This window comes from Snodgrassella sp. CS2, from assembly GCF_050310315.1.
Classification (GTDB): domain Bacteria; phylum Pseudomonadota; class Gammaproteobacteria; order Burkholderiales; family Neisseriaceae; genus Snodgrassella; species Snodgrassella alvi_E.
In genome coordinates this window covers 263366-321036 of record NZ_JBNPBA010000003.1, presented here as the reverse complement: position 1 = coordinate 321036, position 57671 = coordinate 263366, and the positions used below count along the sequence as shown (strand labels likewise).

Here is a 57671-nt window from a genome sequence, read left to right as displayed (position 1 = left end):
CTAATGGGATAACAACGTCTTCGTTGATTTTGAAGGCGTTGGTATGGCGGGCAATGGCGGCAGTGCGGGAGCGGTCGAGCCAGAAGGTTTTGCGTGCTTCGGGGGTGACGGCGATAAAGCCTTCGCCACAGCGGGCATTGGCCAGCCGCACGATGTGGGCGGCGGCGGCTTGTACTTCGTTTTCGTCGTCGGAAACGATGTCGGCCAGTAATACCATTTTCGGGCGGCCTTTGCCGGCTGCCTTGGTGGCGTAGCCAACGGCGCGGACGTAGCGCCAGTCGAGATGCTCCAGCCCCGCCAGTTTGACGGTTTTGTGGTTGAGCATGTAGTTGCGCACTTCGACGATGGAGGGGGTGGCGTTGGCTACGGTGCCAAAGAATTCCATGCACACGGTGCGGGTGTATTTTGGCATGCGATGCAGGACGAAGGCGGCTGAGGTGATGATGCCGTCGGTGCCTTCTTTTTGTATGCCGGGTACGCCTGCAAGAAATTTGTCGGTAACATCTTTACCAAGTCCGACTTTGCGGAATCGCTGGCCGGGCACTTCGAGGCGCTCGGTTTTGATGATGGAATAGCCATCGTTATCAAGAGTGTGGATATCGAAGATGGCGGTGGTTTCGTCGTGGATTTTGCCGAAGTTGTGGCGCACACGTTCGATTTTCAGCCACTGGCCTTGGGGGTTAACCATTTTCCACCAAGCGAGGTTGTCGAGGGTGGTGCCCCATAATACGGCTTTTTTTCCACCGGCGTTCATGGCTACGTTGCCGCCGATACAGCAGGCATCGGCTGAGGTGGGGTCGACGGCAAATACCCAGCCGGCAGCTGTGGCTGCTTCTTCTACGCGGCGGGTAACGACGCCAGCACCACAGTTGATAACGGGGTGGGTGCCTTCGAGTCCGGGTAATGCTTGTAAGGCTACTGGGCTGTACTGGTCGAGTTTTTCTGTGTTGATAACGGCGCTCATGGCGTCCATGGGGATGGCACCGCCGGTGTAGCCGGTACCGCCGCCGCGCGGGATAATGGTTAGTTCAAGCTCTATCAGGGCGCGAACCAGCGGGGCAACTTCTTTTTCGTGGTCTGGGTTGATGACAACGAAAGGGTATTCGATGCGCCAGTCGGTGGCATCGGTAACGTGTGTCACGCGTGCCAGACCATCAAACATGATGTTGTCTTTATGAGTGATTTTGCGCAGACGGTTAAATACTTGTTCGCGTTTGCTGCGGGTTTTGCCGAAGCTGCTGTCAAAATCGTTGATGGCCTGTTCGGTGCTCTCTATGAGCTGGGCAACCTGCTGGTTGTTATCGCGCCGTTTTTGAATTTCGTTTAGGCGGTGATGCATTTCTTTGACCAGTGCCTGTTGACGGTGCTGATGTTCGAGTAAGTCGTCGATAAGGTAGGGGTTGCGAATTACTGCCCAAATGTCACCCAGTATTTCAAACAGCATGCGTGCAGAGCGACCTGTGCGTCTTTGTTCGCGCAGTTGTTGCAATAATTCCCACGACTGGCTACCTAGAAGACGGATAACTATTTCTCGGTCTGAAAAGGAGGTGTAGTTATAGGGAATTTCGCGTATGCGCTGATTGGTCTGTGTGCTCATTAAACGTGTTCCGTTCCGCTCTGCTGGCGTTAAATTAATGAATCTGTAAACGGGTTATTTTAACTGATTTACGCTGTATTTCGTATTTTTGTCTGCTGACAATTTAGGTGAAAACGAAATGTGTGGCAATGGAAAAATCTGACGGTGTAATGGGATTTTGTTTCATGTATAAGTTGTCAGTCTGGTTTGCTATGGTATTGTTTTTATATATTTTCAGCTTATAAACAATATTATTGTTGTTTATTTGTCGTATTTTGATTTTATTATTTTTTGAAATTTCTGATATTTTGTCATTTCATTAAAAAGCCCTTTAATTTGAATTAAAGGGCTTTGGCATTTATTGGTTTTGCACAGGAGGTAGCTGTGTGACCGGTTTTTGATAGGCTGGGTGATAGGGGCCATAAAGAATACCATCTGTCCTGCCGGCAGAAAGCAGGTTTGCTTCAACATTTCCGGCTAGGTCAAAAGCAGTGTCTTTTACTTTGTCTTTAATCTGAGATATTAAAGCAGATGTGACTGCGCTTAGAAAACCCTGATTTCCGTTATCATTGGAGTTAACGGTAATTTTTTTTGCACCTGTCCAAATGATATCACCGGTTTTGGCATCAACTAATTTAGCTGAAACGCTTACTGTAGTAGTGCTGTTGATCACTTGATATTTGGTACCGTAATCATCTATATCCATATATAGGATAGCATCTGGATTATAGACTTGACGAATTTTCTTCAAATCAACAGCCTGTATTTCTGCACCGTCATTTAATCCGTTTTCTTTAAATGTCTCATTGACCAAAACGACTGGAAATACATAGTAGCCAGATTCTGCCAATGGTCTGGTTGATTGAGCTAAGACAGCATTGGGTGCTTTTACTTCTACTGATGAGCTAGTTGGCTGTACTATCAGTATAGAACGGGGGTTAGTGCGCTGAAATTTGCTGTAATCGTAGGGCTGTTTCTGTGCAGTGGTGCCACATGCTGAAAGTATGGTGGCTACAGACAAGGGTAATAATAGTTTGATTAGTCGCATTATGATTTTACTCCGGCTACATTTTTGAGCAGAAAGTTCATGTAGGCGGTTGATTCAGGAAACGCTTGTTTTTCCATTTCAAACTGAGTCTTGGCTCCGGCTAAATTACCTACTTTGGCATAAAGCATGCCCAAATGTGCATGGGTACCGGGGGCAGCTTTAGCCTGATTGCTTTGTGCATCAAGGAAATATTTTTCCATGTTGGCTATTTGTTCCTGAGGAGTCAGGGCATTATTAAGGGTCTGATATTGCTGTTTGTTGAAATCTCCCCAGTAATAAAGTGTGCGAGCTGGCTGATTGTTCTGAGCACACGCAGCCAATAACAAGGCAGCTATGGCCGTTGTTAAGATATGTTTCATTTTTGTTTTACCTAATATTTATATTTAAGGTTGAGGATTCCATTGTCCTTTATCTATACCGCGTACTAGATTATTAACTGCTTCGCGAATAGCCAGATCCAAAACTTTTCCATTTAATGTGGCGTCGTAGCCTGCATGGCCACCGGTACCAAGTATTTCTCGTGAAGAAAGTTTGAATTCACCAGCACCTTGACTTGAGAAGACAATTTCGGAGGATTGAACGTCTACGATGCTCAGTGTAACTTTGGCATAGGCTACTTGTGTTTTACCCTGTCCTAGTATGCCAAATAGTTGCTGATCACCAATATTTCTGCGACCGAATTCAGTTATGGCTCCAGTTACTACGTAGCGCGCACCCTTAATTTTCTGATTCATTCCTTTGAAATTTGCTTCGTTTTTGATTTCATCCATGTTGCCACGGTCGAGAACTGAAAAACGTCCGGTTTGCTGCAAATCTGCCATTAAGATGGTTTTAGCCTGGCTGGTTAATTGGTCTGTACTGTTACTGAAAATACCCCCGCCCATATTGCCACGGCTATCAAATTTACCCACTGCCAATGGAGCTTTTATACCATTATATGCCTGCTGATAGGTTTCTACTTTAGGTACATTTAAAACTTGTGAGCTTTCGGTGGCACAAGCTGATAATAAAAATGCGCTTAATAAGGTTAAATAAAATTTATTCATGGTTATTTATGTTAAATTAATTTGGGCAAAGTATATAGAGACTGTTTTTTTATGTCAAAATTATATTAGTTGAAATCTGAAGTAAATTTTATTACTAGATTTCTCTATTAATTTTAGTATCAGAATTTTTCCTGTGGGCTCAGGTAGCGCCATTGGCCGGGGGGAAGGGCACCAAGTTTGATTCTGCCCATGCGGACGCGTTTTAGTCCAATCACTTTTAGGCCGACAAGTTCACACATGCGTCGTATCTGGCGTTTTTTACCTTGTTTCAAGATAAATTTCAATTGATCCTGATTCTGCCAGTTTACTTTGGCCGGCCGCAATTTTTCACCATCCAAACTAAGACCGTGGTTCAGTAGTGCCAAGCCTTTATCATCTAAACGCCCGCTGACGCGTACTAAATATTCTTTTTCTATGCCACTGTTTTCACCTATTAGCTGTTTGGCAATTCGCCCATCCTGAGTGAGGACAAGTAATCCAACAGAGTCGATGTCCAGCCGGCCGGCCGGTGCCAAATGGCGTGTATGGGTAGCCTGAAAGTGAATGGGGCTTTTGTCTTCCAGCCAATGATTGGTTTCGGTAATCAGTTCGACGGCTGCTCGATAGCCTTTTTCCGGTTGCGCACTAACATAGCCAACAGGCTTATTTAAGAGGATGGTGACGCGTTCGGCTTGTTGGCGGTGTGCCTGCCGGTTGAGGTCGATGCGGTCTGAGTCTAGTACTTTCTGTCCGAGTACAGCTGTAACGCCATTGACTTTTACCCAGCCTTGTTCGATATAGCTGTCAGCTTCACGGCGTGAGCATAAGCCCAATTGTGCCATGCGTTTGGACAGACGTTGTACTTCGTTCTGTTCGGTTGTCATGCTTTGTGCTCTTTATTTCGATTAGAACCGGCTACCATGTCCAGCAGGAATAGGCGGCAATCCAGATTGCCATTGAAAAGCGGAATCTTGCGTTTGGGCGACAGGCGCATTAGTTTGGGCATATCTCGATCGGCACTGAACATACCAATCAGCCAGCCGGCAAAATGTTGTTTTAACCAACTTCCCATTTGAGGGTATAAAGCGTGTAGTAACTGGATTTCAGACAAGCGCACACCGTAAGGGGGATTGCTGAGCATAATACCGTTGGTACCATTGGGGCGGGTATCCAGTGCATCGGCAGTCTGCCACTGGATATACTGTTCTACTTCGGCATAACGAGCATTATTTTGAGCTAGTACAATCAGTTTCCCCTCAATATCTGCACCAGAAATCGGTGCTTGGGGCTGGCATTTTGCGGACAATGCATTACGACGCAGCTGCTGCCATAAGGTGGCATCGTAATTGAGTAGGTGTTCAAATCCGAAAGCACGCTCTAGGCCGGGGGCGCTGTTGCTGGCTATCAATGCTGCTTCTATGGCGAGGGTGCCGCTGCCGCAGAATGGATCCATAAAAGGCTGACTGCCGTTGTAGCCTGCCAATATCAGCAGTCCAGCGGCCAGATTTTCGCGTAATGGTGCTTCGCCAGTGTCACTGCGGTAGCCTCGTTTGAATAAGGCTTCACCACTAGTATCCAGATAAATGGATAGTTCGTTTTTTTCGATAAAAACATGAATGCGAATATCGGGCTGAAATTTTTCCACGCTGGGTCGACTGCCGTTTTGCTCGCGAAAAACGTCGCAAAGGGCGTCTTTTACTTTGAGGGCAGCAAAGTTCAGGCTGTTGATTTGCGCCTGTTTGCCTTCGATATGTATTTTGAAGGTTTTTTTAACGTCAAACCATTTGGTCCATTCGACTTTTTTTGCTTGTTGGTAAATATCGTTTTCGTTGCGAAAATGGCCGCTACTGAGGCGCATGAGTACACGGCTGGCTACGCGACTATACAGATTGATGCGGTAGACTGTGGCTAAATCACCGTTAACGGCTACACCGCCATCGCGAGGGTGAATCTGTTCGCAGCCCAGCTTTACCAGTTCCTGATTTAATATAGCTTCCAGTCCGCGCGGGCAGCTTACAAATAAAGAATAAGAATTCATGCAATACTTTATAAAGAAAAAATGATTATGCTTGTTATGATCAAGCATGTCTGAATGGTGTGATTGTAATATTGAAGTCATGTATTGACTATGGTTTAAACAGGTTGATGCGCAAATTTGAGTGATTAAGTGTGAAACTGTATAGTGGATAAAGCCAATTGGTTAACTGTAATACAAATCACGATCGTGCTGATTTTAGGCTGATTGAGCTGTGTGAATTTTTTCAAGTATTGGATAGTGTACATAAAGTAATTAAAATCTGTTACGATATCCAAATTATATGATATTTAAATATAAAATTATTCGAATAATAAATTAAAATTTCGTTTTCTGATTGATTGAATGAATCAATACATTAATGGTTGATACATTTATAAGCATGCCTTCTATCCATTTTCCTAAGCAATAAACTTTGCATACTTAATTTGAAATATTGTGGTACTTGTTTTGATTCAGTATTTTCTATTACCGGATTAGGTACATATTTGATAATAAAATTTCAATAATACTTATAATTTTAGTAATAATCTTCAATTAGTCTTTACCAGAACTTAGAAGAATTAGTCCGATTGAAACGTGTTTTATAAAAAGAGGTTTTTAGTTGTTATAAATGCTGATGGCTTTTTTCGTGATTAATCAGCCATTGTTTGCGTTCTAATCCACCGCTATATCCGGTTAACTGGCCGTTGGAACCAATTACTCTGTGGCAAGGAATGATGATGGCAATCCGATTCAAGCCATTTGCATTGGCTACTGCTCTGACTGCATTAGGATGGTTTAGTTTTTCGGCTTGCTGTTTGTAAGTATATAGTTCGCCAAAGGGGATGGTTTGTAAACATGCCCAAACGGATTGCTGAAATGGTGTCCCCAGGGTATGCAGGGCGACGGTAAAATTTTTTCTTTTTCCTTGAAAGTATTGCTCAATTTCTGCTCTGGCTTGTTGGATATGATTATTTACGCCAAATATGATTGTTCCATTTAGTAATTTTTGTAATTGCTGAAACTCCGTCTCTAACATTCGCCGGTCTACAAATTCCAGCAGACAAATACCTTGCTGCGTGGCGCATATAAACATTGGGCCTATGGGTGTGGATAAGCGATTAATCAGGATAATATTGTTTTCAGCATGGTTGGAGGGGGCATTTTTGACAAATTTTTTATATGTATAGCCAAAACCACTAAGTGATTCATAACCATGGTCGAATGCTGTATCCGTTATTTTTTTGCCGCTTTTCAATTCTTGATAAGCTAGATTGATTCGGTACATACGTTGATAGGTCTGATAAGTAATGCCGTAATTTTTTTTGAACCAACGCCGAACGATTTCCGGACTGATATGATGCTCTCTTAGTACCGAGTCGGATATCTTTACCTTGGGATTTTGGCTAATCATTTTGATTGCTTTGATTATTTGCTCAGGCGCTTCATCTGCATTTTCGGTAGGCCGGCAGATTTTACATGGCCTATAACCCGCATTCAGGGCTTCTTTTACGCTTTGATAAAATACGGTATTTTCAAATTTCGGTTTTCTCGCTCTGCAAGTAGAAATACAAAATATTGAAGTTGTTTTCACCCCTACAAAGAAAATACCAACATATGCGGGATCTTTTGCAAGTAAAGCCTGATAGTATTTCTGGATAATGTTTTTATTGGTTATGGGCATGTTTTAGCTACCTAGATTTTTCTGACTTAGTTTTTGTGGCTTTGCTGAGCAATCGATAATGTGTTGATTATTAAATCTGATAAAATGATGTTAATGAAAAATTTGTATCAGTGACAACCGAAAATTTGATGACTATTTAAATACGAAGAATAATATTGCTGCTAGCTTGGGAGCTGGTAAATGAATTTCGATGAAAATCTTTCATCAAAAATAATTAAAATATAAAAAAGAAACTGAGATGCGTTAGATTAATTTATTGTCAAATTTTCAGTTAATAGAATAGTTATAAATTTGAATTTTCTAAATAACTTTGTCAAATATTAATATCAACAATATGTTTAATTTTTCTAATCTTTATATAAATTATTTCGATTAATTGATTAAAGGCAAATTCGTTCTAATTGTTTGATTTCCGATTGATACCGATTTTCTTGAATTTTATTGAAACCAGAAAGTTTATTAAAAAAATATAATGCATGTTTAGACATAGCTTTTATAAAATATTTTTTATTTATTAAAGCTTCAGCTTTCAAATTACTATTAACACTAACTAGTACATCATTTTCTATTGGTTTTAGTTTAATTTCAATTGGTTGGCTCTCGAAATGTGTTTTAAATTCGTTATTGTTTTTTATCTCCTCCAATCCTTGAACTAAATTAGCCCATAGTTTATCAATATAATCGCACATATTATATTTCAATAAAATAACACGATTTATATTAAGATGTATGCTGCCCTCGATATTGTTTACATCTTTAATATCATAATGATATGCTGAAAAATTCATAAATTGATCATGACCTATTTTTATAAAAGTATTTATTTCAATCACTATTAATTACCTTTTTGAATTTGGTTAAAATTTTTAAATAAACTTTGTAAATCTTAGCATATATTTTTCAATTCAATATTATAAATTTCTATGATTTATTTTTTGATTATTAAGATTTCTCAAAACATCATTTATAGACGTTTCAGTAATAAAAGAAGCTCTTTTTGGTTTATACAGATACAAATTAAACCCACCCAACAGCCCAATCGGGTCCGGCTGCGTGAATCTGCCTATATCCGAGTCATAGTACCTGAAAGTATTGTAATGTAAGCCCGTTTCTCTGTCTAAATACTGTCACTGATACCTTAGGTTCTGTTGTATCTGGCTGTGTTCGATTTCCTGTATCGGTTTGCCCCACAGCTGATAGCTGCATGCCCATACAATGTGACCGTCTTCATCAGTAAGTTCTTCCGGGGCACCGTTGACATCGGTGTGGTAGTACAGCACTTTCTGTTCCGTACCGGTGGTGGTCTCTACTCTGGCTAAGGGTTCATAGCCGCTTTCATCAGTGTAGATATAGACGCTTTTGCTTCTGTCAGTACGGGTTTCCTGAATCATTCTCAGTCCGTCCCACAGGAAGTGGGTACGGTTGCAGGCTTTGCCCGCCCGGTCTATCTGGTGCTTTTCGATACGTCGGCCTAAGGCATCGTAGACATTCGGTACGGTTTAATTTTTCGATACGAACTTCGATTCGGCCGATGCGGTCATAGTGGTAATCGGTCTGTCTTTGCTGGGTATGTTTTTTACTCACCAGTCGGTTGAGGTTGTCGTACTGGTAGCGGCCTTCGTCTGAAGTAGAAGAGGGTCAATAACTATAGTTGTATATAAATTCAAACAGATAATAAAATATTTTTCTAAGTATACAAAATTTTTTTACACTTTTTTGATTAGATGCTAATTTTGAACAACCGATTTAATTATTTATTTTAAGCGATTGATAAAAACATTACAGATAAAAATAGATATTTTTAATTATATTGTAGGCTGACCACACCACCCACTACCATCGAGACCCACGTAGATTGGTTCACCGACGCACCGATAGTGTCGGACGCAGCATCAGCTTTCACTATGATACCTATAGCCGGCTGACTACATTAACCAACGAAAACGGCGAGCATTATCAATTTACCTACGACGCCGGCGACCGCCTACATCGCGAAGTCCTGCGTAGCCAAGGACAACTCAACACCGAATTCAAATACGATCGCAATAGCCCCGCCTACAACACAAACAAACCCGGCGTGGCCACAACATTATTCTGCCCGACATCCTCACCGATCGCCGCTACCAGTACGACAACCTCAACCGACTGGTGAGTAAAAAACATACCCAGCAAAGACAGACCGATTACCACTATGACCGCATCGGCCGAATCGAAGTTCGTATCGAAAAACAAAACCGTACCGAACGTTACGGCTATGTCTACGATGCCTTAGGCCGACGTATCGAAAAGCACCAGATAGACCGAGCGGGCAAAGCCTGCAACCGTACCCACTTCCTGTGGGACGGGCTGAGAATGATTCAGGAAACCCGTACTGACAGAAGCAAAAGCGTCTATATCTACACTGATGAAAGCGGCTACGAGCCTTTAGCCAGAGTGGAGACCACCACCGGTACGGAACAAAAGGTGCTGTACTACCACACCGATGTCAACGGTGCCCCGGAAGAGCTGACGGATGAAGCTGGTAACATCTTATGGGAATGTAGCTATCAGCTGTGAGGCAAACCGATACAGGAAATCGAACACAGCCAGATACAACAGAACCTAAGGTATCAGGGACAGTATTTAGACAGAGAAACGGGCTTACATTACAATACTTTTAGGTACTTTAACCCAGATATAGGTAGATTCACGTAGCCGGAGCCGATTGAGTTGTTGGGTGGGTTTAATTTGTATCTGTATGCGCCTAATGGGTTGATTTGGATTGATCCGTGGGGTTGGAGTTGTGGTAATACAACACGAGTTCGGCACTATACAAATCGTAAAGGATCAAATGGCATTAAACAAGAAGGGATAATTAAGGCTAAAGATAATGGTCGCGATTACATTGAAACTGTTGTTCCTACAGAAAATTTAAAGTGAATAAAAAATCCAGCTTATCATACAAAAGAATTAACAATTAAAAGTGATGTTGTTTTAAATAATGCAAAATTATATCAAATGAAATGGTATGTTAAAAGAAAATAATGAAATAAAAATATCAGAAAAAAAGTTATTAAATGCATTGTCAATTATTGAATTTTTTCTAATTTCTATAAAAAATATTACAAGGTATTATTACGATGACAAGTATCCAAATATTGACAAAATAGGTTACGAAAAGGAAATTGTAAAATTTATAGAGGTATTTAATTAAAGAATTATCTAAATTGCGCAGTATACTTTCGGAAAATTTTAATAATGAACTTGGTAAGGATGATATGAATGATATTGAGAGAGAAATAGAAAAAATAAATTTCTGGAAAAAACCTGGAGATTAGTTATTTAACAAAATTTTAATTAAATATTTAAATATACTACCATGGTAAAGAAAGTTTAATGTTTGAAACATAACCTATATTTATAGCTTTACAGAGTCAGGGCATATGTTGAAATTTTTACTACACCGGCATCAATGGCGCCATAGAAGAACTTACTAGTGAAGACGGTCACATTGTATGGGCATGTAGCTATCAGCTGTGGGGCAAACCGATACAGGAAATCGAACAAAGCCAGGTACAACAGAACCTAAGGTATCAGGGACAGTATTTAGACAGAGAAACGGGCTTACATTACAATACTTTTAGGTATTATGACCCGGATATATGTAGATTCACGCAGCCGGACCCGATTGGGTTGTTGGGCGGGTTTAATTTGTATCAGTATGCGCCTAATGGGTTGGCTTGGATTGATCCGTGGGGTTGGAGTTGTGGTAATACAAAAACTAAAAAAAACGTCGTACAATGGTAAAAGTCGGAGAAATGCATTTCGACAAACTAAGCACGATGCTAATATTCCTATGAGTCAACAGCCTAAAATTATCACCACTCTCTTTTAAAAGGATGGTTATGGCAATTTTGTTATTGGTAAAAATGGACAGTCAATCAAAACTCTAAAATACGAATTTATTGACAAAAACAAAAATTCAATTTTTATTCAGGAGTATAGCTTAGGACATATTAAAGCTACAAAAGGACATGGAGCAGAGCCACACTTTAATATTAGACCTTCAGATAATCTAAATACGGGGTATGTTTCAAGAACTCATGGTCATTATAATTTTTAAAAGGGTATCAATATGTGGTACAAAAATGCAATAGGTAAAGAAAAAATTCAATTTATGTTTAATAATGAATTCGACATTGAATTATTTGAACTTTATAGTATTTCATTAGAAAAAAATTCAGAATTAAAATGTAATTTAATATGCAAAGGAATTCCAAAAAATCATCCAAAAAAATGGGATAAATTAGAGTTTAATGCATTGATTTTAAAAATTATTTTTAATGAGATTATTCAAATGAATATATCTGGAACAAAAATTGGATTTTTTTGTTTACCAAAAATCAATTCTTCAATTGATTATTCTGAAATAACAATTAAATATGGCAAATTTCAACTTTACTGTAAATCCAAATTTTTAACAATAGATAATATAACTCCTTATATAGATATACGATGGGATTAGAACTTAGATTCTATTAGATTTTATTTACATATAACTTTAGCAATTTCATTTTTTACCAATAATGATTACATAATATAAAAACTCATAATTAATTTTTATTCGCTTTATAAATGCGCAGAAAGTAAGTTTTATTAACTTTCAAGAAGCTTCGGGTTTTAGAAATCTAAACCACTAGTACGGATAATTATCACCACCGGCACGGAACAAAAAGTGCTGTACTACCACACCGATGTCAACGGCGCTCCGGAAGAACTTACTGATGAAGGCGGTCATATTGTATGGTCATGCAGCTATCAGCTGTGGGGCAAACCGATACAGGAAATCGAACACAGCTAGATACAACAGAACTTAAGGTATCAGGGACAGTATTTAGACAGAGAAACGGGCTTACATTACAATACTTTCAGGTACTATGACCCGGATATAGGTAGATTCACGCAGCCGGACCCGATTGGGTTGTTGGGTGGGTTTAATTTGTATCAGTATGCGCCTAATGGGTTGACTTGGATTAATCCTTGGGGTTGGGCTCCTTGGAAGAGAGGAGGCTTTGATGACTGGTTTAATAATGCCTCACTCGATGAAATCAGGGCTAATAAAAAAGCAGTTGAAACAGCTTTACGCAATGGTGGAGGCAAACATGAAATGTTCCCTGTTAGCCTAGCAGCAAAAGCTAAATCATTAGGGTTTACTGCTCAGGAATTAAAAGCAATGACGGTTCCCACTAAAGATATTTATTTTGTTGATGTTACAAATAAAAAAACAGGAGCACTAATTCAAGGAGATCATCATGGTACTAAGGCTGGTTCATATTTTCATAAAGAGTTAATAAAAAGATTAAATAGAGCTAAATCGAAAAAACAAGGAATGGATATAATTGAACAAACCCATAAGAAGCATATGAGGTATAAATCAGGATGTTAACTAAGGAGTATTTAAATATGAATAAAGTTGATATTAATAAGGTTACCATTCAATTGTGGATAGGCAATAATTTTTTAGAGGAAGAAGAATATCAACAATATTTTGAAGAACCTGAAGAATTGCCGATGGATTTTAAAACCCCATCATGTTTATTTTGTGCAGACATAGGTGAGCTTGTTTATATGCCTGAAAAGCTTGTTATACCTCATAGATCTAGTTCTTCTCAGGAAATCGAATACATTATTGATAATATAAGAGTAAATGAAAATGAGAAAAAAAGAATTCATCAAAAATGCATTGAATTCGGTATATTAAAAGCTAATGCCGTTTTTTGGTATATAAATAATCATTTTTCATTTAATCTTGAAGTACAAAAACCTTATAAAGACAATTACAATGGGCTGAAATATATAGGCGAATTTAATGCTGATGAAGTATATCCTTTAGAAAACAAAGATTTTTCATCAAATCAATATTTATGGATCGGTACCAATTTCATGCCAATAGCAAAATACAATAAATATTTTGAGCTGGATTATAGTACAGAAGATTTGGATGACCCTGACTATAAAGTTTGTGATTTTTGTAAGGATATAGGCGATCATTGGTATAATGAAGATTTTCTTGCATACCCTGAACCGCTGAAAAAAGAGGTTGATATAGGAAAACTGATTGATAAGTTAATTTTTTCGAAATTAAATTGTAAACAAGAAATTATAAATAGATGTCACAGCTTAGGTATCACTAAAGCCAATGCCTTATTTTTTTATAAAGCAAGTGAATTAACACTAAAAAAACCATATAAAGAAAACTATAATGGACTTAAATATATTGGGATTTTTAAGTTTTAATATTGACATACAAATTATTGATAATAGTTGAGACTATATATAGAAGCCTAGCTATTTTGCTTAGGCTTTTGACATGAAGTAAAAATAATTTTAATTTACTGCTTATCTAATTGATAAGAAAAAAGATATTTTTGTAATGTTTCTTTTTTTATTTTGTCATCAAAAGATTTATGGTTTTCTTTTTCAAAATTAGCTATTTTTTCAATAGCAAATTTTTTATTTATTTCAGGTAAATTAGAAAAATTCTATTCCAATCTTTTTGATATCCATACATTTTTATTAGTTTTCCAAAAAATTAAATTTATAATTGGGCTACTACAATAAAATAAAGAATCTACTTCTTCACATTCAAATTTTAAATAAAGAAATATTTTAGTTAAAGCATTTACTTCACTTCTTGTTAATTCTATTTTTTCAGAATTCATAATATTTACAACCTTTTGGTTTTAATCTAAAGTTAATTTGATTATTTGTTAATTTAAATATAGTTTTGTAATTTAAGCTTGAAAAGAAAGAATACGTATTTTTGCCATTATACAAAACATTATTTAGTTTTAATTTTCCAGTATGAACATATTCGAATTGAGATGATGGTTTGATGTTAGTCAGTTGGACTTCAGAAGCTTTAAAGATTATTGCATAATTTCCTCTTCAGGTATGGCTGCTTGTTTTGGGGTTATGGTTACCAATATTGGTGGTCTAAGGTATGAGATTGATATTTCATTAATTAATAGATAAATTTTGAGATTTGGTTGTATGGGTAATGAGGAAGTTTTGAAGTCTGAATTTGCTCCGCGGTTGGTGCAATGGCAGCGGCAACATGGCCGGCATGGTTTACCGTGGCAGACGCAGGAGCCGTATCGGGTATGGCTCTCGGAAATTATGTTGCAACAGACTCAGGTGGCGACGGTGCTGGATTATTACCCGCGGTTTGTGACTACTTTTCCAGATGTGCAGGCACTGGCAGCTGCAGAAGAAGACGCGGTGCTGGGTCTATGGCAGGGACTTGGCTATTACAGCCGTGCCCGCAATTTGCACAAAGCTGCGCAACAGGTGGTAAATGAGTTTGGTGGTGTGTTTCCGTCTGAGCGAAAAGAGCTGCAAAGGCTTTGTGGAGTGGGGCGCAGTACTGCAGCAGCAATTGCTGCGTTCTGTTTTAATGCACGGGAAACTATTTTAGATGGCAATGTAAAGCGGGTGTTGTGCCGTTTGTTTGCGTTGGATGGTGATCCGGCCAATAAAGCTTTTGAGGCAAAACTGTGGACAACGGCTGAAGCTCTGCTGCCACGGAATGCTGCAGATATGCCGGCTTATACTCAGGGGTTGATGGATTTAGGTGCTACGGTATGTAAACGATTGAAACCGGTATGTGCTGTTTGCCCGATGAATGATATTTGTCTGGCACATCTGCAAGGCCGCACGGCTGAGTTGCCACGTAGGAAAGCGACAGTAGCAGTTAAGGATGTGGCGCTTTACTGGCTAGTATTGCGTAATCGTGCTGGAGCGGTGTTTTTAACTAAGCGGCCGGCTAAAGGGATCTGGGGTGGTTTATGGTGTGTACCCTGTAGCGAGAGTCTGGATGATTTGTATGCACTTGCCTGTGATTTCGGTATACAGGCGGAAGATTTGACTGAAGGCACAGAAATTAAGCATCGTCTGACGCACCGGCAGTTGATGATTCTGCCGTTCGCAGCTGTGGCTGGTGAGCAAGCACCGGTATCGGCAAGGATAGCAGGTGAGTGGGTGGCACCAGAAAATCTGGCTGTTTATGGTATTCCTAAACCATTGCACAGCTATCTGAATGCAGTGCAAAACAGTCTGTTTTAATCTGATGGTTTTAGGGTTTCTCTGTAATAAAGGGTGGTCATACTTATTTTTATGTATGTTTGGATTGGGTGAATATACTGTAATGAATTTTGTGTAGTGTGAATAATATTGTTTTTTGTTTTGAATAGCGTAAATTTTGTTGACGCTATCATTGCAAATCCGTATAAACGCTATCTTGCTGAAATATTTCTGTCTTTTAAGTAATTATACGCAAAAGGCATAATGCTTAAGAGATGGATGTTTTAGTATTTGCTGAGCTTAATGCGATGCATTGAGTTTCTGATTATTTAACCGGGAATAAAACAATGGAAGAAGATTCGAGTCGACCGTTTATTTTATTGATACCACAACTGCAACTAGGCCGTTGAGGTTTCCGGGTTAGTCTACAGTATCTACCGACCGGGAAACTGCATGGCCGGTGAGGTACTGTTTATGAAAAAATTAAAAAAAATCATTTCTCAACCAGTGGATATTAAGGCTGTGCTGGAGTCGCGCAACAGTCTTGATGGTACGCTGTCTAATTTACAGACCAGTCTGAGTGGTTTGACCGAGCATGACGTTAAGGAACGGCTGGCCAATTTTGGTCGCAATGATGTGGTGCACGATAAAGCTCCATCTGCGTTTCTGCAATTGTTGCTGGCATTTAAAAATCCTTTTATCTTCGTCTTGCTGGCGCTGGCTGGTGTAAGCTTTTTTACTGATTATCTGATTCCTTTGCGTCATGGTGAAGAAACCAGTTTAAGTGGCCTTTTTATTATTGTGGTGATGGTGCTGCTGAGTGGTTTGCTGAGCTTTTGGCAAGAATATCGTTCTAATAAGGCTGCGCAGGCGCTGAAATCCATGATCAGTACTACTGCCACGGTATTGCGCCGTAGCCACCGTGATATCAGTACTGAGCAGCTAGAAGTACCGATTAAGGAAGTGGTGCCAGGGGATATTATCTTGCTTTCTGCTGGTGATATGGTACCTGCCGATGTGCGCTTAATTGAGTCTCGCGATTTGTTTATTAGTCAAGCTGTGCTGACAGGTGAATCTATTCCGGTAGAAAAATCCGATACGGTGAATATGCATGGCACGGTGGCAGCCGACAAGCCTGTCTCTGCTAATCCGCTGGATGCAGAAAATATCTGCTTTATGGGAACCAATATTGTCAGTGGTAACGCTAAAGCTGTGGTGGTTGCCACGGGCAGTGATACTTATTTTGGCTCACTGGCTAAATCGATTGTGGGTACACGCAGCCAGACTGCTTTTGACCGCGGTGTAAACAGTGTCAGCCATTTGCTGATTCGTTTTATGCTGATTCTGGTACCGGTGGTGCTGTTGATTAATGGTTTTACCAAAGGTGACTGGGGTGATGCTGCTTTGTTTGCTCTGGCTGTGGCTGTGGGGCTGACACCGGAAATGTTACCAATGATTGTCAGCGCCAATCTGGCCAAGGGGGCGATGGCAATGGCACGGCGTAAAGTGGTGGTGAAGCGTCTGAGTGCCATTCAGAATTTTGGCTCTATGGACGTATTATGTACTGATAAAACCGGTACATTGACTCAAGATAAAATCATCCTCGAACATTACACTGATATTAACGGTAATAATGATAATGAAGTATTGCAGTTGGCATGGTTGAACAGCTCCTATCAGAGTGGTATGAAAAATCTGATGGATAAGGCCATTGTGCGCTTTGCGCAGGAACCGGAAAACAGCGCAGTGATTAACGATGGTGGTTATCGTAAGATTGATGAGTTGCCGTTTGATTTTGTACGCCGGCGTCTGTCTGTGGTGCTACGTGATGATAAGCAGCGTCATGTGCTGATTTGCAAGGGTGCAGTTGAAGAAATGTTGTCTATTTCCAGCTGTGTGTATGAACAGGGCAAACATCTGACATTGAATGCTGCACGACGTGAACAGTTGCTGGCACTGGCTGAAAGCTACAATAAGGAAGGTTTTCGCGTACTGGCTATTGGTAAAAAGTATATTTCAGAAGGGGAGCAGAAGGCACAGTATGCGGTGGCAGATGAAACTGAGCTAACTTTATACGGCTTTCTGACTTTCCTTGATCCACCAAAAGACAGTGCGGCACAGGCGATTGCTGCTTTAAGTGAAAATGGCGTAGCGGTGAAAGTGCTGACGGGTGACAATGCTATTGTGACGCGCAAAATCTGTCATGAGGTGGGTATTGAAGCTGGCCAGCCACTACTGGGCAATGAAATAGAAGCTTTGAGCGATGAGGCTCTGAAACCGCTGCTGGAACGGCATACTGTGTTTGCTAAGCTAACGCCGTTGCAGAAGTCGCGTATTATTCGTTTGTTGCAGGAAAATGGGCATACGGTTGGTTTTCTGGGCGATGGTATTAATGATGCACCGGCTTTGCGTGATGCCGATGTGGGTATTTCTGTGGATACGGCTACTGATATTGCTAAGGAATCTGCGGATATTATTCTGCTGGAAAAAAGTTTGATGGTGCTGGAAGAAGGGGTCATTAAAGGGCGCGAGACTTTCGGCAATATTATTAAATACCTGAATATGACGGCGAGCTCCAATTTCGGTAATGTATTTTCAGTATTGTTTGCCAGTGCTTTCTTACCGTTTCTGCCGATGCTGGCGATTCAATTGCTGATACAGAATCTGCTGTATGATTTTTCTCAGCTTTCCCTGCCATGGGACAAAATGGATGAGGAATTTTTACGCAAACCGCGCAAATGGGATGTTTCTAATATCAGCCGTTTTATGCTGTTTATTGGCCCAATTTCCTCTATTTTTGATATCAGTACGTTTGCGTTGATGTGGTTTGTGTTTCATGCCAATGCACCGGAAGTGCAGAATTTGTTTCATTCTGGCTGGTTTGTGGAAGGTCTGCTCTCACAGACGCTGGTGGTGCATATGCTGCGTACGCGCAAAATACCGTTTGTGCAAAGTACCGCTTCTTTACCGGTATTATTGATGACAGTGCTGATTATGGCTGTAGGTATTTATATCCCATTTTCACCAATTAGTGGCTGGATTGGTTTGACGCCATTGCCATGGCAATATTTCCCATGGCTGGTGTTGACTCTGGGGTGTTACTGTGTAGTGACGCAGACGGTGAAGCGCTGGTATATTCGCCGTTTCGGGCAATGGTTCTAACTATCGGTGTGAATAAGAGCGGGTGAATAACTCGCTCTTTTACTTAGTTGCTATTGGAAAAAAATCGCTGGCTAAGTTTGCCATCCATCTGGCGATGCAGTGTGCACAAAAGTGAATTCAGAAAAAATTAGATTGCTAAGGTCTGGAGAATTTAGTGTATACACAGGTATGTAGTTTTTGCTTTTAGTATTTATCTAACTTTTTAGGCCATACTATTTCATACAGTATGGCCTGATGGATTAGCGGCAGGTGTTAATAATTAAAAAACACTGTTGCCGTTGACCGATTTTATTTTTTCGATATTTTCTTCTATTACGTCCCAGTGTTCGGCTATCTGGCCGTTTTCTAACCGGTAAATATCACAGGTTTTGCTTTGATGACCTTGTTCATCAGTGGTTTTATAGAATACATATACCATATCGCCATCGGCGCTGATGTTTTTAGTGTCATATTGCAGTTTTTGCTGCAACAAGGTATGTAGAAATTTGACGAAGCCTTCACGGCCATTTGCTACTTCCGGGTTGTGCTGAATGTAGTCTTCTTTGACAAATTTATTTATGTCGGATAAATCACCATTTACGAATACCTGTTGGTGAAACGCTGTGACAATTTCTTTATTGGTTTGCATCATTTACTCCAGAAAAATTCGGCATATACCGATAATTCATTGTAGCGAGTAATTTTTTATATAAATAACTGATTTATAATAATTAACTTTTTGTATTGCTAGATTGATTATTAATTAATTATTATTAAATCGATGCTGGAGCGGGCTAAATTTTGTCTGGATTTATTTTTAGAGTATGAGTATGGCGCGGAAGTCGTTGATGTTGGTGCGGGTAGGGGTAGTAATCAGTAATTGTTTGGTGGCGGCAAAAAAATCATAAGCTCGGTGCTGTTGCAACAATTCATTGGGATTGAGGCCGATTTTTCGCGCATGGTGCAGACTCTCAGGAGTGAACCATGCGCCGGCATTGTCCTCGCTGCCATCAATTCCATCGGTATCAGCGGCCAATGCGTAGATACCGGAGGCGCCATTCAGTGCAATAGCCAGTGCAAGCAGGAATTCGCTGTTGCGTCCGCCGCGTCCTTGATGTTTGAGGGTTACAGTGGTTTCTCCGCCACTGAGAATTAACAGCGGTTTTCTATGTGGCTGCTGGTGATGATACTGAGCAATGCCGGCCATTACCTGAGCTACTTCGCGTGCTTCACCTCCTATGCGGTCGCCCAGATAGAGTACGTCGATACCCTGATTCTGTGCCTGTTTTTGTGCTGCGCTAAATGCCTGATGCGGGGTGATGATGATATGAGCGCTACTGTTGTCCAGCTTTTTGGGGGTTTCTGCTGTGGGTGAATTTAGATAGGTGGCTACGCTTGGCGGCAGTTCGAGCTGATATTGGGTGACGATTTGTTTTATGTCGGCAACTGTGGTGGGATCGGCTACGGCGGCACCAGAGCCGATGGTGCTGATGTCGTCGCCAACCACATCGGAAATAGCCAGTGTGGTGATGTGAGCTGGTGCGGCAGCTTCTGCAAGGCGCCCGCCCTTTATGCGTGACAGATGTTTGCGCAGGGTATTCATGGCTTCGATAGGAACGCCGTGAGTAAGCAGTTGGCGGTTAATGTTTTGTTTGTCTTTCAGTGAGATACCGGCAATCGGTAATGTGGTCAACGCGGAAGCACCACCTGATACTAAATAATAGACCTGATCTTTTGGGTTTAGTCCGCTTACAGCTTGCAGTAATGCTTCGGCAGCCGCCTGCCCTGCGGAATCAGGTAGAGGATGGCTGGCTTCCAGTACTCGAATGTGTTTGGTAGGTACACTATGGCCATAACGGGTTACAACCACTCCGGATAGGGGTGGATAGTTTTCTGGCCAGATTCTTTCCCACTCGGCAGCCATGGCGGCGGCAGCTTTGCCGGCACCGACTACTATTACTTTGCCCGTAGGTTTTTGTGCTGGTAACCATGCTTTCATTTTATTTATTGGGCTGGCTTCTTGCACGGTGTACTGAAAAAGCTGCTGTAGAAAGCTGATGGCCTGGTCGTTTTTAATCATATTATTTCCCCTTTGTATATAAATGTTAGTGGTTTTTTTCATTTGCAAATTTCTGTGCCAGAAAATCGATAAAGCTGCGTACTTTGGCACTGAGAAATTCACGATTCATGTAGGCGGCATACAGAGTGTGGCTTTCAGGGCAGGCGATGTGATCGATGGTTTGGAGGCGCTGATTTTCGATGTCTTCTTTAACCATCCACTCTGGTAAATAGGCTAGTCCCATATGATTGAGTGCCATTTGATGGATGAGCAGGGCACTGTTGCTGGTACAGGCCGGTATCAGGGGTAGATCGAGATGTACGTATTGGGGCAGTAGCCCATAGTGCTGTTTGAGGTCGGCCATGGTATGCGGCGTACCATATTTTTTCAGGTATTGCGGGCTGGCAACCCATAGGAAATCGATTTTGGTGATGGGTTTGACTATTAGATTAGGTTCAGGATTATTGGTTACTCGCAGTGCAAGGTCTATTCCTTCGGCTACTAAATCGGCGCGGCGGCTGTCGAGATTAATAGACAGGCTGACTTCGGGATATTGGCGCCGATATTCTGCTAGCAGTTCTCCGAAATGGCGAGAGGCACACCAGTTCGGAGCGGTGATTTTAAGTAGCCCCTGAGGTTTGATGGTGCCAGCCTGTGCGATGTGTTTTGCTTCGGAAAGGGTATCAAGTGCTTCTACACAACGATGATAGTATTCTTGACCGGCTTCGGTGAGGCTGATACGGCGGCTGGTGCGGTTGAGCAGTTTGGCCTGGATGCTTTTTTCAAGATGATGTAAGTGCTTACTCGCCATGGCTGTGGAAATATCCATGAATTCAGCCGCTTTGGTAAAGCTGCCGAGTTCGACGACATAGCGAAATACCCACATGCTTTGTAAGGTGTCCATTTAGTTTCTTTACAGGAAATAATTATTCTATAAAAATGATATCGTTTCTCAATGGTAAATTCAATACACTGTCGTTATCTTTTCAATAAATGAGTAATGGAGTGGCCATGATTAATACGAAAACAATTGATACTGATTTCAATGGTTATGCTTTGACTGTGTTGCGTCTGGTTACGGCTTTTTTATATATTCAGCATGCTACAGCAAAATTTTGGCAGTGGCCGTTATCCATGACTGACGGTCATGGGTCTGTGGCACTGTTTTCGCTGATGGGAGCGGCCGGTGTTCTGGAATTAACGGGCAGTGTTTTGTTGCTATTGGGTTTGTTTGTGAGGCCAGCTGCTTTTGTTCTGAGTGGACAGATGGCGGTAGCTTATTTGTTTTTTCATACGCGGTCTGCTGGTTTGCATACTTTACTTACTCCTCAGTTAAATAATGGGGAGCAGGCAGTATTATATTGTTTTATTTTTTTGTTTCTCTTTATGGCTGGTGGCGGGCGACTGGCGCTAGATAACCGGGTTAAATCAATTTTAAAGTAGGCGGCTTTTTGACTATCTGGCTATGATTGGTTCATAAATATTCTGTTTGGCTAGTAGGTTTGGCTTAGACAGAATATTTAATTAGACAGAATATTTAACTAGTATATAAATACGTAATTATGAACTATGGTGATTTTTGTAAATATTTGAGATAATTTTATATTTCAATAGGATATTTTATTTAATCTTGCTCTTGCTTATAGAGTGGCTTTTAAAAATTTAATATTTTAGTGATCTGGGATTAAAGTTTTTTCATACTGGTGTTTACTGAGGCTTAGTGTCTATATTTGAATGTTTGTAGAAACTAATTATGTTTTTGTTTGTTTTCCCTGTATACAGATGCAGTGCAGCAACTCAATAAAATTGCGCTAACAAAATACACCCAAAAATTTATTTTAGTTAGATTGTTGTCTTTAATATCTGCAATTTCAGGAGAATATCTATTATAAAGAATTTTGATTTTCTCTCCTTCGTGAACATTTATCCCGGTTGTAATATCTTTGCTAATAACAACGTTATTGTTTTTATCGAGATATTTGGCTGTTAATTCATAATAATCTGTCCCCTTTTTTTGATATTTATAAACGGTTTCTACAGTGGCTGAGGTTTCTATGCCATGTATATGAACTCTGTAATAATAAGTAGCATAATATATGGCTAGTATACTCAACATAGCGCTTATTAAGGTCCCAATCCAAAAATTTTTATCTTGATTATGTAAATCTAGTTTCTTTAACATAATTAATAATGTGCCCTTGAAATCAAATTTAAAGGTTATATTAATAATATACTATAATTTTTGATGGATACAGCAGTTCGATGCTAAATAAGCAGATTAATTTTCGACATAAATTTAACTTTAATTTAAGTTAATAATTAATCAAAACGTCGTGTATATCGGATTTCGCCACCTGCAGAGCCTGTTCCTACACGTATGATGCTTTGCAGAGCTCGGCTGATCTGATAGGTAATGCTAACTGTTTGCGTAGCACTTTCGATTCCGTAAAGGTAACTAATATACAGGTTGTTGGAAAGATGTTTGCCAATGGTAATGGCTTGTTCGGCCGGATTCATTTCGCCTGTTTGGCTATTGCGGGTTTGCTGGCTGGTTAGGCCAATTTCATCCAGCAGGCCAAGTTTATCGTTGAGACCGCCGGCCAGCCATGCGCTGGCAGCTGCGGCAATGGCTGCTTCATCGCCGGCACTGCCGCTGCTGGGACGGTTAAGTATCAGCCATGAAAGTTTGTCTTTTTCGCTCATGGCTTCGTTGGCGATAAGGTTGATACGTGGGCTGTCGAGGCGACCCAGTGCTTCAACTCCTGCTCCCACCTGAGAATATCGGCGTTTGGCACGGATTTTCAGGTTGGGGTTGTCCATCGGACCGACGAAGGAAATGGTACTGCCATGCTGAATGACCAGATCTTGTCCGTAGGCTTTATACTGTCCGCGCACGACATTCACAGTGCCGACAATCTGGATGGTGCTACCGGGATTGGCGCTGGCGTTGAGCTGACCACCTAATAAAACATCTAATCCTTCGCCGCTGAATCTGAAGGCATTGTTCATATCTAAATCCAGATTGAGACGGATGGGTGTGGCGCGCTGCTGTTCGGTGGTTTTTTCACGGCCTAGAACAACTACGTCGTCATCAAGTTGTGGCATGCCGGATTTCTGCATGCCGAATAAACCTTTGTCTACTTTGAGTTTGCCATTCAGGACGATGCCATGGGCGATGGTATACAGCAGCTGCGTATTGCCGCTGAGGGTAAGACGGCGGTTTATCTGGTCAAAGATGTTGTAGTGGTCAAAATGGGCGGTGACGTTAATGTCTGGAGTAAGTTTGGTCATGTCAACGACACCATTGAGTTTAATAGTACCGTCGCGGCGGGCGAAGGTGAGGCTGTCTATAAGCCAGCGACGACCCTGAAAATGACTTCTAAGACTGCCATTTTCGAGAATAGTGCCATTAGACTGATCACGATAATAAAGGTTGTTGCCGATGAGTGTGCCGTTTAGTAATGGTTCGTTCAGATGGCCGCTGATGGTTGCGTTGGTGTGCATGCTACCATTGAGTTGCATGCCAATGGGCAGTAGATTGCGTACGCTGCTGAGATCAGGACTGTCTATTTTAATATGGCCGCTGATGGGCGCATTACTAATTTGTCCGTTGGCGGCAGGGGTAATGATGAGTAGGGCATCGGTGGTGCCATAGCGGGTGAGGCCGCTGAGGTGGTTATCGATGTGACCATTCTGGAAACGGGTATCGAGTCGGACATTTTGCAGACCCAGTTTCTGCTGGTGCTGCGGTAGAATGATATCGCCGCCCTGCTGATACAGTTTCAGATAGCCCTGCATGTTACGGCTATAGCTGAAATTCCAGTCGCCACCAATTATCAGGTTTTGTTCGACGGGCAATTCGACGATGCTGTGTAACTCGCGCAAAGCGAGATTGCTGGCTGTGCCGCGGGTAATCAGCCCTTTGTTTTTGTCCCAATTGAGGTTGCTGAGGCTGAGGCTGCCACCCAGTGCTGCCCAACGTGCGTTCTGCATATTGACGCGTTCAGCTCCGGCTTCAAGTTGAATGGGGCTGAGCAGTTTGAGATTGAGGGCACCGTTGATATCTAGTGCGTTGACACGGCCTCGCCACTGATAATTCTTATCCATTCCGCCATGGGCATTAATGCTCAGATGATAGGATTTGCCATCGAGTGACAGACTGCTGTTGCCTAGTAGCTGATGCTGGTTGCCGCGGCCGTTAATTTTGATGTCGGTGTTGTTGATTATAGTTGGTTTGCTGCCGTTGCCACCGGCTATGTATATGTGGTCTGCAGCCATGTTTAGCTGTAATGGCTGGGTAATATCGGGAGAACCAATAATTTTGAAATCCAGCTGGCTGATGTTAAGCAGTTTTGCGATTTGTAGGTTACGGGCTGCACCGCTCAGGTTGGCGGTAATTTTTTTCGGTTCACCGGCAATAAAGCCTTTGGTGTTGAGTAGGCCTTTGAGGCCGAATCCAAAAAGACCGATATCAGGAGCGTTGATATCGAGATTGAGTTTATCGCCGGTTTTGCCGAAGCTGCCATTGGTAAGTATACGGTTGCGGCCAGCGTTGAGATTGATGTTGGCTTGCTCCAGATGCTGGTTGCGATAGCGGATTATGGCTTTGCCGGAAAGTGCTGCATCGGAGAGTATGCTGTTGTGCCACAGCATGTCTGCTTGAATGGCCGGTTGCTGTGCCAGCTGACCGCTGACGTTGATATGGCCGTTGATGCTGCCGGCAGGAAAGCTGGAGTTGACTTTGGACGGGTTGAAATTATTGCTGTTTATAGCCAGTTGCAGGGCTTGATTTTGATACAGTGCTAGGCTGCCTTTGGCACTAAAGCTACCACCTTTATTCGGGGTGAGGTTCAGTTTGTCGAGTATCAAGGTCTGTTGATGTTTTTGTTCATCGGTAATGATTTGAATGGAACCATCGCTGCTGCCTTTTTCGCTGGACAGCAGCCATTGGGTATTTAAGCCGTTGAAGCTGCCAGATACGCGGATGTGTCCATTGAGCGAACCAGGCAATGGTGTAGTCAAGGCGTCATCTGCATAGATTCGTAACAACTGGCTATTGATGTCCAGCTGTTTAGCAGCGCTGTCTATGCTGCCGCGGGTGATGATTTGCCCTTGCCGAAGCAGGCGTGTGGTCAGGGCAGGTAACTGAAGCTTGCCATTACTGTCGATGTTGATATCGCCTTCAATACTGCGGATAGGTAAACCGGAGCTTTTAGCATCATTATAGGCACGTGGCTGTTCGTTACCCAGTTTGATGTGGCCGGCCAGTTGGTTCTGGCTGTTTTTAACGGGAGTTAGGTCTAAGTTGAGATTAAGATCAGCAAAAGGAAGGCTGCTGCTAAAGGCAGCAGGATTGATATGGCGGCTTTGTAGGTTGAAGCTGACTATTTTGCGGTTAAGCTGTAAAGCGTAAGGTCTGAGAATGGCATGAGTGCGAAAATGGATATCTCCGCCATCCAGACGGGCAAATAGGTCGGGCTGTTGTAGGCTGCCTTTAATCAAGGCGGCACTTTCTACAGCGGTTTTATCAAGCGTGCCGTTGCCATTTAGTTGACCGTTCAGTGCAAACGGTGTTTGAGTGGCAATGGCAATATTGCCTTGAAGGTTCTGCCATGGAGTATTCAGTTGGTTGAGAACAAGCTGATGCTTGCGATAATCATATGTATAGCTGGCCTGACTATTAAGCAAAACCGGAGTCTGTTTTTTGCCGAGGGTGAAGCTGCCAAGCTGGATGCTATCAATTTGAATTTGTAAAGGCAGATTGATGCTATTGGGCAGTGTGGGAACTGGTTTCGGTGTGGGGACGCTGTGGTCGGTGTAGTTGATTTTGCCAACATCCAGCAGCTGCACGTGAAATCGTCGTTGCCATAATTCGCGGTTGTTCCAGTTTAGCTGGAGTTTATCAATGGTTAAATCAAAATCGCGATGGCTGACATGGATGTCTGAACCGGCAAAGCCTTGCCAAATTGTGCCGTACAGTTTTTGGGTGCTGATGTGTACACCAAACCATTTAGGTACGGTATGAACACTGAAGCGAAGACCGGATTCGGTGCCGGCCAGCCAGCACACTAAGGCGATGATGATGATTATGAGGCCAAGCAGGGTGAATAGGCTGGCTTTTAGCCAGCTTTTCCAACGTGGCCTGCGCGGTGGCTGTGGAGTGGTTGCGGGTTTGGCTGAAGTTTCGCCTGAGTGAAGTATGGTTTCAGCCATTAGAATTTTGTTCCCAAACTGATAGACCAGCGCCATTTTTTATCATGATGGCCGTATGCGATATCGAAGGCAAAGGGGGCGACGGGGCTAAACCAGCGTACGCCTAAACCAGAGCCATGACGCCATTGCATGTCGCTGAAATTTTTGGACACTGAACCGGCATCGTGAAATAGAGCCAGAGCAAAATCTTTGTACACCGGAATTTGGTATTCCACGCTGGCTACGGCCAGTGTACGGTTGGGTAATACGGAATTATGTGAGCTTTTGATACCAATGCTATCGAGCTCATAGCCTCTAACGCTGCCGGCACCACCGGCACGAAACATGAGAATGGAAGGGACATTGACAGCATCACCGGTATGCACATAGCCAATTTGACTGCGTAGCACCCAGGTACCGTATTTTTTGTTTTCCGGTGTGTAGTAATAGCCACCGCTGGCCGTTACCCGCTGCATGGAAGCGGATGCCAATAGTTTTCCCAGCGTTGTGCCGATTTTCCCTTCCAGATAATAGCCATTGGCTGGCCTTAGCTGGGTCTGAATATTCTGACGCTTCCAAGAAGCGGTAAGCATAGTGGCATAGCTATGACCAAGCTCAGGACCATCTTCGATTTTGCTGCTTTCAGTAATATATTCAACGCCAATACGGGAGTCTATGCCGTTGCGGTCTCGTACTTTCCAGATGCCGCTAGACAGGGCACGGCTTTCCAGATGCTGTACGGTAGAATAAGTATAGTTGAGATTACTGGTCCAGTAATGGCCACGGCTGTTGCGCGGCTGGCTCAGGCCAAAACCAAAGGTGGTTTCGTAGCGGTCGGTATCTAGCAAGGTGGAGCCGACAAAGCCTTTATGGAACACATTGTAATGGTCATAGCCACCGCGGAATCCGGGACCATTTTTGGTGTCGTAACGTAAACCAAAGGTCAGTTTCTGACGACGCATTTCGCTTACTTTTACCAGTACAGGTACGTGGTCATTTACCATGTGGTCGAAATCGGCACTGACCACGGCATTGCCATAATGACTGTCTTGTTCCAACGCTTGTTGATAATCAAGCAGTTTGTCCAGATCATAAGGTGATCCGGGGCCGAAACCGGCCATTCCGGTAACAATAGACACCGGATAGCGCTCGTTGCCGCTTACCTGTATATCGCCGAAATAGATAGGCTGTTTGCTGTCTACAGTAAGTGAAAGGTCAGCCAAATTTTTTTGCGGATCAATAGTGGCGCGGCTGGCACTGATGGTGGCCAATGGATATTTTTTACGCACAATGGCGGAGAGTACCGAAGATTTGCTGGCTGACCAGTTGCTCTGAGTAAAAGGGTCACCAACTGGTAGTACCCAGTTGTCAACGGCGCTTTTGTAGTAATTGGTCAGGTCGTCATCTGCTGTAACGTTGCCGCTCAACGAAATATTGACATTTTCAATTTGAGTACGGGGGCCAGGGTCAATGTGTATCAGATAGCCATCTCTTTGTTTTTCGAGATTGACTTTTGCATTGAAATATCCCTCTGTTTCAAGCATGGTCTGCGTTTGCTGAGGTGCTTCCTCCGCCAAGAATCCAAGCTGCTCATCATCAAGGTCTTCGATCAATTGCTGAGTAATCAGTGGCAGATGGTCTGTAATTAATTTTTGCAGCGCAGAATTATTGACATCAATAGTGACAGGTACCCGCGGAATTTTCGGCAGTTGATGCTTGTGTTCTTCGCGATACTGGTGCGGATGCAGTAATCGGTGCAGTAAGCCAGTTTTCGGTGGTGGAATGTCGTCTTCTATATCATCGCTGTCTGCTGGCAGACTGGCCGCCCATACCATTGAGGTAAGGGTGGTGAGCAATATACTCTGTAGCAGCCCGTGCAGGCGTTTCTGCGAGATATATATCAAGATTAATCCTGTAGGGTTATGTTTGGTGCGGCGTTTTCTAAAGATAAAAGGTATGTCGGGTGATTACTGGCCGGTTATTTTAGCTATTGTAGCGCGAAAATAGTAGTCAAACCTATACTGAAAACGATGGTGATGTTATGAATATGTAAAACTAACGCTATTTTTGTATGTTAATTTTGAATCGAGTTAACGATTATCGGGGTTAATGAGATTTGGACGCTGAGCAAACTATTTTGTAGAATGCGGGTTTATGTTGGTCTGGGCACTGATGTCCACGTACCGGAACCTGAGTGAGGATTGATTGTGACCAAGATTGTTCATGTTGGTAATATTTCAGTAGCCAATGATTTGCCACTGGTGCTGTTTGGTGGCCTGAATGTACTGGAAAATCTGGATTTGACTTTACGTACTTGTGCGCATTATGTTGAGGTAACTCGGAAACTGGGCATTCCGCTGGTGTTCAAGGCATCATTTGATAAAGCCAATCGTTCTTCGATTCATTCCTACCGTGGTGTGGGTTTGGATGAAGGTATGAAAATTTTTACCGCGGTAAAACAAGAATTTGGTGTTCCAGTAATTACGGATGTACATGAACCGTATCAGGCTGCACCGGTAGCAGAAGTGGCAGATGTTTTGCAGTTGCCGGCTTTTCTTGCTCGCCAGACTGATTTGGTGGTGGCACTGGCGCAGACGGGTAAAGTGGTGAATATCAAAAAGCCGCAGTTTTTGAGTCCGCACCAGATGAAGAATATTGTTGATAAATTCTACGAAGCGGGCAATCAGCAGCTGATCCTGTGTGAACGAGGCAGCAACTTCGGTTATGACAATCTGGTGGTAGATATGCTTGGCTTTGGGGTGATGAAAAAAGTCTGTGCCGATCTGCCGATTATATTTGATGTTACCCATGCGTTGCAGCAACGGCAGGCAGATGCAGCTGCTTCTGGTGGTCGTCGCAGTCAAGTGCTGGATTTGGCTCTGGCCGGTATGGCCACACGGCTGGCTGGATTATTTCTTGAAGCTCATCCTGATCCAGATAAAGCACGTTGTGATGGTCCGAGTGCCTTGCCGCTAGACATGCTGGAACCATTTTTGGCTCAGGTTAAAGCGGTGGATGAATTAGTAAAAACTATGCCTGTACTTGAGATTAACTGATTGATCATATATCAATAAAAAAGCAGAGATATTTATCTCTGCTTTTTTGCATCTCAGTAAAACTGGCTTAAAAATTTATTGCTCCACAGAACCTGAATTCTGATACAGGGTAAATAGAGGAACACCCTCATTACGGATTCTTTTTCCACCAGGTAAATCAGTGAATTCGATTATGGCTGCAGCCTCAACAACTTCTGCACCTAGTTTGCGAATGAGTTTGGCACCTGCAGTCATGGTGCCGCCGGTAGCTACCAGATCATCAACCAGCAGTACTCGAGTACCGGGTTTTACAGCATCTGTATGCATTTCGATAGTAGCATGGCCGTATTCCAGCTCATAACTTTCAGCAATCGTTGTGAAAGGTAATTTGCCTTTTTTTCTGATGGGAACAAACCCAACATTAAGCTGGTAAGCTAATGCTGCACCGATAATAAATCCTCGTGCATCCAGACCGGCTACTACATCAATTTTCTGATCCATATAACGATAGACCATTAAATCAACCAGTAGGCGGAAATACTGCGGACTTTGCAATACCGGTGTAATGTCATGAAATAAAATTCCTTCCTGCGGCCAGTTTGGAATTTTGCGAATTTTTGCAGCCAGCGCTTCAACACCTATGACTTCAGGGTGAGTCTGCATTATAAATCCTTTAAAAATAAAGACTATATGCGAAAGCTATAAACGCAGGACGAGCGAGGTTATCTGCATATAGTGTATGCGAAAGGTGCGCATAATATCACTATTCGAGTTTTTCTACAGCCCATACTGAAGCAGAAACTTGTGGCTTTTGGTACAATTGCCAGCATAATTTACACAAATCAACAGGTTGATAACATGGTTAGCACGCCTGATACTCTTCTCGCCACACCCGCCCATGCGCCATGTGTTTGGTTAGATGAATATATTGCCACTTTGCCTCCAGCTATGGCGACAATGCTACGGCATGCTCAGGCTTTGATGGATAGTGGGTATCCGCAGAATGCAGTTACCTTTTGTGGCGAAAACTTGTGCAGCAATCTGATGATAGCCGCCAAAAGCGTAGCGGATATGGATTTAATGGCCGATGCAGTGGCCGCTACTTTACTGAGTTGCCTGCCCAACTACGTGACTGACTGGAAAACCATCGTAAAAGAGCAGTGTGGTGAGAGTGTAATGCAACTGGTGGCTGGTTTGTATCAGGTGCAGAAGCTAACCTATTTTGTCAGTATCAGCCCGCTGGCTACAACGGAAGAGCGCCAGCAGCAGGCAGAAGCCATGCGCCAGATGCTGCTTGCAATGGTATCTGATATTCGCGTGGTGCTGATTAAGCTGGCAATGCGTGCGCAGACCATGAATTATCTGAGCAAGGTAACCGATGAAGCGTTGAAAAAGGCTGTGGCCAAGGAGACCATGACTGTATTTGCCCCACTGGCCAATCGGCTTGGTGTATGGCAACTGAAATGGCAGCTTGAGGATTTAAGTTTCCGTTATCAGAATCCAGACGAATACAAAAAAATTGCACGTTTGCTAGATGAAAAGCGCACTGAGCGGCTGGATTATATTGAGCACTTTGTAGATACCCTTAAACAACAGCTTAGTCGCCTGAATATGCATTTTGAAGTAGCGGGTCGGCCGAAACATATCTATTCTATTTACCGCAAAATGGTAAAGAAGAAACTAAGTTTTGACGGATTGTATGATATTCGTGCTGTGCGTATTCTAGTCGATACTGTAGCCGACTGTTATGCAACGCTGGGTATCGTACACAGCCTGTGGCAGCCTATTCCGGGCGAGTTTGACGATTATATTGCTCATCCCAAACCCAATGATTATCAGAGCCTGCATACTGTTGTGGTGGGGCCGGAAGACAAAGGGGTGGAAATCCAGATACGTACTTTTGATATGCACCGCTATGCCGAATTCGGCGTGGCTGCACACTGGCGGTATAAAGAGGGTGGTAAAGGCAATGAGGCTTACGAGCACAAAATTGCCTGGCTGCGTCAGCTACTCGATTGGCGTGAAAATTTAGCCGAAAACGGCAACGATCGTGAAGACTTGTCTCGTGCATTTCAGACAGAACTCTTTAACGATACCATTTATGTGCTGTCACCGCATGGCAAAGTATTTTCTTTACCAGCCGGTGCTACCCCGATTGATTTTGCCTATGCTTTGCATACCGACATCGGTAACCGCTGCCGAGGCGCAAAAGTGGACGGACAGATTGTGCCTTTATCCACACCGCTTGAAAATGGCCAACGCGTGGAAATCATCACTGCACGTGAAGGTAAGCCCTCTGTAAACTGGTTGCATGACGGATGGGTGAAGAGCAATAAAGCTATTAGCAAAATCAGGGCGTTTATCCGTCAGCAGAATGGAGAATCGATACGCGAATCCGGTCGTACAGCACTGGAAAAGCAGCTGGTTAAACTACAGGTACAGCCCAACACGCACAAATTGGCGGAAGCGCTTGGATTTAGCAGTGTAGATGATTTATATCTGGCTATGGGGCATGGAGAGGTATCCGGCCGTATGATTCAGAAAGCGGTTGATACCATGATGGAAAAACCGGAAACACCGGTTACAGAAAACCATCTGGTCAAACGCAGTAAAATTAAAAACAATTTCGGTGGTGTGCTGGTGGATGGTGAGGCCGGTCTCTATACCACACTCGCCAAATGCTGCAAACCAGCCTTTGGAGATGACATTATCGGTTTCGTGACTCGTGAACGAGGTATCTCCATTCATCGCAGTAACTGCTCTTCATTTCAGTATCTGGCGCAAATTTCACCTGATAAGGTATTACCTGCTTCTTGGGCCAATGATTCAGCTAATCAGGTCTTTGCTATCGATATTGAAATTCGTGCACGTGATCGCAGTGGGCTACTGCGTGATATTTCAGAAACACTGGCACGGAACCGTCTTAATGTTACCGCTGTACAAACCCTTTCACGTGATCTTGAAGCTCAGTTGCGTTTTACTGTTGAAGTACATCAGGTAAATGATTTACCGCGCGTGTTGAGCAGTTTAAGTGATGTTAAAGGCGTATTATCGGTAACACGCTTGTAAAGTAGGGATTAGAATTTAGAAAAGTTGCAGGATTATTAAAAAAACCACGAACCATACCTAGCGGTTCGTGGAATAAAAATAATTGCTTTTAACGTTTTTTTCTATACAGCAATGGTTTATTGTGCAGGTAAATACTTATTTACCAGTGCATATAAAATAGCTGCTGTTTCACAGTCTAGTTTTCCGTCATATTTTTTTGGGCGAAAGTGAAGCTGGAAAGCTCGGATTAACTTACTGAACTGTTCTGCATTGGTATCTGCTCCGGTAATATCATAGCCATAGCGGCTTAACTGTTTTAATACTTCTGAATTGTCTGGAATACCTTGTTTTCTGAATCGAGTTTCGAAATGTAATTTTGTTTTTGTCTCGTACCATGCGCCTATACCGGCTTCGTACAGTTCTTTCCATGGGAAAGCTGCCCCAGGGTCGCTTTTACGCTGAGGTGCAATATCAGAGTGACCAACAACATTCGTCGGACTGATATCCGGATAACGCTGCAGAATGTTCAAACAAAGCTCTTTAATCGCTTTAAACTGATTGAGCTTATAAGGTGGAAAAGTAAAAATGCCGTTATTATCAGTAGCTAAATTAACTATTTCGATCCCAATTGATGTATCGTTAAGATTATTACGTCCTTGCCAGCTACTAACTCCAGCATGCCATGCACGGTCTGTTTCTGAGACTAGATTAAAAATCCGCATTTCATTAAAACCTGCTGCTTGATAGCTGAGTTCAGTATCATCAGGTATGAGATAATGAATACTGGTAGCTGAGCCACTCAAAGATTTCACAGAATCTGCAAAATTTTCTGCCGTATAGTGTAATACTAGAAAGCGTACGCGCTGGTTAAAACCGCCAACAGAGCGGTAACTATTGTAATCAATAGAATACATTCTATTTTCTCCTTTGTAATTTTTTTCCTTTTCTGGATTCAAACAAGTCTGAAGTTATGTTTTCAAGAAAAGGTATTACATTATATAACTAAAATTACATTAAGCAATATCTAATATAAAATATTATAATTTCAAATTATTTAGCATTAAATTTTTAATATTATGCATTAAAGGTTTATATTCAGTATATTGTCTTAATACAATCTATTATAGGAATTATAGAGTATGTTTATAGTTGATTAACAATAGGGTTGTTGGTAACAAATAAAATTAGGAAGGCTGTATGTTTTAGTTTAGTGAGGCAGTCATTTATGTGTAATGTGCAGATAAATATTATTAGCAAGTTTAGCCAGAAACAGCATAAAAGAACTGATACTAGTGCATAAGAAAAAGAAAAGGATAGCTGTAAAAACCAATATTGCTATTGAATCTGGGCTGATTTCAAAGCCTGACCAGATTATTAGATATTTTCCACCATACCAAGACGAGAAAAGCAGGATGACAGACAGAATCAGACCTACCGATAATGTTTTTAAAGAGGGCGATGAATTCATTTCTGAATGAAAAAAAATAGCTTTGAAAATACTGATATTAATAATAATGAGGTAAACAAAAAAGCATATTAGTGCGCATATCGCAATAAACGCACAAGAACCGGCCTGATCACAAGTATCGAAAAAATACCATCCCAATATACCAATAATAAAAACAGTATAACTAGCAAGTGAAATCAGTAATTGTTTAGCTAATTTTCCTTTGTTAAAAAAGGTTAATATATTTTTGGGCATAATTATCTATTACGAATATAACTAATAAAAGTAATTATATTTACAAATATGTTTTAATGTAAAGCTATATAAAATGATCAGCTAATGCTTGTTGTTATCTCAGTCTAACTTCAATCTTGTGCAATGGATACATACTCTAAATAGACCGCCAAAATGTAGCAACTTGGCTTTAGCTCGTTTAGGCAATGAATATTTGATAAGATTGTTATGCATTGTCTGTAATATATATGTAGAGTCAAATAGCGCGATTCATCGAGGATATTGCACTGTTGATGTGTGAATATCGTGGCAAAATGGTTTTACTTTTGGATACTTTATAAAAATGCTGACAATTAGTATTCAAATACTGAGTTTCTGCCCCTTATCCAGTGGCATATGTACCTGACCATTACGGCCAGCAATCCGCATCCGATTATTTGTATAAGCTTTTAACATTTCCAGTCAGGCAACCAAAATAATGGCTCGTTATTTTATGATATATGTATATTTATTATGTGCCATTCTGGATATACAGTATCATTTTTAATAAAAAGTATCCTCTTTAGTTGAGATGTTATCGTGTTTGTTAATTTCCATTTTTAGTAGCAGTTTTTTTACTACATTATTAACCTTTTTAAAATTCAGAATTTACAATCTTTAGTTTTATTTGGTCAACTCGAGATAACTTTTAATTTTATGTTCGATAAATTTAATGTTTTCATTAAGCTTATCCTGCTCTTGATGTAAAGAATCCAATTGCTCAAAGAGGAGAACTAGTCTTTGTGGTATGGTTTTATTTCCCTGATAGCGCAACCTAGCATATTCCTGCATTTTTTTTATACTCATATCAGTTTTTTTCAGTCTGAGGATAAACTTCACCCAATTAATATCTTTTTCCGTATATACACGGCGATTATTTTGATCTCTAGTTGAAAATATTAATCCTTGTTTTTCGTAAAAGCGAAGTGTATCAATGGATAGACCACACAATTTTGAAAATTGACCAATTGAATATTGCATATTAGTTATCTATATTTTAATTACTTTATGTAATCGTTATTATATTTTGAAATTTTCAAATTACTAAAAAAATGGTGTTGACGTGGAGTGAACTCCAGCATTTATCCTAAATCTGTAATCAAAACTTAAAAGGGAAACAAAATGGCTGAATTAAATCGTTTTGAAACAGGTTTAAAAAATCTGGCAAAAGTGGACGAAGTCGGTGGTCAGGCTGTAATTGATTCATTAGCAGGTCTGTATGAAGATGTGGGTAAATATATCATTGAATTTGCTTTTGGTGACATCTATGAACGTGGGGTTCTGGATTTAAAACAAAGAGAAATGATTACTATCACTAGCTTGCTTACGCAAGGCGATACAGTACCGCAATTACACTTTCATATCAATAGTTCTTTGAATGTGGGCCTGACTCGAGAAGAAATCATTGAAACCTTCATTCAAGCTTTACCATATGTGGGTTTTCCTAGAGTACTGAATGCAGTTAATGTAGCAAAAGAAGTATTTAAGAAAAGAGATGAAGAAGGTAAAGTGGGTATTTAAAATATCTTTTTTTTTGAATCAATACATTTAGTTCAAACAAATCACTTCCATACAGCGAAGTGATTTTTTATTTAAGCTAGTAATCATTTTGATTGCTTAAAAGCATTTATTAGATAATATTTTAGGATAAATGATGGTATTGATTCAGGATTTGTATACATTATTATAATTTTTGAAAATTGACTAATTTGCAAAAATTCTCGACTGTATATCAGCAATAATTAAAGATAAATAAGCAATTAATCACATGGTGCAGAAAGACACAGAAACTATTTTATTCATATCTAACCAAGCAATATTGGTTAACGGAAAAAATAATAAATTCAAATTGCTGACCAGTAATGGTTTCTGTGTTTTGCAATATTTTATATTAGGCTGTTAATTAAAAAGTACTTAATTATTTATGTAATATAAATCTATACTAATTATATGTTTGTATTAATGTAGGGCAGCATATATTTTTTCAGCCAGTGCCTGACTGATTCCTTCTGTTTGGCTTAAGTCATGCACACTTGCAGCTACTACGCCACGCAACCCACCAAATCTTGTTAAAAGGGCTTGTCTGCGTTTGCTGCCGATACCAGGGATATTGTTTAGTGAAGAAGTAACTCTGGCTTTGGCTCGTTTCTGTCGATGGCCTGTGATGGCAAAACGATGTGACTCGTCACGTACTGTCTGCAATAAATGCAGTGCTGGATTATGTGGTTCCACACGGATATTGCGCTGTTGATGTGGAATGATAAGTTCTTCCAGACCGGCTTTGCGTTCCGGACCTTTGGCGATACCTACAATCGGAATATGAATACCCAGTTCCTGCCACACATCTAGAGCCATATGTACCTGACCTTTACCGCCATCAATCAATACTAAATCTGGCCAAGCGCCAATGCTGTCATCATTATCAGCCAGCCGTCCATAGCGACGGGTTAATACTTCTCGCATAGCTGCATAATCATCACCGGCTTTTGCTGTAGTAATATTATAGCGGCGGTACTTAGCTGGCTGCATAGCCTCATCCTCATATACTACACAAGATGCAATTGTAGCTTCCCCCTGTGTATGGCTGATATCAAAACATTCAATGCGATTCAGACTTTCTGCATCCATATCCAGTAATTGTGCTAGTGCTTCAATACGGTGTTGTTGGCTATGTTGTTGCAATCGATATTGTTCAATGGCCATTTGTGCATTACGTTCTGCCATCTGTAACCAAACACGTCTTTCTCCGACAGTATTATGTATAAACTGAATTTGCCGGCTGTTTTCTGCATTCAGTGCATCACATAAACTTTTAGGTAATTGAAAGTTACTGATTATAATATCTGGTTTGTTTTTACCTAAATAATGTTGAGCCACAAAAGCTTCACCGTAATGATTGAGCTTTTCAGTGACACGGAAGCGCGTATCTGGGAAAAAATTTTTATCCCCAACATGACGGCCACCGCGGATACTTACCCAATGGATACAAACAATATCGTTTTCTTCAGATAGTGCAAGTATATCAATATCATTCTGATTAGCTTGCTTGCTGTCAATAAATTGCTGGGATTGCATCAGCCCTAATGCTTGAATTTGATCTCGTACTTGCGCCGCTGTTTCGAAATCCAGTTGCTGAGCAGCCTGCTGCATTTTTTCATGTAGTGTGGCTGTTAATTCTCGGGTCTTGCCTTGTAAAAAACTAACAGCAGCTTTAACGCTACTCTGGTAGTCTTCTGCACTGATATGGCCGACACAGGGGCCGGAGCATCGTTTGATTTGATACAGAAGACAAGCACGGTCACGATGTTCAAATACGCTATCTTCACAGGTGCGCAGCCTGAAAACCTTTTGCAAAGTTTGGATACTGTTTCTGACCGCGTAGCCATTCGGATAGGGACCGAAGTATTGGTTTGGTTTTTTCAGATTACCGCGATAATAAGCCATCTGCGGAAAACGGTGACCGGTAAGCATCAGGTAGGGGTAGCTTTTATCATCGCGGAATAAAATATTATATTTGGGAGACAAAGCCTTGATAAAATTATTTTCCAGTATCAATGCTTCGGTTTCCGAATGTGTGGCCGTGACCTCTATTCGTGCTACCTGTTTTACCATTAGCTGAATTCGCGGTGACAGGTCGGTTTTTTGAAAATAACTGCTCACGCGGCGTTTCAAATTTACTGCTTTGCCAACATATAATACTTTGTCATGAATATCCAACATGCGATATACCCCCGGCACCAATGGCAGGTTTTTTAGAAACAGGGCTATATCAAATTTATTTTTATCTTCAGAGCTGGATGAAGTGTCAGCAATATCGGTCATGGTGGTGATTCGTTCAGGTTAGCAACTGTGCAGCCATAAAAAAAGTCCATAAGCTGCATACACAACTTATGGATGATGAGTGAAATAGTCAAGAGTAAAAAATTAATTACAATTCAGCCGCACATCTTCATCATATCGCTGAATCAGCGCATCGCGGTTATTGGTACGTAGGCTGTCGGCCATTTTGCGATTCATCTGTGCTGTTTTACAGGCAGATTCACGATTTTTCTTATTTTGTGCTTCAATTCTCTTATTCTGTTCATCGGTCTTTTTATTTTGTTCTTCAATTTTGCGGTTCAGTTGTGCTTGTTGCTCAGTTAGGGTGTCCGAACCAGCCTGAGCGCTGGGCTGCGGTGCAGCCAGCGGGGTGACAACTTGTGTGCGTACATTAAAACGCTGGGTTTTGGCCGGAGTCAGTTGTACTGGTGCGTCTGAATATTCATTTACGCCTTTCTTATCACGCCAGGTGTAAACTTCTACCGCACCTGCCATAATCGTGCTGCCCATCAGTACTACTGCCAGTGACATTTTCAGTATTTTGTGACGCATGTTTACTTTTCCTTCGCGTTTGAAAATATATGTTTTGACTATTATACGATAAAAAAACTTTTTGATTACCAATACACCAGATTGTACAGAATGTGTAAAAGTATATTTTGCCAGTATGTCGCGGATTTGTTAGAATTGCACGCCAGTTCTTCCATCTGAATCTTCCTCTTTCTTCAAATAAAGAAGCCCTAAAATGCGTATAGTCGAAAAAGCTTACACTTTTGACGACGTGCTACTCGTACCTGCTCATTCTGAAGTACTGCCGCGCGACGTTATACTTAAAACCCCTCTTACCCGTCATATTAGCCTGAATCTGCCACTTGTTTCTGCGGCAATGGATACGGTAACAGAAGCTAAACTGGCTATTTCTATGGCACAGGAAGGCGGAATTGGCATAATTCATAAAAACATGAGCCCGGAACGGCAGGCACGCGCTGTTGCTAATGTAAAACGTTATGAAAGTGGCGTGGTTAAAGACCCTGTTACTATCAGTCCAGACACGTTGATAGGGGATTTAATCGGCCCTGGTCGCAAATATAAAGTATCTAGCTTACCGGTATTGGAAAACGGTAAAGTAGTCGGACTGGTCACCAACCGTGATTTGCGCTTTGAACGCAATCTACAACAAAAAGTAGCCAGCATCATGACACCGCGTGAGCGTCTGGTTACAGTCAGTGAAACCACCAGCATCAATGATGCACGTGAACTAATGCATACGCATAAAATCGAACGTGTACTGGTGGTTAATGCTGACTGGGAATTAAAAGGTCTGATTACTGTTAAAGATATTCTGAAAAATACTGCTTTTCCTAATGCCAATAAAGACAGTGAAGGCCGTTTGCGTGTCGGTGCGGCTGTAGGCGTAGGTCATGATACAGAAGAGCGCGTAGCAGCTCTGGTACAGGCTGGTGTTGATGTACTGGTTGTAGATACTGCCCATGGACACAGCCAAGGTGTGATTGAGCGTGTACGCTGGGTAAAAGAGCATTATCCAGAAGTAGATGTTATCGGTGGTAATATTGCCACCGCTGCCGCTGCACGCGATCTCGTGGCAGCAGGAGCGGATGCGGTAAAAGTAGGTATTGGCCCCGGTTCTATCTGTACCACACGCATTGTAGCCGGTGTGGGTGTGCCGCAATTGACAGCTATTCATAATGTGGCCACTGCGCTGGCCGGAACGGGAGTACCGCTAATTGCTGATGGTGGTATCCGTTTTTCTGGTGATTTGGCCAAAGCTCTAGCTGCTGGAGCATCGTCTGTGATGCTTGGTGGTATGTTTGCCGGTACTGAAGAAGCCCCTGGTGAGATAGAACTGTATCAAGGACGCTCTTATAAATCTTACCGCGGTATGGGTTCAATGGGTGCTATGAGTCAGGGTTCTTCTGACCGCTATTTTCAAGATAATGTATCCAGTGCTGACAAATATGTGCCGGAAGGTATAGAAGGGCGAGTTCCTTATAAAGGGCCTATCAGCCAGATTATCCATCAACTGGTAGGTGGATTACGTTCAAGCATGGGTTATCTAGGATGTAAAACCATTCATGATATGCATGAGAAAGCGGAATTTGTGGAAATTACCGCCGCTGGTATGAGCGAATCGCATGTACATGATGTACAGATTACCAAAGAAGCACCGAATTACCATGTTCGCTGACAAATTGTTGTAAGATTTGATACTTGTGTAAAGGACAGCTTTCGGGCTGTCCGGCAATTTAATAAATATTTTCTCTTTTATTATTGATACCTGCATTGCCAAAGCAGGAAGGATTAGCTAAAATGCATTGCTTTCATGGCAGTGTAAGAAGCAGATTCTGCTGTCATATTCAAGCACGTAGCTCACGTATTTTTGCGTGAAGTGGCGTGTTTTTTTTTGCCTGCAAATGGTAAAGGAAAGCACAATTCATTACCCATAAAAACTGACTGTCGCTATAGCAACAGTCTGATTAAACCAAAGGACTCATCCATGACTACAAACGCAATTTTGGTGTTGGCTGATGGTTCCGTATTTCATGGTGTCAGCATTGGTGCAGCAGGGCAGGCAGTTGGTGAAGTTGTCTTCAACACCAGCATGACTGGCTATCAGGAAATTCTCACTGACCCGTCTTATACTCAGCAGATGGTAACGCTCACTTATCCGCATATTGGTAATACCGGTGTGAACAGTGAAGATACAGAAAGCAAACAAATTTATGCTGCTGGTTTGATTGTTCGTGATTTACCTCTTCTGCACAGTAATTTCCGTGCTGAAGAAAGTTTGGCTGATTATTTAAAACGTCATAACACTGTGGCAATTGCCGATATTGATACACGTCGTCTTACTCGTATGCTGCGTGATAAAGGTACTCAAGCCGGCTGTATTATAACTGGTAATGATACCAGCATTGACCAAGCACTGGAGCTAGCACGAACTTTCGGCAGCATGGCAGGTAAAGATTTAGCGCAACAAGTAAGCTGCACTACTCAGTATGAATTTACACAGGGAGAATGGCAGCTTGGACAGGGTTTTACACAGCCGCCGGCAGCTAAGTTTCATGTGGTTGCTTATGATTTTGGGGTTAAAACTAATATCCTGCGCATGTTGAGTGAACGTGGATGCCGATTAACTGTTGTACCTGCAACCACACCGGCAGCAGAGGTGCTGGCGTTGAATCCGGATGGTGTATTTCTCTCTAATGGCCCCGGCGACCCAGAGCCCTGTGATTATGCTATCAATGCCGTGCAAGAGATATTGGTTCATAAACTGCCGCTATTTGGTATTTGTTTGGGACATCAGCTTCTTGGCCTGGCACTGGGTGCTCAGACGCGTAAAATGCCTTTTGGTCATCATGGTGCCAACCATCCTGTACAGGATATGGATACAGGGCGTGTAGTGATTACTAGCCAGAACCATGGCTTCGAAGTAGATGCTGCTACCTTACCGGACAATGTTCGCATCACCCATAAATCATTGTTTGATGGTTCCCTGCAGGGCATCAGCCTGATTAACCAGCCGGCGTTTTCTTTTCAGGGGCATCCTGAAGCAAGCCCCGGACCGCATGATGTTTCCTACTTATTTGACCGTTTTATCGAACACATGCAGACAGCCAGACAGAGCAAATAATTTAATTTCATTCGCTACAAAATTGATAATTAGTATAAATAGACAGGAACACCCGTGTTTGGTATTACTGAGCTGGGAACGTACATAGTTGGTGCTGTTGCCATCATTTTGCTTCCTGGTCCTAATTCCATGTATTGTTTGGCCATGGCTGGAAAATATGGCGTGAGAACAGCATATTGTGCCGTCGCCGGTATATTTTTAGGCGACAGCGTGCTTATGCTGCTTTCAGCTACCGGTGCAGCGTCCATCATTAAAACCATTCCTGTCTTGTTTATGTTGCTGAAGCTGGTTGGTGGTGTGTATTTGTTTTATTTGGGGTGTCAGCTTTTACGTTCGGCACTCAGACAATGGCACCACCGTCGGCAGGCTGCCACGGCTTTCAGAGAATCATTGTATGAATCAACCAGTACGGAACCCTCGCCATCAGCACGCTATGTATTTCAGCATGCACTGTTGTTGAGCTTGTTAAATCCGAAAGCCATACTGTTTTTTTTGGCTTTCTTTGTCCAGTTTGTTGACCCGCATTACGCTTATCCTGCAATCAGCTTTCTGCTGCTGGCAATCATTCTGCAGCTATGCAGTATGACCTATCTGAGCATGCTTATTTTCAGCGGATTGTCATTGGTTAAATGGTTTCGTCATTATCAGCGACTGGCTGCGGGTGCAGTAGCCAGCATCGGACTGTTATTTATGGCGTTTGCACTGAAATTATGGATGGCCAGCATAGACTGAAGCACTCTATCAGTAAAAAATGCTGCCGTACTGCTAAATTAAACAGATAATCATTGATAAAGGTATCAATATGCCCAAGCGCACAGATCTAAAATCTATTCTTATTATTGGTGCCGGCCCCATTGTAATCGGTCAGGCATGTGAGTTTGACTATTCCGGTGCACAAGCATGCAAAGCATTACGCGAAGAAGGCTATAAAGTCATCCTTGTGAACTCCAATCCTGCCACTATCATGACCGATCCGGACATGGCCGATGTTACTTATATAGAGCCCATCATGTGGCAAACGGTCGCAAAAATTATCGAAAAAGAACGTCCGGATGCCATCTTGCCAACCATGGGTGGGCAAACAGCACTCAACTGTGCGCTAGACTTAGCGCACCAAGGTATCCTGAAACAATATCAGGTAGAATTGATTGGTGCTTCAGAGGATGCGATCGATAAAGCAGAAGACCGTGGCCGTTTCAAAGAGGCTATGAATAAAATCGGTTTGAATACACCGAAATCCTTTATCTGCCACAGTATGGAGCAGGCACTAGAAGCACAAACACAAGTGGGATTTCCGGCACTCATTCGGCCATCTTTCACTATGGGTGGCAGCGGCGGCGGTATCGCTTATAACAAAGATGAATTTATCAGCATCTGTGAACGCGGTTTCGATGCTTCACCTACACATGAACTGTTGGTCGAACAGTCCGTACTGGGGTGGAAAGAGTATGAGATGGAAGTCGTGCGCGACCGTGCCGACAATTGCATCATCATTTGCTCGATTGAAAACTTTGATCCATGCGGAGTCCATACCGGAGACTCTATTACTGTAGCGCCGGCACAGACTCTTACCGACAAAGAATACCAGCTTATGCGTGATGCATCGTTGGCTGTATTACGCGAAATAGGGGTCGATACAGGGGGTTCTAACGTTCAGTTTGCCATTAATCCGAATAATGGCGAGATGATAGTGATTGAAATGAATCCGCGTGTTAGCCGTTCATCAGCGCTCGCTTCTAAAGCCACGGGTTTCCCAATTGCCAAAATTGCTGCCAAATTAGCTGTTGGCTATACCCTGCATGAATTACAGAACGACATCACCGGCGGCCGAACTCCTGCTTCCTTTGAGCCAGCAATTGATTATGTTGTGACCAAAGTGCCGCGTTTTGCTTTTGAAAAATTTCCTGCAGCAGATGATCGTCTGACTACTCAGATGAAATCAGTAGGTGAAGTTATGGCCATCGGCCGTACTTTTCAGGAATCTATTCATAAAGCTTTACGCGGTCTAGAAGTAGGTTTGAGCGGTTTTACCAGCCGCAGTAATGATAGGGCAGTGATTCAGCGTGAATTGGCCAATCCTGGCCCAGAACGTATTCTGTATGTCGCCGACGCCTTCCGAGCCGGTTTTTCTCTTAACGAAATCCAGCAGATTTGCGCTATTGATCCATGGTTTCTGGCTCAAATTGCTGATTTAATTACAGAAGAGCAGCAACTATCTGGCCAGAAGCTTGATAACATTGATTACGCCAGCTTGCGTAGGCTGAAGCGCAAAGGTTTTTCAGATAAACGTCTGGCTCAGTTGCTGGCTTCTGATGAAACTAGTGTGCGACAGCATCGGCATCAGCTGAAGCTCCATCCAGTATACAAACGTGTTGATACCTGTGCAGCTGAATTTGCTACCGACACTGCCTATCTGTATTCCACATATGAAGAAGAGTGTGAGGCTGAGCCGAGTCAGCGAAAAAAAATCATGATTCTGGGTGGTGGACCAAACCGTATTGGGCAGGGTGTCGAATTTGATTATTGCTGTGTGCATGCCGCTTTGGCTTTGCGTGAATCTGGTTTTGAAACCATCATGGTTAACTGTAATCCTGAAACTGTGTCTACAGATTACGATACTTCCGATCGTCTGTATTTCGAACCACTCACACTCGAAGATGTGCTCGAAATTTGCCATACTGAGCAACCAGACGGCCTGATTGTACATTATGGTGGTCAAACGCCCCTTAAACTGGCGAATGAACTAGTAGCCAATGGTGTAAACATCATCGGAACTTCGGCAGATGCCATTGATGCAGCAGAAGACAGAGAACGTTTCCAGAAGATTTTGTATACTTTGAAATTGCGTCAGCCGGAAAACCGTACCGCACGTACTGAAAGCGAAGCATTACAGCTAGCAGAAGAAGTTGGTTATCCGTTGGTGGTACGTCCTTCTTACGTACTTGGTGGCCGTGCCATGCAGGTGGTACATTCAGCTAACGAACTACAAACCTATATGCGCGAAGCTGTGCAGGTATCCAACGACAGTCCGGTATTACTCGATTATTTCCTCAGTCATGCCATCGAAGTAGATGTAGATTGTGTCTGCGATGGGCAGCAGGTGGTAATTGGCGGCATTATGCAGCACGTAGAACAGGCTGGCGTACATAGTGGTGATTCTGCCTGCTCCATTCCGCCATATTCTTTGTCGCCTGCCATTCAGGATGAAATTCGTCGTCAAACAGCTGCTATGGCTAAAGAATTAAAAGTTGTTGGGCTGATGAACGTGCAATTTGCGGTACAGGATGATGTTGTCTACGTTTTAGAAGTCAACCCGCGTGCTTCACGTACTGTACCTTTTGTATCTAAAGCCACCAGCGTACCACTGGCTAAAATCGGTGCACGGGTTATGGCTGGCATATCACTTGCAGAGCAGGGCTTCACGCAGGAAATTATTCCAGAATTCTATGCAGTGAAAGAAGCCGTTTTCCCATTCATTAAATTCCCCGGTGTCGATACCATTCTGGGGCCAGAAATGCGTTCAACTGGTGAAGTGATGGGCGTAGGTGAAACTTTTGCCGAAGCTTATCTGAAAGCACAGCTTGGTGCTGGTGAACGTATGCCGGCCATCGGCAAAGTTTTCTTAGCTGTACGGGATGAAGACAAGTCCTCTGTCGTGCAGGTAGCCACTAATTTTCAGTCACTCGGCTATGGCCTTTGTGCCACGCGCGGTACTGCAGCTTTTCTGGCACAACATGGGATTAATGTACAGGTAGTTAACAAAGTTACCGAAGGCAGACCGCATATAGTCGATGCCATCAAAAATGGCGAAATTGCACTGGTAGTAAACACTGTTAGCAGTGATATGCAATCCATCCAAGACAGCCACTCGATTCGCCGCAGTGCACTCAATATGCGCGTGCCTCTGTATACTACTATTGCAGGCGCTCTGGCTATGAGCGAAGGTGTCAGCCAGTTGTCTCATACCCAAGTGTACAGTATTCAGAATCTGCATCAACGTGTTAAATAAATCATAATTTCAGATAATTTTTTATAAAGAATAAGGCCATTAGCTGTATTTATAACAGTTAATGGCTTTTTAAATATAAGTTATACATATCCAATTAATATTGATCTATTTTATGTTCAACTAAGAAATTAGCTTTCATAATATATAAAGCATGTAAATGCTAGAAAAAGCTTTGTATGTATTAATTGAAATAAGCTTTTAAGTACGCTTTTGTCGATGCTGCATGATGTATAAGATTGGCTTGTACATGCAAATTTGAATTTTCGAAATTATCGGTAGACTTATATGCTATTGTTATTTATCTGCTGATTATCCAGATTGGCAACAGGAAATGATTACAGTGTTCAGAGTGTTATCTTTTGATTATAAATTCGCTTTGAGAATGTATTTACATACTAGTTTAATCCAAACTTTCCTAATATGATTCTTTTTATAAAAACTCAAAAATTAAAATCAGTAGTTTTTCCCTGAAAACATTGAGGCAAAATAAGAGCAAGATTTTTGTAACTGTTTAAAGATGTAGATAGTATTGGTGTAGTTTTTGTCATAGTAAGTTTATCCTGTAGTATTTATTTTTGCGTTTCGCTACTGCTATTAATTTAGCTTATTAAGTAAATAAAATTTATGCAAACCCATTACATTTCCTTTTAAACAAGAATTTTTTAAATTGTATTTGTAGATCAATGTATTGAAATTTATTTATGTGTTATTCAAAACATGATTTTAAAATTAATACATGAAATTTGTTTGTACAATTTATAAAATGAATAATATAGCCAGTGCTATTAGGTTTCAATTTAATCAATTGTTTAATCTAGAATATATTATTAAGAAAAAGTCGTATTCATATTGATATAGGGTAATTCATGGCCAATAGAAATGAGATTTTAGACTGGTGTGCTACGCAACTTGATATAAACCAGTTTCGTGATTTTTGCCCCAATGGACTGCAGATAGAGGGCAAGAATGAGGTGAATAGGATCGTCTGTGCAGTCACTGCCAGTCAGGCAGCGATTGATTTTGCTGTCGCTCAGCAAGCAGATATGCTACTGGTACATCACGGTATGTTTTGGAAAAACGAAAATGCGGTTATTACCGGCTGGAAAAAACGTCGCATTCAGACGCTGTTATGCCATGAAATTAATCTTGCTGGCTATCATTTGCCACTGGATGCACACCAACGATGGGGTAATAACGTGCAGTTGGGGTTACGTATGGGTTGGCAGCTTGACGGATGTGGTGGGGAACAGAACCTGCTGCAATTCGGCACTCTGACTCATCCACAAACTCCGGTAGAGCTTGCTGAGCAGCTGGCACAAAATCTTGGTCGAAAACCGTTACTGTTAAGTACCAGGCCACAACAGCAGATTCGTAAACTGGGCTGGTGCACTGGTGGGGGTCAAAGTTTTTTTCAGCAGGCCATTGATACAGGAGTAGATGCTTTTATCACAGGTGAAGTATCCGAACCACAATACCATTTGGCACAGGAGTGCGGTGTTGTGTTTATCGCTGCCGGGCATCATGCAACTGAACGCTATGGTATTCAGGCTCTGGCGCAGGCTTTGGCAGCACAGTTTAACATCCACCAACAGTTTTTTGATGAACCCAATCCTGCATAGGTGCTGTAGTTATACAGAAGTAAGTTTTTTTAGAAAAAATTTTAATAAACATAAACTTAAGCTATTTTTCTGGTAAAAATAGAGTCATTTGTCTATAATTAGATAATTTTTTTGACACCACACTGTATTGATATTATACGGTAATTCTGGGAAATTAATCATGATGACATTATATGCGGGTATTACCTGCCCGTTTAGTCAGCGTTGCAGCTTTGTCCTGTATGAAAAGGGCATGGATTTTGAAATAAAAGATGTAGACGTTTACAATAAGCCTGAAGATTTGGCTGTGATGAACCCTTATAATCAGGTACCCGTGCTAGTGGAGCGTGACCTGATTCTGTATGAATCCAATATTATTAATGAATACATTGATGAACGTTTTCCTCATCCGCAGCTGATGCCGGCAGATCCGGTTATGCGCGGCCGCGGCCGTCTGGTTTTGTATCGGCTGGAAAAGGAACTGTTCAGCCATGTACTGGTATTGGAAAATCCAGAATCCAGTAATAAAGAAATGAATAAAGCCCGCGAAGCCATTACACAGGGGCTGACTATGCTGGCACCGGCATTTAGCAAGAATAAATACATTATTGGTGATGATTTTTCCATGATTGATGTGGCACTGGCACCGTTGTTATGGCGTTTGGATCACTACGACATTAAGTTGCCAAAATCGGCAGCACCTTTGCTGAAATATGCAGAACGTATTTTCCAGCGTGAAGCTTTCATTGATGCATTAACACCGGCAGAGAAGGCCATGCGTCGTTAAGCATTCTTGATAAAGGGAGAACACAATGAGCAAACTGAGTACTAAACCTTACATTCTACGCGCTCTGTATGAGTGGGCGCTGGACAGTGGTTATACACCGCACATTGTTGCATGGGTAAATGATAAAACCCAAGTCCCTCTTCAGTATGTTCGAGATAATGAGATTGTGCTCAATATCGGTGCTGTGGCAGCGCATAATCTGAATATTGATAATGAGTGGGTAAGCTTTGCAGCTCGTTTCAACGGTATATCGCATGATATCTGGATTCCAGTCGGACATGTTACTAGTCTGTTTGCTCGGGAAACTGGTGAGGGAATGGGCTTCGAATTAGAGCCGCTTACTGATGAAAAAGCATCGATTTCTACATCCGAAGAGACTTTTGATACGAAAAATAGCTCTGAAAAAATTCCGGCTGCTGAAAGTAATCAGTCTGGCGGGAAAAAAGGGCTAAAAATTGTCAAATAAATGAATTTATTTACTAATTTTTGAGTCTGTCAAAAGCAAAAGGCTGAAATGGATTAATTTCAGCCTTTTTTGATTTTTATATTCAAATGTTTTTTCCAACATGTATTACATTTCAATTACTCAAAAATATCCAAGCAATCGGATATAAATTTATTTTTAATAAATTTTTTTACATTCTCAATCAAATCAGTTAATACTAAACATTTTTATTTCAAGCAACTAGTATTTTTGATGGTTGTTTTCACGACAATTTTTAATCATCACTATGAGGAAGTAAAATATATATTATTTCCTGTTTTTAAAATCATATTTAAATGAATGATACTTCATTGTAAAAGTAATATAGGTTAGAATAAGTACCATTAAGTAATTAAACTTTACAATTGATTTCCTCTGCTTTACATGTACTGGAGTTTGAACTTATGAACCAAACTACTGAATCTGCTGCAGTTGGTAAGGATTTAAGTGAACAGCTGACGCATAAAGAACAAAAATTTAAACGGGTAAAATTTTATTTTAATGCAATTTTTGCTTTATGCTTTATCGTTTTTGCTTTGGGTTTGGTGTGGATGAATGTTATGGCTATAGCCAGTTCATTTATCACAGCGATGATGTTTGGTATGGCTTATCTGGGTGTGATTATGATTTTTGAAGAAGATATCAAAGAAATCAAAATCAAGCTGGAAAAAAGTGCATCAGTTAATATTTGACTCTTTTTTGATTAGTGGATATTGTTTCTGTACTTTTATTTGAACAAAATAGAGCATAAACTATTTTAGGATAAATAAACATTATTTACTTTGATGCATGGAGTGAAAGGTTTTTTCTTCGTTCTCTGGCTGTAAATGACGTTTACTGAAGTAGAGATAAATCAGCATGCTGCTGGCGCCGATTAGACACCATAGCATATCTTTCTGAGTATCCCATACATCGCCTTGTGTACCCAGAAAAGCGACAGCTTCCTGATTACTGATTTCTGCTACCATCCATTCGAATAGCTCATAAATGGCACTGATAGCCATACATACACAGCCACTTAGAAAGACTACCCAACTACGTTGGCGTACGATGTGTAAGCCCCAGAGTAATTCGCTGGCGATAATGGCAGGTGAGAAACCCTGAAAAAAATGGCCTAATTTATCGTAATTATTTCGTGACCAGCCAAGCAAGCTGCATAGGTAATTAAATACTGGTTCTTGTGCATAGGTGTAATGGCCTCCGATCAATAAAATTAATGCATGAATCAGTACGACCCAGTACATCAATTCACTGAAGCGGAAACGGGAATAGGTACATATAAGTATTGCAACACCTATCAAAGCCGGAAATATTTCTAGCCCCCAAGTGGGATAGTCATGTGGCTGATAGCCAGACCATACTAAAACTACTAGGAATAAGGCTAATTGCAGAATATGACTTTTCATAGGTTTCTGCCCCTGCATATGACTGGTTAGGATGTACAGTCAAATCTGTCCCGTAATAATAGAAATCAAAACTTAGATTTCAATATGTAATCAAATATATAGGCTTGATTTAATTATTATAGTCTGGTTTTAATTGTGAATGAAATACTCAGAGAAACAATGATTTCAAAAGTCGTCTTAGTTTCAGTTTCCATTATCTGCTCAGTAGAATGGATTAAATAATCATTTTCTCAATGCTTTTTAATAATTGTCAGAGGTTAAAAAATCAAATATCTGATTTTTATAAATAAAAAAAACTATCACTTACATAAAATCATTTGATTATATTTATTGAAGAATTTTGTGTAATATACGTTCATAAATTAATTCAACCTTTTTTAAGGAGATACTTATGGTTGCTAATGTAAATACTGAAATTAAACCTTTTAATACCACTGCTTTTCATAATGGTAAATTTGTTGATATCAGTGAAGCTGATGTGAAAGGTAAATGGTCTGTATTCTTTTTCTACCCAGCTGACTTTACTTTTGTTTGCCCTACTGAATTAGGTGATCTAGCTGATCATTATGATGAATTGCAGAAAATGGGTGTGGAAGTATACTCTGTATCTACCGATACACATTTCACTCATAAAGCTTGGCATGATACTTCTGATACCATTGCTAAAATCAAATATTTTATGCTGGGCGACCGTAATGGTACGCTGGCTACTAATTTTGGTGTAATGCGCGAAGGTCAAGGTTCTGCTGACCGTGCTACTTTCTTGGTAGACCCTCAAGGTATCATTCAGAGTGTGGAAGTGACTGCTGAAGGTATCGGACGTGAAGCATCTGATTTGGTACGTAAAGTTAAAGCTGCCCAGTATGTAGCATCTCATCCGGGTGAAGTATGTCCGGCTAAATGGAAAGAAGGAGATAAAACACTGGCTCCTTCTTTGGAACTGGTTGGTAAAATTTAAGCACTTAAACACACACATCTTATCTGCTGTTAATTAGCAGCCATTCAGTCCGGATACCGGCTGCGGTATCTGGGCTTTTTAGTAAAATAAATATACAGGCTATCAAAAATAGAATATCGATTGTTATTTTTAATGTAATGGAGCAGTAATATGTTAGACGACACCCTGAAAAGCCAATTAAAAGCTTATTTAGAATATGTAACCAGACCGGTTGAAATCATAGCAACTCTGGATGAAAGTGCAGGTGCTCGCGACATGCTGGCACTGTTACAAGATGTAGAAGCACTTAGTGATAAAGTTACCTTACGCACTGATGGTGAGTCTGAACGTAAGCCCAGTTTTGAAATTACCAATCCGGGTACACATACCGGACTGATATTCGCCGGTAACCCGATGGGACATGAGTTTAGTTCACTGGTGCTGGCCTTATTACAGGTAGGCGGACATCCTTCTAAAGAAGCAGAATCTTTGCAGCAGCAGATTAAAAATCTGCAAGGCAACTATCACTTTGAAACTTATTATTCAATTACATGTCATAATTGTCCAGATGTAATTCAGGCGCTGAATCTGATGACTATTCTTAATCCGAATATCACGCATACAGCAATTGACGGAGCTCTGTTTCAGGATGAAATTGAAGCCAAACAGATTATGGGTGTGCCGGCTGTTTTTCTGAATGGCGAGTCGTTTGGTCAGGGGCGGATGGAGCTTGCTGAAATAGTAGCTAAACTGGATAGCAATGCCGCCAGTGATGTTGTAGATGAATTGAATGCCAAGGCACCCTTTGATGTGTTGATTGTTGGTGGCGGACCAGCGGGTGCAGCAGCTGGAGTATATGCTGCACGTAAGGGTATCCGTACAGGAATAGTGGCAGAACGTTTTGGTGGGCAGGTACTGGATACGCTTGAGATTGAAAATTATATTTCGGTATTGACAACAGATGGTCCGCGGTTTGCTCGTGATCTGGAAAGCCATGTACGCAGTTATGATGTCGATATTATGAATCTGCAAAAAGTCAGTGCACTGGTACCGGCTAAAACTGAAGGTGGCCTGATTGAAGTACATACCGAAAGTGGTGCTGTGCTGAAATCTCGTACAGTAATTCTTTCTACAGGTGCTCACTGGCGTTCGATGAATGTACCGGGTGAACAGGAGTACCGAACTAAAGGTGTTACCTATTGTCCGCATTGCGATGGCCCGTTATTTAAGGGTAAAGATGTAGCTGTAATAGGCGGTGGTAATTCTGGAGTAGAAGCTGCGATTGATCTGGCTGGTGTGGTGAAGAGCGTCACCTTGCTCGAATTTTCCGATAAAATGCGTGCAGATGAAGTTTTGCAGCATAAACTAAACAGTTTGCCCAATGTAAAAGTTATCTTAAATGCCCAGACAACTGAAGTTACCGGTGCTGAAGGTAAGGTTAATGGTTTGAATTATCAGGACAGAACTACCAATACAGCTCATCATTTAGCTTTAGAGGGTATTTTTGTTCAGATTGGTCTGCTGCCCAATACCAGCTTTTTGCAGGGTACCGTTGAGTTAACTGAACCCATGCATGAAATTGCAATTGACCGCTATGGTAAAACGAGCGTACCCGGTGTCTTTGCTGCCGGTGATTGTACTAATGTACCTTATAAACAAATTATTATTGCTGCCGGTGAAGGGGCAAAAGCAGCATTAAGTGCTTTTGATTATCTAATTCGCACCAGTGCACCACAATAACTGTTTTTTATTATTTATCCCTCAAAATTTGCTGTTTTGAGGGATATTTCTATTCTAACCAAATATAGATTGTTTCGGATTGCCTGCAGCTTTCCGAGAGTATTCAACAAACCTTGTTTGAAAAAATCGCAGCAGTAATAAATCTATTCTCGTATGTGCAACTGAGTAGCGAGGATATAATAATATTTATCAGCTGTGTGTTCTTTCGTTTCTAATTTAGTACAAATTGTTCCATTTTTTGAACTTATTATTTGATTCATACCGTAAAACTTAGCATCATGCCAGTATCCTCATGTTCGAGTATATGACAATGTGCCATGTAGGGGAAACTAGATGGAGCAGGGTGGTTGAATTTGACCAATACTTTGCTTACAGCACCTTCTACACTGACTATATCTTTCCACCCTGCACGATGAGCTGGCGGAATTTTACCGTTTTCACTTAAGATCCTGAATTGAGTACCGTGTATATGGAAGGGGTGTAGCATCATATCGCCTACACCGGATATTTCCCAGCATTCATACTGTCCTTTATTAGCTTTAAAGGCTGGTGTGTGGATATCAAAAGTCTGTCCGTTAATCCGATTTGCATGCATCAAATCTAAATCAGCCATGTTTGCCTGCATATTATGATGCATCACAGCCATATTTCCGTGGTTTGCAGGCATGTGATGCATGGATGAGTCGCCGGAAAGTTGCTGTAAAGCCTGCATGCCAAGAGTGTCCAGCTGTGAATCCATAGACAATTTAAATTGTCTATTAGTTAGAAGAGCTACAGAAGGGATGGCAGGTAGCTTATTGTTAAGCTGTTCCGGCAAAGTGGCGTTGTTCCGAGTAGGTACGGTGGCCATTTGGATAATTGGGTAGGGCTGATCAAAAGGAGCTAGATTCATGCCCATTTGCTTTACTGGCAATGTCAGTAGGTCAAATGCCTGTCCATTGCTTGTATCAATCAGTACTTCAAAACGTTCAGCCGGCAACATGTACAGATTCTGCACTGCTACCGGTTCAGGCAGAAAGCCTCCATCACTGGCAATAACATACATCGGCCGGTTATCACTGCATGCCAGATTCAGGCTTCTGGCGTTACAGCCGTTGAGCAGACGCAGTCGTAGCCAGCCACGTGGCGCATAATGTTGAGGATACAGCTGCCCATTACACAGCAGAGTATCGCCAAACCAGCCCACAGCAGCACTTAGTACATTAAGCTGATAATCAATCTGCCCATTTTCATCAAATTTTTTATCCTGAATTATCAGCGGAATATCATCTATTCCCCAGTTTTTAGGTAATGGCAAGCTGGTGCTGTTGGCATCTTCTAGCAAAAGCATACCGGCCAGCCCCATGGCTACTTGTTTTCCAGAATGCATATGCGGATGCGGATGATACCAGCAGGTTGCAGCCTGTTGTATTGAAGTAAGGTTGATTTGCCGTGTTTGTCCGGCTTCAATGCTTGCTTGTGGCCCACCATCAGCGATACCTGATATTTCCATTCCATGCCAGTGTACTGTAGTGGCTTCGTTAAGACGGTTATGTACTGTAATCTGCACAGGTTTTTTTCGGTACAAGCGAATTACAGGCCCGAGTAAAGCACCATTGTAGCCCCATGTGGTAATCAGATTTTTGCCAAACTGGCTTTTGCCTTGCTGTACGGTAAGTTGAATTTTAGTTTGTTTGGCAGTGTCCAGCAAAGGCGGGATTATCAGCTTCGGCAAGGCTGCATTTCCCTTGGCAAAAGCCGGCCATGGCAGGCCGGCTGCTGCTCCTAATAATGTGGAATATTTGAGAAAATCACGTCTGTTCATGATAATTCCTCTATAAAAATAAATAGCTTAAACCTTTACGTGTAGGTAAGGTCAAGCTATTCTGCCAAATTTTTTTTCTATAATTAAAAAAACAGGACAAAACCTTTTGCAGTTTTGTCCTGTTGCGAACCTGTTATTGCATCATACTGTCAATTTTGCAATTACAGGTTTATAACCAAGTATATTTATAACCCATTGTGCCCTTGAAACCTTTACGTTTGTCGCTACCAAAGTTTTTCTCGTAACGTACATCTCCGTAAAAATCACTCTGTTTGGTAATTGGCAGTTGAATACCCAAACCGAGCTCTCCCCATGTTTTAGCATATTCTTCTTTCAAGCTATCGCGGCCAATATCAACAGATTTTGGATTAACGAAATCATGCCAGATATTCGCAACGCCATAGAATGATGAAGGTGGTAAATTATCCGTTACATCACCGTTATAGCCAAAGCGCATACCTACACGACCGCGCAATGCGGATGGGTCGTGCTGATCAACATGGCGAATACGGTCATTAAAATCATCCAGAGACAAATACTGATAAACCAACTGAGCCTGTGGTTCGATAAACCAGTTGTTACCATAAACAATGAAAGATTTTCCAGTTTCAGCGGATAATGCTGCACCCCAGCCATTTTGATGCTCGGATTCATTAGAGCGTGCACTATATTTATTACGTAGATAAGTTACCTGGCCTACAAGATCTACATAGCCACCATTAATACCGTAGAATGTACCATAGCCACCAACACTTACTGCATCCGTACGGCCTTTACCATTGTAGTGGTCATCTACAACTCTACCGTTTTCTGCGCGATATTGATCTCGGAAGTCATTTTCATTATGACCATAAGCTACATAGCCACCTACATGTCGGCGTGTACCATTTTTATCGTTTTCATCCAATATAAAATCGTGACCAATTTGAAGAACAGACTGATTTCCGGCTGTATCCAAACGTTTCTTACCATCTTTATCCAGATGTTTTACAACTACTCTGGCCCAAGTTTGCTGTTGGTCTTCACCTAGAGCCGTATTATTGGTACCGTTGATATTGTAAGTCTGATTTTCACTACGACGTTCATGCAATGTACCGATCGTAGTAAAGCCTAGTTCCATATCTGCTGTAGGCATTTGTACATAGCCTGATACCGGTTCTGCATAAATGGGTACTTCAGGTGGATTGGGTTTGTCTGGACCAGTTTTGCCCTTAGCTTTTAAAGTCCATGCATAATCTGTTCCTGCTGAACCATCCGCACGGGTTGTGTTGATTTTTTCAAGCTGTGCTTCACCGGCATTTGTAGTTGGAGCTTTACCTGTAAAGTCACTTCCTGTTGTTTGTCCGTCTACGTGTACAACGACAGCAGAATGGATAGGTATTTCTTTCTGCGTTACATCACCATAGATTCCATTTTTATTGGCTGTATGTACAGTTGTCGGTTTATTCCCGATTACATTTCCAGCAATGTCTACACGGTCACTGTAAGTGGTGCCATCCTTATTCCAGAACGTATTAACGTACATCTGACCACCACCCGTATAGTCACCTTTTACTGTTATGCTATGGTATTTATCTTTATCTGCAGCATCTACTGAAGGAATCTCTGGAAATTTAATCGTTCCTTTGCTGTTTGTCAGATTGGTAAGCACAGAATTGCCGGTATTTGTCCAAATACCCTGGTTATCAAGATCAATTTTTCCGTTTTTGGCAAAACCTGAATTACTGGTGGTACCGGTAAAGTTTCCAGTGTTTACGCCTATAATTGAACCAGAATTGGCATTGATAAGATTACCATCAAAATCAGCGGTGTTACTAAATGATATCAAACCGGAACTAGTTGCATCATTAGTTACATCTGTTCGAAGTATATGATTATTGATGACCGAAACTTCACCAGTTCCAGAGTTGGTAATCTGTGCAGGAGAGCTTACCCCCTGATTGATAAAACTGATCTTACCAGAGCGGTTATTAATAATATTACTGCTGAGATTACCTGAGCTTTCATTGCTGATTTTGATTGCCCCTGAAGCATCGTTACGGATAGTACTTGTTAGTGTCTTTCTATTGATAATCTCAATATTATTATCATCTGATCCTTTGCTTTCACCCAAATTAGCTATTAAACCACCCAAAACATCATCGTTTGTAATTTGGATATTACCTTTTTTGGTATTCGTAATTTCGCTATCAAGATGACCATCCAGATTATTATGAATTTCTATAGTACCTTCATCATTGTTAGTAATCTTATTTCCATTCATTTGACCATTATTTTCTACTATAAGCGTACCGGTACCATTATTATCAAATGCTCTGCTCATAATATGGTTATTGGTAATCTTTAAAGTGCCGTTATTCAAATTGTTAATTTTTCCGGTACTGCTGCTGACTCCTGTAGCTTGGTTATCAATATTACCGTTGTTTATCAGAGATATTATTCCGGAACTTTCATTAGAAATATCACCATCTAGCTCACCATCAGCATTATTGGTAACCTCGATACTACCCGTTCCTTGGTTAGTGATATTGCCGGTAATTTTTCTGTTATTAATAATATTAATATTATCAGTATCAGAAAGCCCTTTAGCCCCAGTATTCGTAATGGGTCCGCTTAAGATATTGTTATTAACAATCTTGATGGCACCGGTGGAAGTGTTGCTAATGGAACCAGAAATAATGCCGGAAGCATTATTCTTTACAAGAATACTACCAGCACCATCGTTATTAATATGACTGGTCAGATTTTTGTTATTTTCAACCGAAATATTGTCAGTAGAGCGTAGACCGCCCTTATTGATAATATTTCCGCCCATAGTATTATTGTTGA

50 protein-coding genes and 2 pseudogenes (1 of these 52 cut by a window edge) are annotated in these 57671 nt (G+C 41.5%); 27 read left to right on the top strand and 25 right to left on the bottom strand.

Annotated features, from left to right (window positions below):
• The 10 genes and pseudogenes from ACQP6D_RS06735 to ACQP6D_RS06690 form a co-directional block, all read right to left on the bottom strand.
• A protein-coding gene (locus ACQP6D_RS06735) for a DUF3683 domain-containing protein (protein ID WP_427857747.1) crosses the window boundary here: on the bottom strand, window positions 1–1597 show its 5' portion. It extends 2234 nt beyond the left edge of the window; only the first 1597 of its 3831 coding nucleotides appear in the window; it begins with the start codon at window positions 1595–1597; its stop codon lies beyond the left edge, outside the window.
• A gap of 337 nt (window positions 1598–1934) precedes the next feature.
• A complete protein-coding gene (locus tag ACQP6D_RS06730; protein ID WP_267390505.1) occupies window positions 1935–2624 on the bottom strand; it encodes a DUF799 domain-containing protein in 690 nt (229 codons plus the stop codon).
• Entirely contained in the window at window positions 2624–2983 is a 360-nt protein-coding gene (locus tag ACQP6D_RS06725; RefSeq protein WP_100151644.1) for a DUF4810 domain-containing protein, read from the bottom strand. The genes ACQP6D_RS06730 and ACQP6D_RS06725 overlap by 1 nt, the downstream gene beginning before the upstream one ends.
• 24 nt (window positions 2984–3007) lie before the next feature.
• Window positions 3008–3670 (bottom strand): CsgG/HfaB family protein, encoded by a 663-nt coding sequence (locus tag ACQP6D_RS06720; RefSeq protein WP_367411998.1) that lies wholly within the window; start codon window positions 3668–3670, stop codon window positions 3008–3010.
• Window positions 3671–3789: 119 nt separating this feature from the next.
• Entirely contained in the window at window positions 3790–4533 is a 744-nt protein-coding gene (locus tag ACQP6D_RS06715) for a pseudouridine synthase (protein ID WP_370387444.1), read from the bottom strand.
• Window positions 4530–5687, bottom strand: a complete 1158-nt coding sequence (locus tag ACQP6D_RS06710) for a THUMP domain-containing class I SAM-dependent RNA methyltransferase (protein WP_427857746.1) — start codon at window positions 5685–5687, stop codon at window positions 4530–4532. Before ACQP6D_RS06710 ends, ACQP6D_RS06715 begins: the two co-directional genes overlap by 4 nt.
• Before the next feature lie 604 nt (window positions 5688–6291).
• The gene (locus tag ACQP6D_RS06705) at window positions 6292–7350 is read right to left on the bottom strand and encodes a bifunctional transcriptional activator/DNA repair enzyme AdaA (protein WP_427857745.1); all 1059 of its coding nucleotides are present in this window, start codon (window positions 7348–7350) and stop codon (window positions 6292–6294) included.
• A gap of 380 nt (window positions 7351–7730) precedes the next feature.
• Complete coding sequence (locus ACQP6D_RS06700; RefSeq protein ID WP_427857744.1) at window positions 7731–8183, bottom strand: hypothetical protein; 453 nt, start codon at window positions 8181–8183, stop codon at window positions 7731–7733.
• 78 nt (window positions 8184–8261) lie between these two features.
• Window positions 8262–8465: pseudogene (locus ACQP6D_RS06695) on the bottom strand (RHS repeat-associated core domain-containing protein); the annotation flags it as partial.
• 12 nt (window positions 8466–8477) lie between these two features.
• A complete protein-coding gene (locus tag ACQP6D_RS06690; RefSeq protein WP_427857743.1) occupies window positions 8478–8741 on the bottom strand; it encodes an RHS domain-containing protein in 264 nt (87 codons plus the stop codon).
• A gap of 464 nt (window positions 8742–9205) precedes the next feature.
• Here ACQP6D_RS06690 and ACQP6D_RS06685 point away from each other — a divergent pair, with 464 nt between their 5' ends.
• The 13 genes and pseudogenes from ACQP6D_RS06685 (at window position 9206) to mgtA (ending at window position 18573) form a co-directional block, all read left to right on the top strand.
• A complete protein-coding gene (locus ACQP6D_RS06685; RefSeq protein ID WP_427857742.1) occupies window positions 9206–9502 on the top strand; it encodes a hypothetical protein in 297 nt (98 codons plus the stop codon).
• Window positions 9499–9906 (top strand): RHS domain-containing protein, encoded by a 408-nt coding sequence (locus ACQP6D_RS06680; RefSeq protein ID WP_427857741.1) that lies wholly within the window; start codon window positions 9499–9501, stop codon window positions 9904–9906. The genes ACQP6D_RS06685 and ACQP6D_RS06680 overlap by 4 nt, the downstream gene beginning before the upstream one ends.
• Window positions 9907–9915: 9 nt before the next feature.
• Complete coding sequence (locus ACQP6D_RS06675; RefSeq protein WP_427857761.1) at window positions 9916–10044, top strand: RHS repeat-associated core domain-containing protein; 129 nt, start codon at window positions 9916–9918, stop codon at window positions 10042–10044.
• A gap of 15 nt (window positions 10045–10059) precedes the next feature.
• On the top strand, window positions 10060–10269 hold the full coding sequence (locus ACQP6D_RS06670) for a hypothetical protein (RefSeq protein WP_427857740.1): 210 nt from the start codon (window positions 10060–10062) through the stop codon (window positions 10267–10269).
• An 88-nt stretch (window positions 10270–10357) separates the two neighbouring features.
• Window positions 10358–10543, top strand: coding sequence for a hypothetical protein (locus tag ACQP6D_RS06665; RefSeq protein ID WP_427857739.1), 186 nt, complete (start codon window positions 10358–10360; stop codon window positions 10541–10543).
• Between the two features lie 251 nt (window positions 10544–10794).
• A pseudogene (locus ACQP6D_RS06660) lies at window positions 10795–11136 on the top strand (RHS repeat domain-containing protein); the annotation flags it as partial.
• Window positions 11137–11248: 112 nt separating this feature from the next.
• Complete coding sequence (locus ACQP6D_RS06655) at window positions 11249–11452, top strand: HNH/endonuclease VII fold putative polymorphic toxin (protein ID WP_427857760.1); 204 nt, start codon at window positions 11249–11251, stop codon at window positions 11450–11452.
• A 12-nt stretch (window positions 11453–11464) separates the two neighbouring features.
• Window positions 11465–11854: an Imm50 family immunity protein gene (locus tag ACQP6D_RS06650; protein ID WP_427857738.1), complete on the top strand. Its 390-nt coding sequence runs from the start codon at window positions 11465–11467 to the stop codon at window positions 11852–11854.
• Between the two features lie 210 nt (window positions 11855–12064).
• The gene (locus ACQP6D_RS06645; RefSeq protein WP_427857737.1) at window positions 12065–12190 is read left to right on the top strand and encodes an RHS domain-containing protein; all 126 of its coding nucleotides are present in this window, start codon (window positions 12065–12067) and stop codon (window positions 12188–12190) included.
• The gene (locus tag ACQP6D_RS06640; protein ID WP_427857759.1) at window positions 12191–12775 is read left to right on the top strand and encodes an RHS repeat-associated core domain-containing protein; all 585 of its coding nucleotides are present in this window, start codon (window positions 12191–12193) and stop codon (window positions 12773–12775) included.
• A gap of 17 nt (window positions 12776–12792) precedes the next feature.
• A complete protein-coding gene (locus ACQP6D_RS06635; protein ID WP_427857736.1) occupies window positions 12793–13626 on the top strand; it encodes an immunity 22 family protein in 834 nt (277 codons plus the stop codon).
• A 756-nt stretch (window positions 13627–14382) separates the two neighbouring features.
• Complete coding sequence (gene mutY / locus ACQP6D_RS06630; RefSeq protein ID WP_427857735.1) at window positions 14383–15453, top strand: A/G-specific adenine glycosylase; 1071 nt, start codon at window positions 14383–14385, stop codon at window positions 15451–15453.
• Between the two features lie 411 nt (window positions 15454–15864).
• Complete coding sequence (mgtA, locus tag ACQP6D_RS06625; protein ID WP_427857734.1) at window positions 15865–18573, top strand: magnesium-translocating P-type ATPase; 2709 nt, start codon at window positions 15865–15867, stop codon at window positions 18571–18573.
• A gap of 259 nt (window positions 18574–18832) precedes the next feature.
• On the opposite strand, the gene ACQP6D_RS06620 is transcribed toward mgtA, so the two are convergent.
• The 3 genes from ACQP6D_RS06620 to ACQP6D_RS06610 form a co-directional block, all read right to left on the bottom strand.
• Window positions 18833–19201, bottom strand: a complete 369-nt coding sequence (locus ACQP6D_RS06620) for a nuclear transport factor 2 family protein (RefSeq protein ID WP_427857733.1) — start codon at window positions 19199–19201, stop codon at window positions 18833–18835.
• A 168-nt stretch (window positions 19202–19369) separates the two neighbouring features.
• Window positions 19370–20632 carry a glycerate kinase type-2 family protein gene (locus tag ACQP6D_RS06615; protein ID WP_267404772.1) on the bottom strand — a complete coding sequence of 421 codons (1263 nt, stop codon included), beginning with the start codon at window positions 20630–20632 and terminating at the stop codon, window positions 19370–19372.
• Window positions 20633–20657: 25 nt separating this feature from the next.
• Window positions 20658–21515: a LysR family transcriptional regulator gene (locus ACQP6D_RS06610; RefSeq protein WP_100141200.1), complete on the bottom strand. Its 858-nt coding sequence runs from the start codon at window positions 21513–21515 to the stop codon at window positions 20658–20660.
• 107 nt (window positions 21516–21622) lie between these two features.
• On the opposite strand from ACQP6D_RS06610, the gene ACQP6D_RS06605 reads away from it, so the two are divergent.
• The gene (locus ACQP6D_RS06605; protein WP_267409023.1) at window positions 21623–22054 is read left to right on the top strand and encodes a DoxX family protein; all 432 of its coding nucleotides are present in this window, start codon (window positions 21623–21625) and stop codon (window positions 22052–22054) included.
• A 304-nt stretch (window positions 22055–22358) separates the two neighbouring features.
• On the opposite strand, the gene ACQP6D_RS06600 is transcribed toward ACQP6D_RS06605, so the two are convergent.
• The 3 genes from ACQP6D_RS06600 to ACQP6D_RS06590 form a co-directional block, all read right to left on the bottom strand.
• Complete coding sequence (locus ACQP6D_RS06600) at window positions 22359–22793, bottom strand: hypothetical protein (protein ID WP_267391952.1); 435 nt, start codon at window positions 22791–22793, stop codon at window positions 22359–22361.
• Window positions 22794–22930: 137 nt separating this feature from the next.
• Entirely contained in the window at window positions 22931–26824 is a 3894-nt protein-coding gene (locus ACQP6D_RS06595; protein WP_427857732.1) for a translocation/assembly module TamB domain-containing protein, read from the bottom strand.
• Window positions 26824–28707 (bottom strand): autotransporter assembly complex protein TamA, encoded by a 1884-nt coding sequence (locus ACQP6D_RS06590; protein ID WP_427857731.1) that lies wholly within the window; start codon window positions 28705–28707, stop codon window positions 26824–26826. Before ACQP6D_RS06590 ends, ACQP6D_RS06595 begins: the two co-directional genes overlap by 1 nt.
• Window positions 28708–29019: 312 nt before the next feature.
• Here ACQP6D_RS06590 and kdsA point away from each other — a divergent pair, with 312 nt between their 5' ends.
• Window positions 29020–29859 carry a 3-deoxy-8-phosphooctulonate synthase gene (gene kdsA, locus ACQP6D_RS06585; protein WP_267391961.1) on the top strand — a complete coding sequence of 280 codons (840 nt, stop codon included), beginning with the start codon at window positions 29020–29022 and terminating at the stop codon, window positions 29857–29859.
• A gap of 75 nt (window positions 29860–29934) precedes the next feature.
• Here the strand turns inward: kdsA and ACQP6D_RS06580 are convergent, their stop codons facing one another.
• Window positions 29935–30501 carry an adenine phosphoribosyltransferase gene (locus ACQP6D_RS06580; protein ID WP_100141203.1) on the bottom strand — a complete coding sequence of 189 codons (567 nt, stop codon included), beginning with the start codon at window positions 30499–30501 and terminating at the stop codon, window positions 29935–29937.
• A gap of 195 nt (window positions 30502–30696) precedes the next feature.
• Between ACQP6D_RS06580 and ACQP6D_RS06575 the strand changes: the two genes are divergently transcribed.
• Window positions 30697–32907, top strand: coding sequence for a RelA/SpoT family protein (locus ACQP6D_RS06575; RefSeq protein ID WP_267391949.1), 2211 nt, complete (start codon window positions 30697–30699; stop codon window positions 32905–32907).
• Window positions 32908–33023: 116 nt separating this feature from the next.
• Here ACQP6D_RS06575 and ACQP6D_RS06570 read toward each other — a convergent pair whose 3' ends face one another.
• The 3 genes from ACQP6D_RS06570 to ACQP6D_RS06560 form a co-directional block, all read right to left on the bottom strand.
• Window positions 33024–33800, bottom strand: a complete 777-nt coding sequence (locus tag ACQP6D_RS06570; protein WP_267391948.1) for an N-acetylmuramoyl-L-alanine amidase — start codon at window positions 33798–33800, stop codon at window positions 33024–33026.
• Window positions 33801–34105: 305 nt separating this feature from the next.
• Window positions 34106–34588, bottom strand: a complete 483-nt coding sequence (locus ACQP6D_RS06565) for a hypothetical protein (RefSeq protein WP_427857730.1) — start codon at window positions 34586–34588, stop codon at window positions 34106–34108.
• A gap of 642 nt (window positions 34589–35230) precedes the next feature.
• On the bottom strand, window positions 35231–35587 hold the full coding sequence (locus ACQP6D_RS06560; RefSeq protein ID WP_100141207.1) for a MerR family transcriptional regulator: 357 nt from the start codon (window positions 35585–35587) through the stop codon (window positions 35231–35233).
• Between the two features lie 141 nt (window positions 35588–35728).
• Between ACQP6D_RS06560 and ACQP6D_RS06555 the strand changes: the two genes are divergently transcribed.
• Window positions 35729–36127 carry a carboxymuconolactone decarboxylase family protein gene (locus ACQP6D_RS06555; protein WP_100141208.1) on the top strand — a complete coding sequence of 133 codons (399 nt, stop codon included), beginning with the start codon at window positions 35729–35731 and terminating at the stop codon, window positions 36125–36127.
• A 438-nt stretch (window positions 36128–36565) separates the two neighbouring features.
• On the opposite strand, the gene uvrC is transcribed toward ACQP6D_RS06555, so the two are convergent.
• Complete coding sequence (uvrC, locus tag ACQP6D_RS06550) at window positions 36566–38428, bottom strand: excinuclease ABC subunit UvrC (RefSeq protein WP_267409029.1); 1863 nt, start codon at window positions 38426–38428, stop codon at window positions 36566–36568.
• Between the two features lie 102 nt (window positions 38429–38530).
• Window positions 38531–38977, bottom strand: coding sequence for a DUF4124 domain-containing protein (locus ACQP6D_RS06545; RefSeq protein ID WP_267391943.1), 447 nt, complete (start codon window positions 38975–38977; stop codon window positions 38531–38533).
• A 193-nt stretch (window positions 38978–39170) separates the two neighbouring features.
• On the opposite strand from ACQP6D_RS06545, the gene guaB reads away from it, so the two are divergent.
• The 8 genes from guaB (at window position 39171) to ACQP6D_RS06505 (ending at window position 49647) form a co-directional block, all read left to right on the top strand.
• Window positions 39171–40631, top strand: a complete 1461-nt coding sequence (guaB, locus tag ACQP6D_RS06540; protein WP_100141211.1) for an IMP dehydrogenase — start codon at window positions 39171–39173, stop codon at window positions 40629–40631.
• A gap of 309 nt (window positions 40632–40940) precedes the next feature.
• Complete coding sequence (gene carA / locus ACQP6D_RS06535; protein ID WP_267404791.1) at window positions 40941–42077, top strand: glutamine-hydrolyzing carbamoyl-phosphate synthase small subunit; 1137 nt, start codon at window positions 40941–40943, stop codon at window positions 42075–42077.
• A gap of 54 nt (window positions 42078–42131) precedes the next feature.
• Window positions 42132–42809, top strand: coding sequence for a leucine efflux protein LeuE (gene leuE / locus ACQP6D_RS06530; protein ID WP_100151944.1), 678 nt, complete (start codon window positions 42132–42134; stop codon window positions 42807–42809).
• Between the two features lie 70 nt (window positions 42810–42879).
• Window positions 42880–46086, top strand: coding sequence for a carbamoyl-phosphate synthase large subunit (gene carB / locus ACQP6D_RS06525; RefSeq protein WP_427857728.1), 3207 nt, complete (start codon window positions 42880–42882; stop codon window positions 46084–46086).
• An 866-nt stretch (window positions 46087–46952) separates the two neighbouring features.
• The gene (locus ACQP6D_RS06520; protein ID WP_427857727.1) at window positions 46953–47705 is read left to right on the top strand and encodes a Nif3-like dinuclear metal center hexameric protein; all 753 of its coding nucleotides are present in this window, start codon (window positions 46953–46955) and stop codon (window positions 47703–47705) included.
• A 160-nt stretch (window positions 47706–47865) separates the two neighbouring features.
• Entirely contained in the window at window positions 47866–48471 is a 606-nt protein-coding gene (locus ACQP6D_RS06515) for a glutathione S-transferase N-terminal domain-containing protein (protein ID WP_100141216.1), read from the top strand.
• Window positions 48472–48496: 25 nt separating this feature from the next.
• Window positions 48497–48937: a ClpXP protease specificity-enhancing factor gene (locus ACQP6D_RS06510; protein WP_369608426.1), complete on the top strand. Its 441-nt coding sequence runs from the start codon at window positions 48497–48499 to the stop codon at window positions 48935–48937.
• Between the two features lie 422 nt (window positions 48938–49359).
• Window positions 49360–49647, top strand: a complete 288-nt coding sequence (locus ACQP6D_RS06505; protein WP_100141218.1) for a hypothetical protein — start codon at window positions 49360–49362, stop codon at window positions 49645–49647.
• A gap of 81 nt (window positions 49648–49728) precedes the next feature.
• On the opposite strand, the gene ACQP6D_RS06500 is transcribed toward ACQP6D_RS06505, so the two are convergent.
• Complete coding sequence (locus ACQP6D_RS06500; protein WP_370389911.1) at window positions 49729–50361, bottom strand: DUF2238 domain-containing protein; 633 nt, start codon at window positions 50359–50361, stop codon at window positions 49729–49731.
• A 391-nt stretch (window positions 50362–50752) separates the two neighbouring features.
• Here ACQP6D_RS06500 and ahpC point away from each other — a divergent pair, with 391 nt between their 5' ends.
• Both ahpC and ahpF read left to right on the top strand, forming a co-directional pair.
• On the top strand, window positions 50753–51319 hold the full coding sequence (gene ahpC, locus ACQP6D_RS06495; protein ID WP_267409039.1) for an alkyl hydroperoxide reductase subunit C: 567 nt from the start codon (window positions 50753–50755) through the stop codon (window positions 51317–51319).
• Between the two features lie 150 nt (window positions 51320–51469).
• A complete protein-coding gene (gene ahpF / locus ACQP6D_RS06490) occupies window positions 51470–53038 on the top strand; it encodes an alkyl hydroperoxide reductase subunit F (RefSeq protein WP_370389910.1) in 1569 nt (522 codons plus the stop codon).
• A gap of 256 nt (window positions 53039–53294) precedes the next feature.
• On the opposite strand, the gene cueO is transcribed toward ahpF, so the two are convergent.
• Window positions 53295–54842, bottom strand: coding sequence for a multicopper oxidase CueO (gene cueO / locus ACQP6D_RS06485; RefSeq protein ID WP_427857726.1), 1548 nt, complete (start codon window positions 54840–54842; stop codon window positions 53295–53297).
• A 169-nt stretch (window positions 54843–55011) separates the two neighbouring features.
• On the bottom strand, window positions 55012–57671 hold a 2660-nt coding region (locus ACQP6D_RS06480; protein WP_427857725.1), incomplete at its 5' end, for an autotransporter outer membrane beta-barrel domain-containing protein.

Bases quoted from the DNA above. Each gene is read 5' to 3' on its own strand.
- ACQP6D_RS06730 (WP_267390505.1), bottom strand. From the start codon at position 2,624: ATGCGACTAATCAAACTATTATTACCCTTGTCTGTAGCCACCATACTT.
- ACQP6D_RS06725 (WP_100151644.1), bottom strand. From the start codon at position 2,983: ATGAAACATATCTTAACAACGGCCATAGCTGCCTTGTTATTGGCTGCG.
- ACQP6D_RS06720 (WP_367411998.1), bottom strand. From the start codon at position 3,670: ATGAATAAATTTTATTTAACCTTATTAAGCGCATTTTTATTATCAGCT.
- ACQP6D_RS06715 (WP_370387444.1), bottom strand. From the start codon at position 4,533: ATGACAACCGAACAGAACGAAGTACAACGTCTGTCCAAACGCATGGCA.
- ACQP6D_RS06710 (WP_427857746.1), bottom strand. From the start codon at position 5,687: ATGAATTCTTATTCTTTATTTGTAAGCTGCCCGCGCGGACTGGAAGCT.
- ACQP6D_RS06705 (WP_427857745.1), bottom strand. From the start codon at position 7,350: ATGCCCATAACCAATAAAAACATTATCCAGAAATACTATCAGGCTTTA.
- ACQP6D_RS06690 (WP_427857743.1), bottom strand. From the start codon at position 8,741: ATGATTCAGGAAACCCGTACTGACAGAAGCAAAAGCGTCTATATCTAC.
- ACQP6D_RS06665 (WP_427857739.1), top strand. From the start codon at position 10,358: ATGTTAAAAGAAAATAATGAAATAAAAATATCAGAAAAAAAGTTATTA.
- ACQP6D_RS06650 (WP_427857738.1), top strand. From the start codon at position 11,465: ATGTGGTACAAAAATGCAATAGGTAAAGAAAAAATTCAATTTATGTTT.
- ACQP6D_RS06635 (WP_427857736.1), top strand. From the start codon at position 12,793: ATGAATAAAGTTGATATTAATAAGGTTACCATTCAATTGTGGATAGGC.
- mutY (WP_427857735.1), top strand. From the start codon at position 14,383: ATGGGTAATGAGGAAGTTTTGAAGTCTGAATTTGCTCCGCGGTTGGTG.
- mgtA (WP_427857734.1), top strand. From the start codon at position 15,865: ATGGCCGGTGAGGTACTGTTTATGAAAAAATTAAAAAAAATCATTTCT.
- ACQP6D_RS06620 (WP_427857733.1), bottom strand. From the start codon at position 19,201: ATGCAAACCAATAAAGAAATTGTCACAGCGTTTCACCAACAGGTATTC.
- ACQP6D_RS06615 (WP_267404772.1), bottom strand. From the start codon at position 20,632: ATGATTAAAAACGACCAGGCCATCAGCTTTCTACAGCAGCTTTTTCAG.
- ACQP6D_RS06610 (WP_100141200.1), bottom strand. From the start codon at position 21,515: ATGGACACCTTACAAAGCATGTGGGTATTTCGCTATGTCGTCGAACTC.
- ACQP6D_RS06605 (WP_267409023.1), top strand. From the start codon at position 21,623: ATGATTAATACGAAAACAATTGATACTGATTTCAATGGTTATGCTTTG.
- ACQP6D_RS06600 (WP_267391952.1), bottom strand. From the start codon at position 22,793: ATGTTAAAGAAACTAGATTTACATAATCAAGATAAAAATTTTTGGATT.
- ACQP6D_RS06595 (WP_427857732.1), bottom strand. From the start codon at position 26,824: ATGGCTGAAACCATACTTCACTCAGGCGAAACTTCAGCCAAACCCGCA.
- ACQP6D_RS06580 (WP_100141203.1), bottom strand. From the start codon at position 30,501: ATGCAGACTCACCCTGAAGTCATAGGTGTTGAAGCGCTGGCTGCAAAA.
- ACQP6D_RS06575 (WP_267391949.1), top strand. From the start codon at position 30,697: ATGGTTAGCACGCCTGATACTCTTCTCGCCACACCCGCCCATGCGCCA.
- ACQP6D_RS06570 (WP_267391948.1), bottom strand. From the start codon at position 33,800: ATGTATTCTATTGATTACAATAGTTACCGCTCTGTTGGCGGTTTTAAC.
- ACQP6D_RS06565 (WP_427857730.1), bottom strand. From the start codon at position 34,588: ATGCCCAAAAATATATTAACCTTTTTTAACAAAGGAAAATTAGCTAAA.
- ACQP6D_RS06560 (WP_100141207.1), bottom strand. From the start codon at position 35,587: ATGCAATATTCAATTGGTCAATTTTCAAAATTGTGTGGTCTATCCATT.
- ACQP6D_RS06555 (WP_100141208.1), top strand. From the start codon at position 35,729: ATGGCTGAATTAAATCGTTTTGAAACAGGTTTAAAAAATCTGGCAAAA.
- uvrC (WP_267409029.1), bottom strand. From the start codon at position 38,428: ATGACCGATATTGCTGACACTTCATCCAGCTCTGAAGATAAAAATAAA.
- ACQP6D_RS06545 (WP_267391943.1), bottom strand. From the start codon at position 38,977: ATGCGTCACAAAATACTGAAAATGTCACTGGCAGTAGTACTGATGGGC.
- guaB (WP_100141211.1), top strand. From the start codon at position 39,171: ATGCGTATAGTCGAAAAAGCTTACACTTTTGACGACGTGCTACTCGTA.
- carA (WP_267404791.1), top strand. From the start codon at position 40,941: ATGACTACAAACGCAATTTTGGTGTTGGCTGATGGTTCCGTATTTCAT.
- carB (WP_427857728.1), top strand. From the start codon at position 42,880: ATGCCCAAGCGCACAGATCTAAAATCTATTCTTATTATTGGTGCCGGC.
- ACQP6D_RS06520 (WP_427857727.1), top strand. From the start codon at position 46,953: ATGGCCAATAGAAATGAGATTTTAGACTGGTGTGCTACGCAACTTGAT.
- ACQP6D_RS06515 (WP_100141216.1), top strand. From the start codon at position 47,866: ATGATGACATTATATGCGGGTATTACCTGCCCGTTTAGTCAGCGTTGC.
- ACQP6D_RS06510 (WP_369608426.1), top strand. From the start codon at position 48,497: ATGAGCAAACTGAGTACTAAACCTTACATTCTACGCGCTCTGTATGAG.
- ACQP6D_RS06505 (WP_100141218.1), top strand. From the start codon at position 49,360: ATGAACCAAACTACTGAATCTGCTGCAGTTGGTAAGGATTTAAGTGAA.
- ACQP6D_RS06500 (WP_370389911.1), bottom strand. From the start codon at position 50,361: ATGAAAAGTCATATTCTGCAATTAGCCTTATTCCTAGTAGTTTTAGTA.
- ahpC (WP_267409039.1), top strand. From the start codon at position 50,753: ATGGTTGCTAATGTAAATACTGAAATTAAACCTTTTAATACCACTGCT.
- ahpF (WP_370389910.1), top strand. From the start codon at position 51,470: ATGTTAGACGACACCCTGAAAAGCCAATTAAAAGCTTATTTAGAATAT.
- cueO (WP_427857726.1), bottom strand. From the start codon at position 54,842: ATGAACAGACGTGATTTTCTCAAATATTCCACATTATTAGGAGCAGCA.